The 57671-nt window shown below is 37.4% G+C and carries 39 protein-coding genes (1 of these 39 running past the window's edge); 32 read left to right on the top strand and 7 right to left on the bottom strand.

The genetic code is table 11. The features are described 5' to 3' along the window. Positions 1 to 877: 877 nt before the first annotated feature. From AC13EX_RS03970 to AC13EX_RS04045, 16 genes are all read left to right on the top strand, one after another. On the top strand, positions 878 to 3784 hold the full coding sequence (locus AC13EX_RS03970; RefSeq protein ID WP_482891631.1) for a SusC/RagA family TonB-linked outer membrane protein: 2907 nt from the start codon (positions 878 to 880) through the stop codon (positions 3782 to 3784). An 11-nt stretch (positions 3785 to 3795) separates the two neighbouring features. Further along, positions 3796 to 5397: a RagB/SusD family nutrient uptake outer membrane protein gene (locus tag AC13EX_RS03975; RefSeq protein ID WP_482891632.1), complete on the top strand. Its 1602-nt coding sequence runs from the start codon at positions 3796 to 3798 to the stop codon at positions 5395 to 5397. Positions 5398 to 5494: 97 nt separating this feature from the next. Beyond that, complete coding sequence (locus AC13EX_RS03980; protein WP_482891673.1) at positions 5495 to 5818, top strand: GNAT family N-acetyltransferase; 324 nt, start codon at positions 5495 to 5497, stop codon at positions 5816 to 5818. A gap of 742 nt (positions 5819 to 6560) precedes the next feature. Further along, positions 6561 to 9674: a SusC/RagA family TonB-linked outer membrane protein gene (locus AC13EX_RS03985; protein WP_482891633.1), complete on the top strand. Its 3114-nt coding sequence runs from the start codon at positions 6561 to 6563 to the stop codon at positions 9672 to 9674. A gap of 18 nt (positions 9675 to 9692) precedes the next feature. Beyond that, entirely contained in the window at positions 9693 to 11249 is a 1557-nt protein-coding gene (locus tag AC13EX_RS03990; protein ID WP_482891634.1) for a RagB/SusD family nutrient uptake outer membrane protein, read from the top strand. Between the two features lie 170 nt (positions 11250 to 11419). Continuing rightward, a complete protein-coding gene (locus AC13EX_RS03995; RefSeq protein WP_482891635.1) occupies positions 11420 to 11578 on the top strand; it encodes a hypothetical protein in 159 nt (52 codons plus the stop codon). A gap of 356 nt (positions 11579 to 11934) precedes the next feature. Then, the gene (locus AC13EX_RS04000; protein WP_048643305.1) at positions 11935 to 12426 is read left to right on the top strand and encodes a DUF2569 family protein; all 492 of its coding nucleotides are present in this window, start codon (positions 11935 to 11937) and stop codon (positions 12424 to 12426) included. A 254-nt stretch (positions 12427 to 12680) separates the two neighbouring features. Further along, on the top strand, positions 12681 to 13484 hold the full coding sequence (locus tag AC13EX_RS04005) for a GDSL-type esterase/lipase family protein (RefSeq protein WP_482891636.1): 804 nt from the start codon (positions 12681 to 12683) through the stop codon (positions 13482 to 13484). A 411-nt stretch (positions 13485 to 13895) separates the two neighbouring features. Next, positions 13896 to 16259, top strand: a complete 2364-nt coding sequence (locus tag AC13EX_RS04010) for a right-handed parallel beta-helix repeat-containing protein (RefSeq protein WP_482891637.1) — start codon at positions 13896 to 13898, stop codon at positions 16257 to 16259. Between the two features lie 240 nt (positions 16260 to 16499). After that, a complete protein-coding gene (locus tag AC13EX_RS04015; RefSeq protein ID WP_482891638.1) occupies positions 16500 to 17996 on the top strand; it encodes an IMP dehydrogenase in 1497 nt (498 codons plus the stop codon). A 289-nt stretch (positions 17997 to 18285) separates the two neighbouring features. Then, positions 18286 to 20613, top strand: coding sequence for a helix-turn-helix domain-containing protein (locus tag AC13EX_RS04020; protein WP_482891639.1), 2328 nt, complete (start codon positions 18286 to 18288; stop codon positions 20611 to 20613). Between the two features lie 110 nt (positions 20614 to 20723). Beyond that, on the top strand, positions 20724 to 21755 hold the full coding sequence (locus AC13EX_RS04025) for an NAD(P)-dependent alcohol dehydrogenase (protein WP_482891640.1): 1032 nt from the start codon (positions 20724 to 20726) through the stop codon (positions 21753 to 21755). 12 nt (positions 21756 to 21767) lie between these two features. Next, the gene (locus AC13EX_RS04030; RefSeq protein WP_482891641.1) at positions 21768 to 22787 is read left to right on the top strand and encodes a serine hydrolase domain-containing protein; all 1020 of its coding nucleotides are present in this window, start codon (positions 21768 to 21770) and stop codon (positions 22785 to 22787) included. A 257-nt stretch (positions 22788 to 23044) separates the two neighbouring features. Beyond that, positions 23045 to 24985, top strand: a complete 1941-nt coding sequence (locus AC13EX_RS04035) for a glycoside hydrolase family 97 protein (protein WP_482891642.1) — start codon at positions 23045 to 23047, stop codon at positions 24983 to 24985. A 157-nt stretch (positions 24986 to 25142) separates the two neighbouring features. Then, positions 25143 to 25958, top strand: coding sequence for an AraC family transcriptional regulator (locus tag AC13EX_RS04040; protein WP_482891643.1), 816 nt, complete (start codon positions 25143 to 25145; stop codon positions 25956 to 25958). A gap of 75 nt (positions 25959 to 26033) precedes the next feature. Then, positions 26034 to 26528, top strand: a complete 495-nt coding sequence (locus tag AC13EX_RS04045; RefSeq protein WP_482891644.1) for a VOC family protein — start codon at positions 26034 to 26036, stop codon at positions 26526 to 26528. Positions 26529 to 26940: 412 nt separating this feature from the next. On the opposite strand, the gene AC13EX_RS04050 is transcribed toward AC13EX_RS04045, so the two are convergent. Next, positions 26941 to 28077, bottom strand: a complete 1137-nt coding sequence (locus tag AC13EX_RS04050; protein ID WP_482891645.1) for a DEAD/DEAH box helicase — start codon at positions 28075 to 28077, stop codon at positions 26941 to 26943. 548 nt (positions 28078 to 28625) lie between these two features. Here AC13EX_RS04050 and gloA2 point away from each other — a divergent pair. From gloA2 to AC13EX_RS04080, 6 genes are all read left to right on the top strand, one after another. Beyond that, positions 28626 to 29012 (top strand): SMU1112c/YaeR family gloxylase I-like metalloprotein, encoded by a 387-nt coding sequence (gene gloA2 / locus AC13EX_RS04055; RefSeq protein WP_482891646.1) that lies wholly within the window; start codon positions 28626 to 28628, stop codon positions 29010 to 29012. After that, positions 29009 to 29614 (top strand): DapH/DapD/GlmU-related protein, encoded by a 606-nt coding sequence (locus tag AC13EX_RS04060; protein ID WP_482891647.1) that lies wholly within the window; start codon positions 29009 to 29011, stop codon positions 29612 to 29614. The genes gloA2 and AC13EX_RS04060 overlap by 4 nt, the downstream gene beginning before the upstream one ends. Positions 29615 to 29682: 68 nt before the next feature. Further along, on the top strand, positions 29683 to 30321 hold the full coding sequence (locus AC13EX_RS04065; RefSeq protein WP_482891648.1) for an MOSC domain-containing protein: 639 nt from the start codon (positions 29683 to 29685) through the stop codon (positions 30319 to 30321). Between the two features lie 93 nt (positions 30322 to 30414). Further along, entirely contained in the window at positions 30415 to 31026 is a 612-nt protein-coding gene (locus AC13EX_RS04070) for a sterol desaturase family protein (RefSeq protein ID WP_482891649.1), read from the top strand. 196 nt (positions 31027 to 31222) lie between these two features. Beyond that, a complete protein-coding gene (locus AC13EX_RS04075; RefSeq protein WP_482891650.1) occupies positions 31223 to 31474 on the top strand; it encodes a hypothetical protein in 252 nt (83 codons plus the stop codon). Between the two features lie 124 nt (positions 31475 to 31598). Further along, positions 31599 to 32114, top strand: a complete 516-nt coding sequence (locus tag AC13EX_RS04080; protein WP_482891651.1) for a hypothetical protein — start codon at positions 31599 to 31601, stop codon at positions 32112 to 32114. A 45-nt stretch (positions 32115 to 32159) separates the two neighbouring features. Here the strand turns inward: AC13EX_RS04080 and AC13EX_RS04085 are convergent, their stop codons facing one another. Genes AC13EX_RS04085 through AC13EX_RS04095 form a run of 3 tightly spaced genes read right to left on the bottom strand, consistent with a single transcriptional unit; the run spans position 32160 to position 35308 of the window. Further along, entirely contained in the window at positions 32160 to 33035 is an 876-nt protein-coding gene (locus AC13EX_RS04085; protein WP_482891652.1) for a bile acid:sodium symporter family protein, read from the bottom strand. 43 nt (positions 33036 to 33078) lie between these two features. Further along, positions 33079 to 34350 carry an ADP-ribosylglycohydrolase family protein gene (locus AC13EX_RS04090; RefSeq protein ID WP_482891653.1) on the bottom strand — a complete coding sequence of 424 codons (1272 nt, stop codon included), beginning with the start codon at positions 34348 to 34350 and terminating at the stop codon, positions 33079 to 33081. Further along, a complete protein-coding gene (locus tag AC13EX_RS04095) occupies positions 34337 to 35308 on the bottom strand; it encodes a phosphotransferase (RefSeq protein WP_482891654.1) in 972 nt (323 codons plus the stop codon). Before AC13EX_RS04095 ends, AC13EX_RS04090 begins: the two co-directional genes overlap by 14 nt. 131 nt (positions 35309 to 35439) lie before the next feature. Here AC13EX_RS04095 and AC13EX_RS04100 point away from each other — a divergent pair, with 131 nt between their 5' ends. The 10 genes from AC13EX_RS04100 (at position 35440) to AC13EX_RS04145 (ending at position 55386) form a co-directional block, all read left to right on the top strand. Then, positions 35440 to 38391, top strand: coding sequence for an FAD-binding and (Fe-S)-binding domain-containing protein (locus AC13EX_RS04100; protein WP_482891655.1), 2952 nt, complete (start codon positions 35440 to 35442; stop codon positions 38389 to 38391). 465 nt (positions 38392 to 38856) lie between these two features. Then, entirely contained in the window at positions 38857 to 39471 is a 615-nt protein-coding gene (locus tag AC13EX_RS04105; RefSeq protein WP_482891656.1) for an RNA polymerase sigma factor, read from the top strand. A gap of 235 nt (positions 39472 to 39706) precedes the next feature. After that, entirely contained in the window at positions 39707 to 42802 is a 3096-nt protein-coding gene (locus AC13EX_RS04110) for a SusC/RagA family TonB-linked outer membrane protein (protein WP_482891657.1), read from the top strand. 13 nt (positions 42803 to 42815) lie between these two features. Further along, positions 42816 to 44525 (top strand): RagB/SusD family nutrient uptake outer membrane protein, encoded by a 1710-nt coding sequence (locus tag AC13EX_RS04115; RefSeq protein WP_482891658.1) that lies wholly within the window; start codon positions 42816 to 42818, stop codon positions 44523 to 44525. After that, the gene (locus AC13EX_RS04120; protein ID WP_482891659.1) at positions 44512 to 46218 is read left to right on the top strand and encodes a sulfatase family protein; all 1707 of its coding nucleotides are present in this window, start codon (positions 44512 to 44514) and stop codon (positions 46216 to 46218) included. Before AC13EX_RS04115 ends, AC13EX_RS04120 begins: the two co-directional genes overlap by 14 nt. Positions 46219 to 46688: 470 nt before the next feature. Then, positions 46689 to 47783, top strand: coding sequence for a FecR family protein (locus tag AC13EX_RS04125; RefSeq protein ID WP_482891660.1), 1095 nt, complete (start codon positions 46689 to 46691; stop codon positions 47781 to 47783). Between the two features lie 233 nt (positions 47784 to 48016). Further along, the gene (locus AC13EX_RS04130; protein ID WP_482891661.1) at positions 48017 to 51241 is read left to right on the top strand and encodes a SusC/RagA family TonB-linked outer membrane protein; all 3225 of its coding nucleotides are present in this window, start codon (positions 48017 to 48019) and stop codon (positions 51239 to 51241) included. Between the two features lie 42 nt (positions 51242 to 51283). After that, complete coding sequence (locus AC13EX_RS04135; protein ID WP_482891662.1) at positions 51284 to 52732, top strand: RagB/SusD family nutrient uptake outer membrane protein; 1449 nt, start codon at positions 51284 to 51286, stop codon at positions 52730 to 52732. Between the two features lie 140 nt (positions 52733 to 52872). Further along, positions 52873 to 54237, top strand: a complete 1365-nt coding sequence (locus AC13EX_RS04140) for an FAD-dependent oxidoreductase (RefSeq protein ID WP_482891663.1) — start codon at positions 52873 to 52875, stop codon at positions 54235 to 54237. Positions 54238 to 54258: 21 nt separating this feature from the next. Beyond that, entirely contained in the window at positions 54259 to 55386 is a 1128-nt protein-coding gene (locus tag AC13EX_RS04145) for a hypothetical protein (protein ID WP_482891664.1), read from the top strand. A 72-nt stretch (positions 55387 to 55458) separates the two neighbouring features. Here the strand turns inward: AC13EX_RS04145 and AC13EX_RS04150 are convergent, their stop codons facing one another. The 3 genes from AC13EX_RS04150 to AC13EX_RS04160 form a co-directional block, all read right to left on the bottom strand. After that, complete coding sequence (locus AC13EX_RS04150; RefSeq protein WP_482891665.1) at positions 55459 to 56169, bottom strand: heparinase II/III domain-containing protein; 711 nt, start codon at positions 56167 to 56169, stop codon at positions 55459 to 55461. A gap of 45 nt (positions 56170 to 56214) precedes the next feature. After that, the gene (locus AC13EX_RS04155) at positions 56215 to 57324 is read right to left on the bottom strand and encodes a hypothetical protein (protein ID WP_482891666.1); all 1110 of its coding nucleotides are present in this window, start codon (positions 57322 to 57324) and stop codon (positions 56215 to 56217) included. Positions 57325 to 57481: 157 nt separating this feature from the next. Beyond that, positions 57482 to 57671 carry the final stretch of a Uma2 family endonuclease gene (locus AC13EX_RS04160; RefSeq protein WP_482891667.1) on the bottom strand. Its footprint extends 419 nt past the window's final position, so the window shows 190 of its 609 coding nt (coding positions 420-609); its start codon lies beyond the right edge, outside the window; it ends in the stop codon at positions 57482 to 57484.

Here is a 57671-nt window from a genome sequence, read left to right on the forward strand (position 1 = left end):
GTCAGGGGTGATGCCTGTCCCGTGTTTACGGGAAGTGTTGCAATCGCAAGAAAATCAGACTGTTTGGAGATTTTAGCATAGAACCCCATGGTGAAATTGAAAACAGTAACAAAGTGGCTGATTTTAAAGCGATTTCAGCACGTAATAGAATGTCTATTGCATATTTCGGGTTAAAAAAGCTATACTATTATTGATTTTTTTAATCAGCAAATATTTACTACTTCCTATTTTACCGAAACCGAGCAAAAAACCAGTCTCTAAAAAGGCTGGTTTTTTTGCTTTCAAATCATATGGTGGAATAAGGGTGGCGGATGAAATATGCCTTGTTGTTAATTTAAGATTTAAGTTTATCTCATGTAAGCATTGAGATTAAATCTTAAAAAATATTTTGTTTACATGAACGGTAATTATCGGTAATATATTGGTCTTTAAGTGATGTGTTTTAAGGAAGGGAAATTAAAATATGGTTTATTAAATGAAGATATATCGGGTGTTATTTCAACTATATAAGAAGTTGATTTACAGTACTTTAAATGAAGATTTAATTGTGATTTACATCCATAATATATTTTATTTTGAGGTTGAAATTTAATAAGTGTGAATTTTTTGATATTTATTATGTCTGGATTTTTAGATACTTATTTTCTGTCTATATTTAATTTATTGTTTAAATAATTTTAACATCTTCTTCTAGTTAGATGAATATTTTAAAAAAATGATGAGAAAGGAGGTAAAATATGGTGAGATAAAATAAATAAAGTCTAAATAATTGATTATTTCAATTATTTTTTTTCGGGAAATAAAATAGTGTTTTTTTGAATTATTACTAAAAAAGTTAAGATATATTAAAAATTTTACAAATATTAAATATTTAAATATGTTAAAAAGTAGAATAATCCTACTAATGTTAATTGTATTGCCAGTTTGGTCCTTAATGGCACAGCAACGTACTGTTTCTGGAAAAGTTACAGACGAGACAGGGGAGCCGATTCCATCGGTGTTGGTACTTATTAAAGGTTCCACTGCGGGAACAACCACAGATCTTGATGGGACTTATAGCATTTCTGTTTCAGGAGATGTTACTTTAATTTTCAATATGATTGGGTTTAAAGGGCAAGAGATTAGCACCAAAGGTACCAATTCCATAGATGTAACTCTTCAAGAATCAAGTGTGGATTTAAATGAAGTTGTAGTGGTTGGTTTTAGTGAGGTTGAAAGGCAGCATTTGGCTTCTTCAGTAGAGCAACTAGATATGGATCTTGTAAAGAGCAGGCCGATTTTTAAATTGGAAGAAGCGTTTAGTGGTACCATACCAGGTGTTACACTGATGCAAGGTAATAACCTTCCAGGTAGTGTGCCTGGGTCTATATCTATTAGGGGGATTAGTACTTTGCAGAATGCAGGGCCATTGGTTATCATCGATGGAATGGAACAATCCCTAACTGATATTGACCCAAATCAGGTGAAAAATATCACTGTATTGAAGGATGCGGCCTCTGCGGCACTTTATGGTTCTAGGGGTGCAAATGGTGTAATTATTATTGAAACAGATCGAGGTACAACTGGGCAGTTTAAAGTAAATCTACACTCTTGGGGTGCACTTCATAACCCAATAGATCTCCCTAATTTTGTTGGAGCAACTGATTATATGAAGCTCAATAATGAAGCAAGAGGACACCAAGGTCAATCGCTTTTGTTTTCTGATGAAGATATAGCAGCCTCTGAAAGTGGAAATTACACCAATGTAAACTGGTTGGATGAAGTTATGCAAAGGCAATCCTATTCACACAATACTTCAGCAAGTATTTCTGGTGGAGGAGGGGTAGGTACTTTCAATTTGATGCTTGGCTACATCGATGAAAATGGAATGAATGAATTGGAAGGGTCCAATAAATTTTCAGCACGTTTTAACACTAATATTAATATTGCAGATAAATTTGTTTTGTTGGCAGATTTTTACGCACACAGGTTGCAAGTGGATAGACTACAGGCCAATAATGATGGTCACGGACTTTATCAGCTAGCCTGGAGAATGAATCCTACTCAGCCAATTTTTTATGATTCTGATTTAGAAGACAATTATATTCTTCACAATAACATTAACCCTTTAGCTTCCATTAATCATGGTGGATCATGGAATGCATTGCATGATAGAAGTACAATTAATTTGCGGCCCAAATATTTCATAAACAAAAATTTAAGTGTAGAAGGTAATGTTTCCTATATGATTAACAAGTCAGCTAATAAATACAAAAGATTGACTTATAAGTTTTTTGATGGAGATGGTAAGCCTGTTAATATTTGGAGCAATTCTGTGGGTGCGAGCCAAGGAGTGAGTCAGAGTCAAGTTACGGCTAGGGCACTTATTAATTATGAAAAAGAATTAAGAGAAGGGAAAGACAAAATTTATTTGCTTGGAGGTGTAGAGATAATGAATAACACCTATACTGACTACCGAGAGTTCTCTAAATCCTCTTTTTTCGCAAAGTTAAATTATTCTTATGATAACAGGTACCTTATAGAAGCTACAGCAAGAGGGGATGGATCCAGTAAATTTGCACCAAATAACAGATGGGGATTTTTCCCTTCCGGTGCTTTTGCATGGAATATTCATAACGAATCCTTTATGAGTGGCTTGGTGAGTTCTGGTATGATAAATAACTTAAAATTCAGAGCTTCTTATGGTCTAATAGGTAATGAAAATGTTGATCCTTATTTATGGCAAGAAGTTGTAAATACTTGGGGGTGGACAATGAGAGTACCGAACCCTAATTTTAGTTGGGAGAAGCAACGCCAATCCAATTTTGGTTTGGATTTAACCACTTTCAAAAACAAGTTGAATTTTACAGCTGAATACTATCATAAGTTCTCTTATGATCTAATTTATTCAAACTTCCCAGTACCTCCTTTGACAGGATCGTACTATCTTACTTCTTCTGTAAATATTGGAGAAGTTGAAAACAAAGGTTGGGAGTTTTCGGCCAATTATTCCGATAAAGTTGGAGAGGTTGATTATAGTGTAGGTGGAATTTTATTTGATAACCAAAATCGTGTTCTGAAAGCTGGGTATAATCGTTCTGACACCCTAATTTTCAAAGACAATCAAGATAAAATTTGGTATGAAGGTATTGCGATTGATAATTATTTCGGATACCAGAGCGATGGCCTATTCCAAACTTGGGAAGAGGTAGATGCTACTGATGCCAAGTTACCGAATACATATCCTGGGGATATTAAGTATACAGATAAAAATGGAGATGGTGTAATTAACGATGAGGACAAGGTGAATCTCGGTGACCCATTTCCTCACATGAATTATTCTATAAATTTCAATTTGAGATTTCGTAGATGGGATTTTAATTTTCTTGGTCAAGGAGTTGGGAAAAGATTAGGTAGGCTAAATGGTCAGGAAGGATATCCAGTGTTGATGGATGGTGTTAACAATAACCTTGGGGCACCTAGAGAATATTATATGAACAATAGGTGGACACCAGATAATCCTAATAGTAGATTCCCTAGAGTTTGGACGGGGACTAGTCCGAATGCGGTGCTCAGTGATGTTTGGCTTAGCAATGCAGCCTTCTTTAGGGTGAAAATGCTACAATTAGGATATACAATACCTAAAATCGGACGCAATATCAAAAGTGTCAGGATTTACTTTAATGCTCAGGATGCAATTACTATTACTAAATGGGAGGGTTTAGAGCCTGAAAGAGATGGAGGAAATGGTAATTACCCTAGAATGGCAACTTTTAGTTTGGGAGTCAAAGCCACTATAAATTAAGAAGGAAAACCATGAGAAAATTAATAATAATTATAGGATTTATAGGGTTCAGCTTGTCAGGATGTGTAGAATTTCTCGACAAAACTGATCCAACAGCAACCTCTTTTGTTGAATTCTTTAATGATGAAGAAGATCTACGAAGGGTGGTTTATAGCAGTTATTTGGATGTATTTACACATCCAAGTTCCCATCAGAATTTATTCTATATGGAAGAAGGTAAATCTGATAATGCATACAGCAGGGTAGATGGTCACCATCATCAAAGAATAGCAAATGGTAATATCAATAGTACCTCTTCAGCATTTCTTTTTTACTATGAATTGCAAATGAAGCATTTGGGTAGGTTGAATACCTTTGTTGATAATGCTGACATACCCTATGTGGAAGATGAGTCCGTTCGAACGAAGTACAAGGCAATTTTGGAGGCACTTAGGGTTTGGCATTATTTTAAGCTGACTTTCAGGTGGGGTGATGTTCCTTTTCATTTACAACCTGCGGATTTAGTAGACGCGTTACAGCCTACTACTCCGAAAGAAGAAATCCTAGGGCAACTTTTTCCTTTGGCTGATGACATCGCTTCTCGTTTACCTGCTGATGAGTATACTTCAGATAAATACATGTTTAACAAGTATTCATTTAAAGCATTGACTATGAGGTACGCCTTGTATAATGGGCGCTATGAATTGGCAGCAAAGTTGGCCAAGGAAATAATGGATAGTGAAAAATATTCATTGTATTCAAATTATGAAGAGCTTTTTCAATATGAAGGTGCTTCCACTAACAATGAATTTATAATGCACTTTGATATGCAAAGTCATAATAATAGTGCAACCAATTCTTTTCGAGACTTGGGGCCGCATTACCGAACAGGTAATGGTCAATCTTATGTAGTGCCTTTGAAGGCTTTGGTAGATTCCTATTGGACTCTTCAAGGCAGGCCTATTTCAGACTGTCCATTGCATTCAGAAGAAGAGTATTTGTTAAATCCAAATCTTAACAGGGACCCTAGGTATGAATCAAGTATAATGGGGCAAGGTGACACCTTTTATGGAGAGCCAATTGATATTTACAACACTAACAATCCTATGTTCTTTGAAAATCAAAGGGCAAGTAAATCTGGTTTCTGGTTTAAGAAGTTTGTTTCAGAAGCAGATGCGTTTAGGTCCGGTGGTAACTTTGACTTTGGGTTGTTACGTTATGCAGAAGTACTGTTGACTTATGCTGAAGCCAAAATTATGCTAAATGACATTGATGCATTGGCATTAGAAAGCATTAATATGGTAAGGGAACGAGCTGGCTTAGATATGACCGTAGCAGATGTAACCGGTAGTGAGTACATTGACTTTAGTCAAGAAGATTGGATCAATTTGATTAGAAACGAGAGAAGAATTGAATTTGCAGGAGAAGGTTTAAGGTATGAAGACATAATTCGATGGGGAATTGCTGAAGAGGTATTGAATCAACCTGCTTTGGGACATACTCGTATGGAAAATGGCGAGATGGTTTCATTGAAAATCGAAGATCGTTCTTTTCAACCTCATAATTATCGCTGGCCATTTCATGAAAACAGTTTAAGAGTGGAACCAGGGTTAACTCAAAATCCAGGTTATTAAGAAATTGTAACTTGTGATAAGTAAAAAAAGGTTCACTTAAAAAGTGAGCCTTTTTTTATTATAATTAGCGTCTTAAGCCTACCCTGAGCAAATAAGTATTAAAAAGTCAGCCTTATTAAATGCCTTGCTTAATTCTCATTCATTAATATCTGCTTGGGATAAGGAGAGGTTGATTGGGATAGGCAATGCAGTTTCCGATGGATATTTAGTTGTTTATTATCCCCATTTATTGGTTCATCCAGATTATCAGGGACAAGGAGTAGGGAGAAAAATTGTAACCAAGCTTCAAGAAAATTACAAAGGCTTCCATATGCAAATGCTAACAGCTGATGGTAAATCCGTTGAATTTTATAAGAAGGTCGGTTTTGAAAAGGCAGGGGAAACGCAGGCTATGTGGATCTATAATGGCAGTGAGCATTGAACAATTCACTTATTCTTCTAGACAGGATTAGCTTCAGGTTTAAAATTATTTACAAAATTACTTTTACTCTAGCTCGAAAGTTTGCCTATAAATAATGAACAACATGCTGAAACTCTTGAATAATTCTTATTTAAAAAATATTTTTTACTGGTAATTTTCTTTTATATTTTTAACTTTATCAGTATCATTATACCAACTAAGGTTAATAATCCTCCCATAAAACCATATTTTTCCTTTAAGTGCAGAATTATTTAATGAATTATTCACTGTCTTTGCTTATAAAAGGAATTTTATCTAATTTGATAATGAACAATTACTTTGACTATAAATAAAACAATATTTACACCAATTGGATACTAAAGTTAAATAGTTATATTTATTATCTTTAAAATATAAGATTTTAATTTAACTGTGTGTTATATTTTGTTTTATAGTATAAAATAATTATTTGTACCATAGATTATAAGAATTTATAACCATGATTTTTTTGAAGTATGCTATTAATAAATTGACCCAATAATCAGCTAGTTATATGTTTCCTGACCCAAGTAATTAGGGAACATTTCAATCTTTTAACCAATAAATTGAGTCCGCCTTATGTAGAGAAAAGCCAAAAACGAAAAAGCCATCTATAAATAGATGGCCTTCACAAAAGCGATAGACAAATGGGTAAGTTTCTCAGGTTCATCCATTTGATCTAATTTAATGCAGTTCATAAAACAACACTAAAGCCTACAAAGTTATGAAAAAACGATTACTCACGGGGAATTTGTCAATCAAAGTATTGATTTTCCTTATGGCTATTCAGCTATTTTATCTTAATATCCACAAAGGGTATGCTGTTGCCTATTATGATGGAGCTTCTACTCTATTACTTGAAAGCAATTCACCAAAACCGTTCTTTTTGGCAGATGTTACCGTAACAGGTACAGTGTCAGACCAAAATGGAGAGCCTATTCCAGGAGCTACGGTTTCTTTACCTGGCACTACTATTGGTACCGCTACCGATTTAGATGGGAAATATTCATTGACTGTGCCGGAAGAATCTGAATTGGTTTTTTCCTTTATAGGATTTGAGAGCCAACGTATAAAAATTGGAGACCGATCCATTATAAATGTGACCCTATTGGAATCTACTTCTTCTTTAGATGAGGTTGTGGTTGTAGGTTTCGGTACCCAAAAGAGAGCAAATGTAACTGGAGCAGTAAGTACTGTTTCAGGGGAAGACCTTGCCAGAAGACCAGTGGTCAATACGGCTGCAGCGTTGCAGGGTACAACACCAGGACTTTCCATCCAAAACAACGGTGGTGCTCCCGGAGATGAAAGTACCAGCATCAGGATAAGGGGGGTTGGAACATTGAATAATTCCAATCCATTGATCCTTGTAGATGGGGTAGAACAATCGCTAAGTACAGTGGAACCAAATAATATCGCATCTATTACTGTTTTAAAGGATGCAGCCTCATCTGCCATTTATGGATCAAGAGCAGCAAATGGTGTAATTCTAGTAACTACAAAAAGAGGAGAAGAAGGTGCTGTCAAGATTACCTACAATAATTTTGTGGGATGGCAAAACCCTAATTTCTTTCCTGAACCAACAGATCCAGTTACCTGGATGAGGTTAGAAAATGAGGCCCAGGCCAATGTGGGAGCAAATCCAACCTATAGTGAAACCTATATAGAGAATGTGGCTGCAGGTACCAATCCTTTACAATATCCTTTTGCGGATTATGAAGGTGGAATCTTTAATCCAAATGCTTTGCAGCAAAGGCACTCTATTTCCCTTTCCAGTGGTGGAAAATCCGGAAGAGTATTCGCATCTGTAAATTATTCTGACACAGATGGAATCCTTCAAAACTTCAATAACAAGCAAGTAACCATGCGAATAAATTCCGACATGTATGCTACTGATAAATTGACGATTAAAACCAACCTGATGTATAGGAATAGAGGCTTTAGTGGACCAGGATTTACTGGTCAGCGAATCACCCAAGCCTTACTGCATATCAATAGAAATATTGTAATGGAATATCCTGACGGAACTTATGACCTTGTATCAGGCCAATGGAATGCAAGAGCAATGGTTCAAGAGGGAGAAACAAGTAATATAAGTGATGATGTTTTTGGTCAGTTAGGTTTTGCTTATACTATCAATGAAGCTTTATCTCTGGAAGGGAATGTAACGCTCAACACTGAATCTACAGATGGATTTGTGTTTCAAAATAGCCTGGCAGGCATGAGGAATTATTTAACTGGTGATTTGGTAAATGTTGGTGGTTGGTTTGCCACTTCGGTGCTTACAGAAAGTCAGATGAACCAACGTGAACTGAGTCAAAGATTGTATTTGAATTATGACCAAACCTTTGACAAGCATAGTATACAAGGAACGGTTGGTTATGAGGAAATTTACAATAGGTACAAGCAGATTTCTGCAACTAGAGACAATTTCTATAGCAATGACTTGCGGGATATAAACGCTGGTGATATTCAAAACCAGAAGACAAGTGGTTATTCTCAGGAGTGGAGACTAAGGTCATTTTTCGGAAGGGCCAACTATAGTTTTGACGACAAATACATGTTCCAGGCCAATGTTAGGTATGATGGATCTTCCAGGTTTGGAGAAGGCAAGCGTTGGGGTATTTTCCCATCCTTTTCAGCAGGTTGGAGAATTTCTGAAGAAGAATTCCTTAGAGAAGGTGATTTGTTTAGTGATTTAAGGCTTCGAGGCTCATGGGGTCAATTGGGTAACCAGAGTATTGGACTTTACAGGTACCTCAACACCTATAATCTTGGTACTGGCTACCAGTTTAACAATAACCTGGTCCCAGGAACAGCCATCACTAGCGCAGGTAATCCTGACATTACCTGGGAAACCACTACAATGACAAATATAGGGTTGGACATGGGCTTTATGGACGATAGGATTGAAGTAATCGCGGAATATTTTTACAAATATACTGATGATATTTTGATAGAATTACCGATTCCTAGAACCATTGGTTACAACCCTCCAGTTCAAAATGCAGCAGCAGTTTCTAATAAAGGTTGGGAATTGGCAGTCAATTATCATGGTGCTCCTGCTTCAGACAGTGGGTTTGAGTATTCAGTAGGTTTGAATTTTTCTGATGTAGTCAGTAGGATTGAAGATTTGAAAGGTACCGGACCATTTTTCCCTGATAAATTTACAGTATGGACTGAAGGTGAATCAATCAATTCCTTGAGAGGTTTAAAATCTCCTGGTATTTATAAGACCCAAGAGGACTTAGACAATTATCCAGCGACCATTTTTCCTACTGTTACGATTGGAGACATTATATATGAGGATTTAAATGGGGATGGCGTTATTTCTCAATCCCTTTATCCTGCAGGCGATCAATATATCATGGGGAATGAAGACCCAAGGTATGAGTTTGGAGTTCGGTTTAGTGCTTCTTATAAAGGATTTGATTTTTCTATGTTTTGGCAAGGAGTACTTCGTCAGCAACATTCTTTGGATGGTGCTTTGATGGAAGGTCCAAATTATACGAATTTTATTCCTACCACCATGGCTAGAGAAGCTTATCACCCTGAAAGAAATCCAAATGGTACCTGGCCAATGGTGAGATCTGGGAATTCAGCCAACCTAATGGAGTCAGATTTTTGGTTACAAAACACCAGTTATCTTAGGTTAAAGAATTTCCAATTAGGGTATACTATACCTCAAAATCTTGTAGCCAACCTGAGAGTTTATATCTCCGGAGAAAACATGTTGACTTTTACAGAAACAGAGCTGTTCGATCCGGAAACACCTAGAGGTAGAAGCCAATTCTTCCCTCACAGCAAACTTTTCAGTGGTGGCATAAACGTAAGGTTTTAATCTAAAAAAGGAAAAGCGATGAAATTTATAAATAAAACAATAAAATATATAGGACTGTCTTATTTGGCTTTGGGCATGTTTAGCTGTGACCAAGGGCTGGATTTGGTTCCTCCCGGACAAGTTTCAGAACTAATTTACTGGCAACAAGAAAAAGATGCTAATCTCGCAGTAAATGGGATTTATGCGGAATTGGATGGTCAGTTAATGGTCAAAGAATTGGATGGTGCAACGGATATTGGATTTCGAGCACCTTCCGGACCTGGCTCTTTACATGATGTGACTATGGGGTCTTTTGATCCCGTCAACGCAGCGATTGGGTCGCAATGGGACAGGTACTATAGAGGGATACAAAGGGCCAATAATGTGTTGGCAAATATTGACAGGATAGAACAAGGAGATCAAGAATTGTTGTCCAGATACAAAGCAGAAGCAAGGTTTTTACGTGCTTTCTTTTATACCCAATTAAGTAGTCTTTGGGGGGATGTACCCTTGATTTTAGAGCCGCTTGAAATTACTGATCAAATCGGAAGAACAGCAAAATCTGAAGTTGTTGATTTTGTGATTGCTGAGTTGGATCAGATAATTCAGGGAAGTCAATTGCCTTTGAGTTATACTCAAGAAGTAGGTAGAGCTACTTTAGGGGCTGCCATGGCATTGAAAGCCAGGGTTGCCTACAGAAATGAAAGGTATGCTGTTGCCAGAGATGCTTCTAAGGCAGTCATGGATTTAGGAATCTATGAACTCTATCCTGACTATGGAAAATTATTTAATTATGCTGGGCAGAATTCTTCAGAAGTGATTTTTGATAGACAATATGCAGTAGGTGGTGATACTTACAATGCCTTTTCGTTTTCGGCGGCATCAATAGGAGGAGGATCTGTAGTGGAACCCATTCACAATTTGTTTTTAAAATATGGGTACAAAGGACCTAAAAATCCCAACAATCCTTTTGAAAACATTGATCCAAGATGGAATTTCACGACTTATTATACAGGACAGCCAATTGGTACCAGCACCTTTAACTCATTGCCGGATAGTCCGACAGCAGATAGGGTGAGGTCTTCGGAATTTTCTACGGTAAATGGCTACAACTTGAAGAAGTGGGTGGATTTTGAAGCTGATGGCACCAATCCCAATACCGGTTCTATCAATATGATTTTGATACGTTATGCCGATGTGCTACTTATGTATGCTGAATCCAAAATAGAATTGAATGAAATTGACGATTCAGTCTACGAGGCGATAAATAGGGTTAGGCAAAGACCAACTGTAGAAATGCCTCCCATAGAAACAGGTAAAACCCAAGAGGAGTTTAGAGCAATTATCAGGGATGAAAGAGCTGTAGAATTGGCTTTTGAGGGTTTAAGGTTATACGATATGAACCGATGGAAGATCGGAGAGGACAAGATTGGCACGGTAGAAGGACTGTATTACCTCAATGAAGCTAGTGGAGAATGGGAAACCATTACCAGTGGCTTGACAAGGACATTCAGACCTGAACGGGATTATTTATGGCCAATTCCTCAAGCAGAGATTGATATCAATGATAATATGACGCAAAACCCGAATTATTAAGGATACGCTGCATTTATCAAGTTAAAGTATAGTTCTTAAAGTTGAATAAAAACCCATAAACGATTTGTTTGTGGGTTTTTATTTTTAGTCTAAGCATTGCTTGTTGAGTAATTTTGAGTGTTTAGAAAAATTGAAAATGGTTCTTTAACCAAACTCACAAATTTTGTATCTTGAAAAAAAATAGTACAAGACTTGATGCGCTAAAAATAGAACTTATAGAATCGTTAATTAAGATAGAGGACAAGGAAACCATGGAATATTTGAAAATTGTAAAGGACGCGAAATCTGAAAACAATGATTGGTGGGTTGAATTATCTGCATCGGAATAATCCGGTGTTGAGAGATGTCTAAGAGATATTCTAAATGGCCGACAGTTTCGCATGACGAAGCAAAAGGTAAATTTAGATTATAATTTAAGATGGTCCGTTGAAGCCTCCGTACCTTAGAGGATTCTGGAAGGTATCCACTTTAAATAGACCAATAGAGAAGTTGATGTTTTTAAGCTTAAATTGAGTCTTCAACTTGGTTTAATTACTCAAAACCAACTTATGCCTTCTTCTTGTAAATCTAGTTTGAGAAAAGCAGTGTTAAGTAGACAGACAACAATTTTTTACCAAATAATTGATCACACTATTTAATTGAAAAAACTACACATTAATAGAAAGGACATAGGTAAATTGAAATAATGCAAGAAATTGATCAAAACGTAACCATAAAAATGAAGGGAAAGCCAATTGGTGGGTGGCTGTGGGTCATAATGGTCATACTTTTAGGTAGTGCCATTCAACTTATTATTAGTATTTTAACAACTTTAAATGAGTTTTTGGCTGATGATTGGCAAATGTTTTTTCAGACAAATGATAATCTACTAAAAATCAGAATTTACATTTACGCCTACCTGATTATTTCAATGTTAATAGGGCTTGGCATTCTTGTTTGGAGCCTCATTATATTCTTTCAAAAGAAAAAGAAATTCCCTACGGTTTTTATCGGACTTCTTGGTTACTTCATTTTGACAGAAGTTTTAAGAATTTACTTTTTGGACTATTATGCTAACCTCACGGACCAAGACGCAAGCAATATTGAAAGTAGTCTTGCCAAAACTGGAATTATGGCCATAATTACTGGGCTTTACTTAAATAAGGGGAGGCGTCCAAATCAAACCTTTGTTAGGTGAAAATTTGTATGTGAAATGCTCAATATTGAGACTAAATTTAGGATAGGGTGAATTTTAAACCAGATGGCTTTGGTTGGTTTGTTTTCCTAGAGTATTTTTAATAAATCAGCACATAATTCTCAACTTTTGGTTCTATACTATTACAAATAGTAAAATACTTAATGATGTGTATTGACTAGGTAAGAAGTCAATATCCAGCTATTTTTATAGCCAACTTGTTTATACTATTAAGACCTCATTATTAAATGAATTCAATGACAAAGCTCCTTTATTTTGCCCTCTTTTCCATTTGTATTATTGGCTGTAAACAGCAAAATAGGCAAGTAGCCCAATCGGTTGAAAAACCTGCTAACTCGGCAATAATACCGGTTCCAAAACTTGAAGATGACAGTTATGATTGGTTGGTGCGACATAATGATGTGCTTGGTGTAAAAGATTCATTGAATCCAGAAATTGTATTAATTGGCAACTCCATTACTCATTTCTGGGGTGGCGACCACCCACCACTAAAGTACGCCGACGGCAGGTCAAGAATATCCAATGGTCCTGCTTCATGGGAAGCAACCTTTAAAAACCATCGTGTATTGAATTTAGGATTTGGTTGGGACCGTACTCAAAATGTGCTGTGGCGCTTGAATAATGGGGAACTTGAGGGGCTTGATCCAAAATTGGTAATTATCCATATAGGGACCAACAATACCAGTGAAACGAAAAATGCCCGCATGAATACTGCTGCAGAAATAGTTGAAGGAATCGCTGCAATTTATACCAGCGTTCGAACTAAAGCGCCAAATGCTAAAATTGTATTAATGGAAATAATGCCTCGTGAAGAAAAGCCAGATAATCCACGAAGGATTTTAATCAATGAAACAAACCAATTGTTAAAGCTATATGCAGCTGATAATAAGATAATATTGCTAGACATTGCTTCTAAAATGCTGGGCTCAGATGGTCTCCTTACCAAAAAGGTCACCCTTGATTTCTGCCATCCCAATGAAGCCGGATATCAAATTTGGGGCGAAGCACTAGGCCCTTTTATTGATAGTATTGGAGATTAATTATCAAATTATTTTAACACTTTAAAATTGCAATAGAGTTTGGATTATTTTAACTAGGTAGAAATATGCAATAGACAATCTATAAGGTACTGAAATCGCTTCAAAATCAGCAACTTCGTTGTTGTTTTCAATTCACCATAGCGGTGCTATGCTTAAACCTCCAAACAGCCTGATTTTCTCTCGATTGCAACAATTCCCCTAAACAGGTGACAGGCTTTACCTCTGACTACTGTCAGGGTGGAGAAATCCTATTACAATAACTGGATTTAAATGACTGCATATTTTCCTATCTTAGGATCAAGACAATAGGAATGCTATCAAGAGATAATTACCCTTAGACTATAAAAGATATTTATTGTACTTGGAAAAACGTGGGATTCTTAAACATATCAAAGAATTTAAAAAAAAACAGTGGATAATTTAAAAGCAAAAATTATTGTATTACTAACAACATTTGTTCTTATAAGTTGTGGCAGTAAAGAGCTAACCATTTATGTTAGTGCCAATGGTAATAATAAGAATGATGGAACAAGTGAAATGCCTTTCCAAACCATTGAAAAAGCCTTGGAAGAAGCAATTAAAATCAGAAAAAATACCAATGAAACGATAACCATCCATTTGAAGGAAGGGGAATATCATTTGTCAACCCCTTTGGTAATTCCCCCAGAACTAAGCAATATCGCTCTTATCGGGGAAGGTACAGACAAAGTAAGTGTTAAAGGTTCAACGGTTCTGGAGACAAACTGGAAAGCATTCGATAAAAATATTTGGATTACCGAGCTTAAAGAAGACCTGGTTTTTAATCAGCTATTTATCAATGGAGAAAAGCAGATTCTGGCTAGGTATCCTAATTTCGATGAAAATGGAGGGGCTTGGCAAGGCCATGCTGAGGATGCCATAGCAAAAGAACGTGTAGCGTTATGGAAGGAACCTAAGGGAGGTTTTGTACACGCCATGCATCGTGGCCGATGGGGTGGTTTTCATTATCAGATAACTGGGGTAGATTCAACTGGAGAACTAAGTCTAATTGGTGGACATCAAAATAATAGACCTTCAGCTATGCACCCTGAACTTAGAATGGTAGAAAATATTTTTGAAGAGTTGGACAGTGAAGGAGAATGGTATTTTGATAAACAGGAAAACAAACTTTACCTGTGGGCTAAGGACGGTACTGATTTAGTCAATTCAACCACTGAGGTATCCACTTTAAAGCACCTTATTGAGGTAATTGGGAACTCCGAAAATCCTGTTAAAAATGTCAATATTGAAGGGATACGTTTTGAACATGCCATGCGAACTTTTATGGAGGATTATAGTAAGTTGCTTCGTAGCGATTGGACAATCTACAGAGGAGGGTCAATTTTATTAAGCGGAACCGAGTCCATCACTATTAAGGAATGCGAATTTATCAATTTAGGAGGGAACGTGATTTTCGTCAATGGGTACAATAGAAATACTGAAATAATTGGTAATCACATTCATGATTGTGGGGCAACAGCAATCAGTTTTGTGGGAGATTCTACTGCTGTTCGTTCAGCATCTTATCAATACAACGAGTATGTCCCTATTGCAGAGATCGACAGTATTCAAGGCCCAACCAATGATTTGTATCCCGCAGACTGTAAAGTTGAGAACAACCTGATTTATAAAATTGGACGCATAGAAAAGCAAGTGGCAGGAGTTCAGATCTCTATGGCCATGAATATTCATGTGAAAAACAATAGTATTTATGAGGTCCCGCGGGCAGGAATCAATGTAAGTGAAGGTACTTGGGGAGGACATCTTATTGAAAATAATGATGTGTTTAATACTGTTATGGAAACTGGGGATCATGGAGCATTCAACTCTTGGGGTAGAGACCGTTTCTGGCATCCAAACAGAAAAATTATTGACAGTTTAGTACAAGCAAATCCTCAAATGCCCTATTGGGATGCCATTCACACAACCATTATCCGAAACAATCGTTTTCGTTGTGACCATGGTTGGGATATTGATTTAGATGATGGCTCATCCAATTACCATATTTATAATAATTTATGCTTGAACGGAGGTCTCAAACTTCGTGAAGGTTTTGATAGGGTAGTTGAAAATAATATAATGGTAAACAACGGTTTTCATCCACATGTTTGGTTTGCCAATAGTAAAGATGTTTTTAGAAAAAACATTACAATGACCAAACATTTCCCAATTCGGCTTACGGGTTGGGGTAAGGAAGTGGATTATAACCTATTTCCTGATGCCGAGTCTTTGGTCTTAGCTCAGGAAAACAATACTGATACCAATAGTCTTTACGGAAATCCAATGTTTGTTTCTCCTGAAACGGGGGACTTTACGGTTGCAGAGAATTCTCCTGCACTTCAATTGGGATTCAAAAATTTTCCTATGGACAATTTTGGCGTTCAAAAAGCGGAATTAAAAGCCATTGCCAAACAACCGAGCATTCCAGAATTAAATGCGCCCTATTTTCAAAATGACACCAAAAGCACAAAAGGTTGGCTTGGTGCTACACTTAAAAATGTGGAAACCCTAGCAGAACAATCTGCATCAGGTTTACATAATATGGATGGGGTAATTGTGTTAAGTGTAAAAAATGAAAGTAAATTAGCAATGTCAGGAATAAAGGATGGCGATGTTATTGTTGGGGTTGAAGGGGAAAAAATAAAAAACATTTCAGAACTGCTTATAAAATATCAGGAAAATTTATGGCATGGATATTTAAAGTTAAGCATAGTTCGTAATCAGAAGGTGAACGAAATAAAGGTTAATTTGCAGTGAATTGATAGCAATTCACGACAGTTTTGACAATATTTTATAAACTAATTAAAGCTATTAACCTAATTTTAATATTATAAATATCATGCAATCGTTTAGTTAGGGCAAGGGAATCGGTAGCCAATTCTAATTCTAAACCTTTGATTCAGAATAGACAATGGCTTAAAATGAAGAGTAAATTATAAATTAAGCATATCTACCAAAATTAATTTCTAATTTTGTAGAATTTTATTTGAAAAAAATATGGCAAATATAATAAATGAAATTTCAAGGACCTTCAGCGAGTACTTGATATTACCTGGATTAACAAGGAAGTCAAACACCCCAGACACAGTAAATCTAAAAACACCATTAGTTAAGTATAAAAAAGGGGAAGTTCCGAAAATCACCCTAAATATTCCCTTTGTCTCTGCCATTATGCAATCGGTATCTGACAATGGACTTGCCATCGCTTTGGCAAAAGAAGGAGGCCTGTCATTTATCTTTGGTTCTCAGTCAATTGAAGATCAAGTCAAAATGGTGATGGAGGTAAAAAAATATAAGGCTGGCTTTGTAGAAAGTAGAGCCAATTTAACGCCTGAACATACCCTAGAGGATGTATTGGCCTTAAAAAAAGAGACGAGTTTCTCAACCGTTGGCGTAACAGATGATGGCACCTCTTGTGGCAAGCTATTAGGGCTAATTACGAGTAGGGATTACAGGGTTAGCAAGGAAAGCTTGAGTAAGAAGGTGAAAGATTTTATGACACCCTTATCCAATTTGATAACAGCAAAGGATGGAATCACTTTAAATGAGGCCAATGATACCATCTGGGAGCATAAATTGAACAATTTGCCAATTGTCGATAAGAATGGCAAATTAAAGTATTTTGTGTTTCGCAAAGATTATGACAGCCATAAAGACCACCCAAACGAGCTGTCAGATGAAAAGAAAAGGTTGGTGGTAGGGGCAGGGATTAACACAAGAGATTATGAGGAAAGGGTACCAGCATTAGTAGAAGCTGGTGTTGATGTGTTGTGTATTGACTCTTCAGATGGCTTCTCAGAATGGCAAAAAGACACCATCTCTTATGTGAAAGAAAAATACGATGGCAATGTTTTGATTGGTGCTGGTAATGTGGTAGATAGAGAAGGCTTCCTATATTTAGCCAAAGCTGGTGCCGATTTTGTAAAAGTTGGTGTTGGTGGAGGTTCTATCTGTATTACCAGAGAACAGAAAGGCATAGGTAGAGGACAAGCAACTGCCCTTATTGACGTTGCCAAAGCACGCGATGAATACTTTATAGAAAGTGGAGAATATATTCCCATCTGTTCAGATGGAGGAATTGTTCAGGATTATCATATTACATTGGCACTTGCCATGGGGGCGGATTTCTTAATGATGGGGAGGTATTTTGCCCGTTTCGATGAAAGTCCGACGAGAAAGCTTCTTGTAGGTGGAAATTATGTTAAGGAATATTGGGGCGAGGGTTCTAATAGAGCAAGAAATTGGCAACGCTATGATATGGGAGGAAATGACAATCTGAAATTTGAAGAAGGCGTAGACAGTTATGTTTCATATGCAGGTAAGTTAAAGGATAATTTAGACCAAACTATTGGGAAAACTAAATCAACTATGTGTAGCTGTGGAATATCCTCAATTAAGGAATTACAATCCGATGCCAAATTGACTTTGGTGTCATCGACCAGTATCATTGAAGGCGGTGCCCATGATGTAATTGTGAAAGACGGTAAAAATTAAGACCGTTTAAAATCTTGTTACTAGAATTCATATGAGAAAATAATAAAGTAGCTTATTAGCAAGACTTGGTGGTAAAACTTCGTGACCTATCCTGTATTTGACAGGATAGGTTTTTTTATGAGGCGATTTCAGCACCTAATTGAATATCTATTGCATACTTCGAGTTTAATTAAGGGCATGCTGATAGTTGTTTTTTTTATTCTTATTTTTAAAGGTTATAAAATGAGAATGTGTTAAATTGATACTTTCCTGAGCCATTGGGTTTTTAAATTTTCAGAAGAAACAATTAATGAAAGGTAAGATAACACGGCAATTGGCAGCCGTCATGTTTACAGATATTGTCGGCTATACGGCATTGATGCAAAAAAATGAAGCTGTGGCCATGAGGATTAGATCACGGCACCGAGAGGTTTTCGAAAGCCTTCATAAAATCTACAATGGTGAAATCATTCAGTATTATGGAGATGGTACGCTTAGTGTTTTCAAGAGTGCTATTGAAGCGGCAAATTGTGCCATCCAAATCCAAAACCTTTTGCAAGATGGTGATCCAGTACCAGTGCGAATAGGGCTGCATATGGGGGACATTGTATATAGCGAAACTGAAGTGTATGGGGATGGAGTGAATCTCGCATCGCGGATTGAAAGCATGAGCGTCGCGGGTGGTATTCTATTGTCGAATAAATTAAATGATGAGCTAAAAAACCATCCCACTATTGCTACAATTTCACTTGGCCATTTTGAATTAAAGAACATAGAAAAACCAGTGGAGGTATTTGCAATTAGCAATGAGGGAATTAAAGTCCCTCTACTCCAGGAAATAAGTGGAAAGCGAAAAAATAACTATAAGACCATTGCAGTACTTCCTTTTGCAAACATGAGTACGAGTGCTGAAAATGAATATTTCAGTGATGGGATTACGGAAGAGATCATCAATGCCCTGGCAAAAATTAAGAGTCTGAAAGTTACTTCCAGGACTTCCTCTTTCTTCTTCAAAAATAAAAATGTTCCAATCAAACAAATAGCGAAAGAGTTGGATGTTTCTGCCATTCTTGAAGGTAGTGTAAGGTTGGCTGGTGATACAATGAGGATTACTGCGCAATTGATCCAAACAGAGGAAGATTTTCATTTTTGGTCGGAAACATGGGACAGGAAGCTGGAGAATATTTTCGAGGTTCAGGATGAGATCAGTCTTTTAATTGCGGATAAGTTAAGAGAGCATTTTGGGCACTTTGAAATAAATGAACACCTTGTAACCAAACCAACAGAAAGTATCAGTGCCTATGAGTACTGTTTAAAAGCAAAATTTCACAAAAACAAATGGAATCCCAAGGATGTTGAAACGGCGATTTCCTATTATGATAAGGCATTAAAGATTGATCCCAACTATTCTGATGCATTGGTTGGAAATGCGGACTGTTATAGCTTTTTAGGAACTACTGGATTTATGCCGTTTGAAGAAGCATGGGGGAGAACTATTCAGTATACGAATCAGGCAATCGAATTAAACGATGAATCTTCAGGTGTTTTTTATCAATTGTCCAATCAAGCCTTTTTTATAGCATGTGATTATGACAAATCGCTTACTCAAATGAAGAAAGCCATAGAGATCAATCCAAACAATGCCGATGCACAACAATTTATTTCTTTTTTATATATCATTGCAGGCAATAGGGCTAAAGCAAAAAATCACCTTGATATAGCATTAAGCATCAATCCACTTTCAGATGAAACCCATTTTTTCAGGTCCTATTTCCATTATATGATTGAGGATTATCAAATAGCCCTGACAATGCTGAATCGCTGCATAGCGAATAATAATAAAAATATTCCAGCCCACAGTATAAAAACATTGTGCTTATTGAAATTAGGAAAATACGAGGAGGTCATTACTTACTTTGATGATGTGCCTGAAGACGTCATTATTGAAGGAGAAAAAACCGGAGCCATTGCTTTGGCTTATGCGATGAAAAAAGACAAAGCCAAAACTTTACAGTACCAACACCTATTAGAAGAACAAGCCAAGGCATCTAATGGATTTACGTCTGATTCCTATTTATTCTTGATGCACGCTGTATTAGGTGAGGTCGACAAGGCATTCCAATGGGTTGAGAAGTCCCTCCAAAACAAGGCTTCCCTATTGCTCCTTAGGTACACCGATCCTTTGGTTAATGATTTAAAAAAGGATTCAAGATATACGAAGTACCATAAAGTCATTTATCCTAATAGCGATGAGCCTCAATCTATAGGCCCCAAAAAAGCTTTGTTAGATGAGGATACTACAGAAAGCTACAAAAACCGATTATTAGCACTTTTCGAGGAGGAAAAACCCTACCTGAATAGTGATTTGTCATTGCGATCTTTAGCCAACCATTTAGAAATACATCCAAATCAACTCTCCTGGTTGCTTAATGAAAGTATTGGTAAAAACTTTAATGAGTTTGTCAACCATTACCGCGTGGAAGCATTTAAAAAAAATGCGAACGACCCTAACAATTCCCACTTGTCTCTAATAGGATTGGCCTATGAAAGTGGGTTTAACTCAAAAACTGTTTTCAACACCTATTTTAAAAAAGAAACAGGTTTGACTCCAAAGCAGTTTCTTAAAAATCAGAATTAGAGTGGCTTACAATAGGTTCGGATTTATAATCAAGAACATTTTACCAAAACATCCGGCTTACATTTGTTTCATTATTAAAACAAAATCTTAATTGTCAAAAACACTTAACGATGAAAGCAATAATAAGCACAGGGTATGGATCAGCGGAGGTTCTTCAAGTACAAGAAGTACCAAAGCCAATACCTAAGGAAAATGAAGTTTTGATAAAAGTATATGCCGCTTCGGTCACCAGAGCTGGAAGTATGATGCGCACAGGCAAGCCTTATATTGGTCGTTTATTCTTAGGTCTGTTGAAACCCAAGAATCCCATTCCAGGAACTGGCTTTGCAGGAGTGGTGGAAGCAATAGGGAAAGGGGTGAGAACTTTTAAGGTAGACGACCGGGTATTCGGAGAGTCTCTTGAGAATTATGGTACACAAGCAGAGTATCTATGTCTACCTGAAGGTGGAATAATTACCACCCTACCTAATAATATGACTTTTGAGGAAGCCGCGCCAGTTTGCGATGGAGCCTTAACCTCCATTAATTTTCTAAAGGAATTGGCTGAAATAAAACCAGGAAAAAAAGTTTTGATCAATGGCGCTTCAGGGAGTTTAGGAACTTCAGCAGTACAGCTTGCCAAATACTATGGTGCTGAGGTGACTGGAATCTGTAGTACCCAAAACATTGAATTGGTCAAGTCATTAGGTGCCGATCATGTTATTGATTACACGAAACAAAACTTTTCTAAAAATGACCAAACATATGACATTATTTACGATACCATAGGGCAACTGTCATTTTCAGCATGCGAAAGTTCTTTGACTGAAAAGGGAATGTATGTCTCACCTGTACTGGGAATGCCACTCCTTTTCCAAATGCTACGGACCTCAATTTTTGGAAGTAAGAAGGCAAAGTTTTCTGCTACAGGATTAAAACCCGTTGCTGAATTGAAATTACTATTTAATGAAGTAAAGGAGATCATTGAAACAGGTAAACTAAAATCAATTATAGACAAGAGTTATCCCTTAGAACAAGTTGGAAATGCCCATAGGTATATTGATAAGGGCCATAAGCGAGGGAATGTAGTTTTAGTCATGGGACATAAAACGGACAAACTGCCGATAGCTAAACCGCAATTAAATAATAGCGAATCGGTTTGAAACTTTACGGTTATGAAACGAACAAAACAAATACTCAGAATAGTATTTATCCTTGCAAGCATAGGTTCTTTGGCCTTTGTACCGTGGATTTTGGTTAAGGCTTGGATAATGCCATTACCGGACACAGTTCAGGATCAAGTAAATGAAGCAATTGACTATGGCTTTGATGGAATGGTAGTCTATGTGGATAAAGCAGGCCAGTCACCCGCATTGTATACAGCCGGCTGGCATGACCGGGAAAAGAAAATACCTGCCCGTCCAGATGCCCTATTTAAGATTGCCAGTATAGGCAAGCTATATGTCGCAGTTGCTATCGCTAAATTAGCGAATGACAAACGTTTGTCTTTGGACAATACCCTTGCTGATTACTTCCCTGAACTTGTGGGGAAAATTGAATTTGCAGAAAGAATTACTTTGAGATTAATGGTGCAACACCGATCTGGTATACCCAACTTTATCGATAATCCTGCTTACTGGGAAAATCGTCCGAATTTCAATAAGGAAGCACTTGAATTAGCCATTGAAATGCCGGCTAGTTTTGAACCAGGTGATGATTATGAATATTCGAACACCAATTACTTGTTGCTTACCCAGATCATTGATAAAGTTGTGGGATACAATCACAACCAATTTATCAAGGAGGAGATTTTAATACCACTTGGACTAAACAATACTTTTGCTTCACTTAGTGAAGTAAATATAGACGATGTAATGAGTGGCTATTATGTGGGGGAGGAGCAGGATTTTAAGACGGAGGAACAAGGAATGTTAGCCACAGCAGCTGATGTGGGTACATTCTTGAGAGCATTAAACGATGGTTCACTGTTTGAAGAAGGGGAACAGGAAATCTATTCCTCAATTTATGTGTATGAGCATACCGGTTTGATTGTTGGCTATCAGAGTATTGCAAAATACTTCAAAGACATTGATACGGTTGTGATTCAATTTAACAATACAACTAACTTTGATGGTTATGATTGGAATCTTGCAGAAATCATATACAGCCGTATAGTGAAAATAGTAAGGGACTAAAAATATTATGCTTTTTGGCAAATATTAGTGGATAAGATTGCCGCATTGCTATAGACCTTAGGCTGACCCAGTAAAATTACAGGCATTCCCATTATGTTGGAGAAAATCCTTTTAAATACCTTAAAAGCATATTAGATTGAGGTATTATTTCTAGGTGATATTATTGCGACAGATGTGGCCTCCATTAAACCCGAAATATGCAACACTCATTACGAATCCTATTACATAATCCGGGTTAAAACAAAAAACTTGCCAGTATGAAGATTAAGATTTCCATAATATTGGTTTTATTGGCTTTTGTATCTTGTTCAAAAAAAAGTGATTATCATTTGTTATCTCCAAATGGGGTGCTGCAGGTCAATGTTTCAAATATTAACAATTCCAGTATTTTTACTGTAATTAATGGTTCGGATACGATTCTGGAAACCTCCATAATAGGACTAAAAGTAAACGGTATTAGTTTTGTTGAAAATGTATCTTTTAGCGATTTAAAAAAGAAAGAGATTAATGAAACCTGGGAAACCATAAATGGTAAACAAGCGATTGTCAACAACCATTACAATGGATTTAATTTCAAAGTTTCAAAAAACCAGTCCTCATCTTATTGGTATGAAATTGAGTGCAGGGTTTATGATGATGGTTTTGCCTATCGGTATATTTTCCCCTCTGAAGCCATTCAAGACAGTGTAAAAATTGATCAGGAATTAACCAGCTTAAATTTCAGAGGTGACTATTCCTATTGGGCATACAATGGTGAAAAACACAATGTAGGACCTGTTCTCAGGACGGAAAAAAGTATTAAAGAAGTTAGAACTCCTATTGTTATGCAATTTCATGACAATGGTTTTATGGCCATCCATGAAGCAGAAATAATGGAATTTGCTCCTTTTACCATTGCTGCTTCGTCCAATGACAAATCACTTGGTTTCCATATAGCCTATTCAAAACGCAACCAACCTTTTAAGACCTCTTGGAGGGCTTTAATGTTGGGAGAAAAGGTGGGTGATTTGGTTGAATCTGACTTGGTGGTGAATCTAAATGAACCCAGCAAAAATCAAGACTTTTCATGGGTAAAGCCGGGTAAATCTCTGTGGGATTGGCGTGTTTTGGGTTACAAAGCTGCCGATGGTTTTGAATATGAACTTAATACAGCATCCCATAAAAGAATGATTGATTTCGCTGCTGAAAATAATATTCAGTACTTATTAATTGATGCTGATTGGTATGGGGATGAGTTCAATGAAAATTCTGATCCTACCACTACAAGAGAAGGAATTGACATTGTAGCATGTATGCAATATGCAGCCGATAAAAATATTGGGATCATCCTTTATTTAAATGATGTGGGGGCTAAAAAATTTGGACTGGAAAGGGTTTTGAAGCAGTTTTCAGAATGGGGTGCCGTTGGGGTGAAATATGGCTTTATGAAAGGCGGGCCAGAAGAAAAGGTGAAGAATACCAGGGCCATTGTAGCCCTGTGTGCCAAGTATAAATTAATGGTAGACTTTCATGACAATCCAATTCCCCCAAGTGGAGATAGAAGAACATGGCCCAACCTTATTACCAAAGAATTTGGTCATGCTCAGGGAGATGCCAAATATTCTCATTTCCCCGAAACAGCTATCAATCAAATTTTAATTAATCAGATTGCAGGGCCTTTGGATATGACCAATGGATGGTTTGATTTAAATACTGCACATATGGGTAGGCCTAAAGTTTTCGAGGAGCTACCAGGAACTGTAGTTGCAGAAGTAGCTAAGCTTATTACCATCTATTCTGGATGGATGGTATTGCCAGATAGCCCTGAAGCCTATTTGAAAAAAGAAGATTTGTTTGACTGTATTCGGAAAATGCCAGCACAATTTGATAGTTTTAAAGTGCTGGATGCAGCATTGGATAATTATGTCAGTATTGCCAGAAAAGCAGGAGAGGATTGGTTTATAGGCTCCCTTTCCAATAGAGAGGCTCGCTCGATTACATTGGATTTAAGTTTTTTGTCGAAGGATGAAAATTACGAGGCAATACTTTATGAGGATGCCGAAAATTCTAATTTCCTTACCAACAAAGAATCCTATACAATTCGAAGACAGGAAGTTAATGCTAAAACCAAACTTGATGTCCGAATGGCTGAAGGTGGGGGGCATGTGATGTATATTAAAAGGATTTCGAACGAGTGGGAAAAAAGAAATGTCCACTAATGTTACATTGAATTGGGAGAGCAGTTTTCGAACCATTAGCCTTATTTACTTTCAGCCTGAGCCTTTAAATAGCTCGCTTAACCCTACTATTTTAATTGCTCCATTCTCCAAATAGCTTAAAACCTTATTCTTCACGAAAAAGACTTTCAAAGAAGCCATGAACTACCAAACATTTCAACCACATCCAGATTTACAAGCACTTGTAAACTGCTATTGGACTTTAGAGGTTCCTGCTGAATTGGATGGCCAAAAGCAAAGGATTATACCTGATGGCTGTATTGAAATGGCTTTTATCCTGGGAGATGACATAAAACGCTATACTTCGGAAAGTGAATTCATTATTCAACCACGTGCAATGGTGCTTGGGCAAACAATAGAACCTTTTTATATTGAGCCAACAGGTTATGTCAATACTTTTGCGATTCGATTTTACCCTTATGGTTTTGCAAACTTCGTAACCATTCCGATTAAAAACCTGGTGAATAAGGAAACGCCAATTGAATTGTTGTTTGGTGCAAAAGACGGCAATGTCTTAGAAAAAAAGATAATTCAGGCAAGCGATAGTAGGAAACGAATAGGGATAATTGAAAGGTTTCTTTTAGATAAGATGAATGAAAAATCAACTATTGATTCTATCGTAAAATCGACCATTGATGCCCTGTTATTAACCAATGGAAGTGCTTCAATAGGTGCAATTCTTAAAGGGGATCTATCCAAGAGGAGACAACTTGAAAGAAATTTTTTGAAACAAATAGGTGTTAGCCCAAAGCAGTTAGGTAAAGTAATCCGATTACAAACTGCGCTAAAAATGATGCTCAACAAAGAGACTGAAAACCTCACCAATATCGCTTATGAAAGTGAGTATTTTGACCAAGCCCATTTTATAAAAGACTTTAAAGAGTTTACCGGCATCAACCCGAAAAAGTTTTTAGGCAATGAAAGTATGGCACTTTCTACCCTTTTTTACAAATAGTCTGGCTGACGCATTTTTACAATTTTGGTCTTTACTAGTGTTCTAAATTTGTATTGTTATTATTAAGATGACAATATGAACAAAGCCTTATTTTATACAGCCACATTACTAAGCTTTAGTATGATGGCCTGCAACAGCCAAAACGAAACCAAAACCGAAGCAATAGCGGTTGACACTCAGGTAAATCAAAAGAAAAAATATATGAAAAGCCATGTTTCAATTTTTGAAATTCCAGCCACGGATCTTTCAAGAGCAGTAGATTTTTATCAAGCAATTTTAGGCATTCCCATTGAGAAAATGGAGATGCCAGGTATGGAAATGGGAGTATTTCCATACGAAGAACAAATGGTTACAGGCGTTATAATGAAAGGGGAAGGGTACAATCCCTCAGCTGATGGCCTTACGCTGTATTTAAATGGTGGAGATAACCTTCAAAATATCCTTGGTAAGGTCGAGGGAAATGGTGGGAAAATCATTGTTCCGAAAACAGCCCATGCGGATGAAAGTGGATTTTTCGCCTTGTTTTTAGATACAGAAGGAAATAAACTTGGTCTACATTCGCCTAATTAGACAGAATAAGGTGATGAACAATGCATTGAAACAAAAACGGTCCGGGTTTTAATCCGAACCGTTTTTGTCTTTAATTGTGTATATTTCTATTGGACATCAAAGCAGAATATCTATTTAATTTAACAATGAGGTCAATAGAATTTGCTCTTATTACGCTTTAACCCGGATTATGTGATAGGATTTCTCCGCCCTGACAAGGTCAGGGGTGATGCCTGTCCCGTGTTTACGGGAAGTGTTGCAATCGCAAGAAAATCAGGCCGTTTGGAGATTTTAGCATAGCACCGCTATGGTGAAATTGAAAATAGCACCGAAGTGGCTGATTTTATAGCGTTTTCATCAAGTAATAGAATGTCTATTGCATATTTCGGGTTTAAGTGGGCTGGTATTATTGGCCCAAGTAGTAACCGTAAGGTTAAAAATCTAAGGTTTCACTGTCCACCATATCGATATAACGCTTCATTTTCTTCAGAATTACTTTGAAGTGGTGGGTTTCATCTCTTGTTACAAAAGTGATGGCCAAGCCCTCAGTTTTGGCTCTCCCAGTACGGCCTACTCGGTGTACAAAGTCCTTAGGAGATCTAGGCAATTCATAATTTATAACATAAGGAAGCTCAAGGAAATCAATCCCTCTAGAGATCAAATCTGTAGCCACCAATACTTGTATTTTTCCGGATTTGAAATCCTCTAATGCCTTTAATCTTGCAAACTGACTCTTCTTCCCATGGATTGAATCTGCTTCAAACCCATTATTGTATAGCTTTCTAGCTACCGCATCTGCTTTAACCCCAGAAGAGGTAAATACCAATACTTGGCTCATTTCATTTTCTCTGAGTAAGTGTCTTAGCAAAGGGCCTTTGCGCTCATCACTCACGAAGTAGCCAGATAAGTTTATCAATTCCACATCTTCAGCATTGTCCTTTACTTCCACAACTTCTGGATTTGAAAGCAATACACGGTTGATTCCTGCCAACTGATCACTTAATGTTGCCGAAAACAACATGTTTTGCCTTTTGCCAGGCAAAAGCGCAAAGATTTCTTGCATTTCTTTTTCGAAACCAAGATTTAACATCTTATCAGCTTCATCTAACACTAATGTTTCCACCTTTGATAGATCTATAGCACTGGACCTTTGTAAGTCTAGCAATCGTCCTGGGGTGGCAACTAATATGTCCACTCCGAAAATAGCTTTCATTTGAGGATTGATGGATACACCACCATAGATGGCCATAGATTTGATCGGATGGGGTAACTTATGAGACAATTCTTTAAATACTTCGACAACCTGAATAGCCAATTCTCGAGATGGGACTAGAACCAGAACTTTTGGCTGCCTACTTTTTTTAGGCGCAGGTCCATAGGCCATTTTATTCAATATTGGCGCCACATAACTAACTGTCTTGCCTGAGCCTGTTTTAGCAATTCCTAGTAGATCCCTTCCTTTGATTAACACAGGGATGGCTTGAGTTTGAATAGGCGTAGGGCTCTCATATCCCAGAGAAGTAATATTGGATAGTATCGAAGGATGGAGCTTGAGTTTTTCAAAAGACATGTTTCAAATTTATATTTAAAGACTTGTGGCCTGAACCATATTATAATAGTACGAAAAATAAAGAAAATCCTTCAAGAAGTAACCTTTTACTATCTGCCAAGTTAAATAAGTAATTAAGAAGCTGAGCTTAATGCAATGCTTTTTAATTATTTAATAACTAAAGGGACTGATAAATTATATTTTAAGAACTTTTGGAAGAGGTAATAAACGCCTCAATTAATCGCCTCAGTTTTCCAAAGTGAGGCTGGCTTGGTATGCGAATCAAATGCTTTAATTATAATAGCTGAAAGCAATGTTTAATTATTGGCAATAGTGATTGAAGTATTTCGTGTCCCGGAAATGATTTCTAATAGGACGATTAAAATAGATTTTAGGTGCATTGCACTTTAATCAGGCATTTTGGAACAAGCAGCGATGAAATTTACTTTCATGTAGGCAACAATACTTATTAATCCATTAAATTAGTAATGCATTCAAGGATAAACACCACTTAGGGATAGGTATTTTCCTCCATTGTACATTACCCACAGCAACCAAAAATAGATATAGTGAAAATTGAAAAGCTACACCACATCGCAATAATTTGTTCGGACTACAATAGATCTAAAAAGTTTTACACCGATATTTTAGGATTTACGATTGACAAAGAAATCTACAGAGAGGAAAGGCAATCCTATAAACTTGACCTTTCCTTAAACGGGCAATATTTAATCGAACTTTTCTCTTTTCCAGACCCACCATCAAGACCCTCAAGGCCCGAAGCGAATGGTCTGAGGCATATTGCTTTTGGAGTAAAGGATATAAACGAGGCGATTGAATATTTGAATTTAAAGGAAGTAATAGCAGAAGAAGTTCGAATAGATGAATTCACCAATAAGAAGTTTACCTTTATAGCTGACCCAGACAACTTGCCAATCGAATTTTACGAAGTATGATAAATATTGGGCAATATATTGACGGGTTTAGTTTACTTTTCCCTCAAAGCATCAATAAAGCGCCTTGGGAGTTTGTCAACGACTTGGAAAACACCATTAATGAACGAATATCCAAACTGTCATCTGAATATAGGATTGAAGACAATATTGCAATACATAAAACGGCAACGATAGAACAAGGCGCAATTTTGAAGGGGAGCCTAATTATTTCTGAAAATTGCTTTATAGGTGCACACGCTTACTTTAGAGGGCCTATTTATTTAGGTAAATCTGTTAAGATCGGTCCGGGTTCAGAAGTCAAACAATCGATAATTTTAGATCATTCAGCGGTGGCCCACTTCAACTATATTGGGAACAGTGTAATAGGCAAAAACATTAATTTTGAAGCAGGTTCAATTTGTGCCAACCACTATAATGAAAGACAGATTAAAACGATTTTCATTAAGCATAATGGACAGCTAATTGATACAAAAACAGAAAAATTCGGGTCATTGGTAGGCGATAATTCTAAAATTGGTGCCAATGCAGTATTGTCTCCAGGTTCAATTTTAGAAGTAAACAGTACCGTCAAAAGACTCGAATTAATTGAACAAGTAAAGTAATGAATAGGGAAGGGTCAAAGCATTGTTATCCTTCTTCGTATATAGGGAATTCTTGAAAATAACAGCCTATGAAAATAATCTCAACGAATATTGGAACACCAACTACCTTTCTTTGGAAAGGCAAGGAAGAAACAACTGGCATCTATAAAAAGCCTACAAATGAACGGCTCTATTTAACGAAAAACGATGTTTTAGGTGATGAGATTTCCAATCGCTTGAATCATGGAGGCTATTATAAAGCCTGTTATTTGTTTTCTGCTGAACAATACCCCTACTGGAAGGATTTGTATCCTGATCTTGATTGGTCTTGGGGCATGTTTGGAGAAAACCTTACAGTTAGTGGATTTGATGAAAGAGAGGTGCTGCTGGGGGCGATTTATAATGTAGGGGATGCCGTGGTTCAGATTTCCCAATACAGAGAACCCTGTTATAAGTTTGGACATAAATTTGGAACCCAAAAAGTACTTAAGCAATTTATTGAACATGGTTTTGGAGGTACTTATGTAAGCATTCTAGAAGAAGGACATGTTGGCATTGGTGACGAATTTATTCTGGTAGAACGGCCTGAAAACAGTTTAACAGTGGCATCCTTATTTCAACTGGTATTCGCAAAAGAAAAGAAACAGGAATTGCTGAAAATTGCAGCTAAAAGCAAAGCAATTCCTCTCAAAAAGAGGATTTTATTAAGCAATTGTATTGAAAAGTAGGGTTAATAATGCCTAGATAATGGAAATATTCTTTATGCTGTGTATATTCTATTTTTAGCTTAGGAATTTCAAATACAATTAGCTTTAACTTATTTGGTCGATTTAAACAGATTAAAACAAATTTATAAGTTTGGCAAGGAGCTTAGTTTAAAGGATATCCAGGTTTTATTAAAGGCTTCAAAAAATGGTTCATTTAGCAAGAAAGAGCTTCTCATAAATGAAGGCTCCAAAAGGAATGATGTTTTCTATATTAAAAGTGGTTTGGTTCGTTGTTTTAACATCAATGACAAGGGAGAAGAAATTACCTTAAAATTAATCCCAGAACATCAGGTTGTGGCCAATGTTGATTTGATTTTGTTTAGCCAAGCCTCCAGATTTTTTTATGAAACAATTACCGAAGCCATGGCTGTTCCTTTAATTTTATGTTTGATTCCCATGCATCCTTTTTCATTGATATTTTTTGGGTTATTGTCTTTTTGTATTAACGTTTATGGGCATTTAGGCTATGAAATTGCACCAAAATGGTTCAGGAACTCTCTTTTATTTGAAGTCCTCATTAGCTCAACTTATCATAATCTTCATCATGCAAAACCTAAGGGGAATTATGGTTTGTATTTTAGGTTTTGGGACAGGTTATTAAAGACGGAAAACCCAAATTATAGGATGGATTATGATCGAATACAAAAAAGAAGGTTTGGCCAATAGTAGGCTGGTTTATTATACTTGGTTCAAAATAAAATTCTTTTAAATCATTATTGTAAAATATTTAATTGTTATATTAGGATAATATATAGAATTAAAACCTATTGGTAGTGGCTTCTCTACCTTTCCAGGAGTGGGTTATCCTTTGCAAATTTCAGCTTGATTAGCCTGCAATTATTATCAAAACCCTAAAATTTACATGATGGAAGAATTAAAAAAACGCAATGCTTTCTACATTGGAGGGCTTGTTGCCATACTTTTGGCCAGTTATTTTTCATGGACAATGTTTTTTCTATTCCTAAGCCTTATTTTATACCCAATAGGGGTCATTCTTGTTTTGCTTTCAAAAAAGAAATGGTGGATAAAAGTGATTACAATTCTTTTGCCATTGACCTTTACGCTTCCAACCTCAGTGATGTTAAAGGATTTTTTTGATTCTCTTGGCTCTTAAGTAAGCGAAAATATCTTCCTACATTTATACTTTCGGACGGCTTTACAAATTAAAAGCCTTTTTAGATATTTTGAATTTATTGGGTCTGCCCTTTTTATTCAAAGCTATGGACTAAACAGAAAAGATGGGTAAACAAAAACTAATTAACCGACTAAAGAAATATTACCCAATGGAAAGGTTTCATGCTTTTGTTTCATTTCCATTGATTTTTATTTACCTCATTTTTAAGAATTCCATATATGATATTGTATTTCTACTATATGGTCTCTTGATCTGCATAGTAATATTGATCCAAGGACAACACTACTGGAAATTGAAATACTATCGATTGATAGAAAAGCCTTTCAATCAAGAAAAAAACTTAAACCTTTTTAAAAACGCAAAGAAATTAAATTTACTGTTGATAAGGTTAATACCTGTAGTTTTTATCATCCAACTTTTTTTAAATAACTGGAAAATTATCCCAGAAAATTTAATGCTTTGGGCTGTTTTAGCCAATTTATTTGGCATTTTTGAACATATCAATTACTACAACCGGCAGTTGATGGTTGACAATTCATCAGACATGGCATACATAAAGCGGAACAGAAAATTGAAAGTTGCCAGTCTGGCAAAAGATTTAAAGGAAAACCAATTCTAAAAACAAGTTTTAACATTCCAGCAATAGGAGCAATTGATTTCACAATCAATTGCTCGCCAATTCTGGCTTTTCATTTTTCCCTGCAAATACGATTACCAATATGGAGGCAATAAACATGATCAGACTGTAGATGACTACAGGGATCACCATGGCGGAATTTTGCAATAAGGTGGCCGCGATCATGATGCCAAGTGTGCCATTTTGAATGCCTGATTCAATACTAATGGATATTTGTTGCTTGTAAGGCAATGCAAAAAGCTTGGCAAGCAAGAAGGCAAAACCGAAGGTAAGCACATTCAAGATCAAGGTAACTGGACCTGCTTCGGCAAAGAAACCGATAATATTGTCTTTCTCCTTAAAGATGGCACCACCTACAATGATTACAAAAAACACAATAGAGGCGATTCTTACTGTTTTATCAGCTTTTTGGGAGAGGGCAGGAAAGAGATGTTTTAAGAACATACCAATGGCGACTGGAACTAGCGTCACACCGGTTATTTGGACAATGGTTTGTAAAACAGGTAGTGCAACTATTCCTTCTTCACCAAAAAAGATAATTGAATAGTTGATGTACAGAGGAATGGTGATGATCGTTATGATAGAACTCATTGCGGTGAGGCTGATAGAAAGGGCCGTGTCCCCTTTGCAAAGGTGGGTAATCATATTGGAAGTAGGTCCTCCAGGGCAGCTTGCAATGATCATAACACCTACAGCCATAGTACCTGAGAGACCAAAGGCAAGGATGAGGATAAATCCCAAGACCGGTAACATAATTAATTGACAAAAAAGACCAAGACTTAATGCCTTAGGGGAAACAAAGATGTTTTTAAAATCCTTTATACTTAGGGTTAGTCCCATGCCAAGCATAATAAAAGCCAGCGCTAAAGGGAGAAAAACAGCAGTTAACACATTACTTTCCATAGTTGTTATTTTGGGTGGTTTTATTTTATTACTTAAAAACTATTTAATCGGGCCAAAAGTAAAGTGAAAGGGTATTATTAATTTGCTTTTCCGCCAATTTTTCAAGATTTATGTCCAATAATTCATCATTTACTTTTTCCACCTGTTCCCGCATTTCTATGGGTAGTTGGGCATAGCCGTGGTAAGCACCTAAAATAGCCCCAGCAATCGCTGCGGTAGTATCATTGTCTCTCCCATAATTTACTAGGAAAATCATTGTCTCCTTAAATTTGAAATCGTTGAAAAGCATGGCTGTAAGTACCTGAAGGTGGATTTCGGCAGCATGGAAAGGCATGTCTTGGAGGTTCTGATCTAGGAGTTGGTAGGCACGAAGAATAGAGGACTCTGGGATTAAGGTGGTTTTGTTTGGTTTTAAATCTGTACCTAAACTGTCTTTGGCTTCTGCAACAATATCCAGAGCCAACTCATATACCCGATAACTGCTTCTACCTACAAGACGACTAGAGAAGTAACCTTCGGGGTCTATATCCTTTAAAACACGCAAAACCGCATTTTGATTACCATTAGCAGTAAGTGCAGCAGATGTCATAGCAGCAGAGAGGGCACTGATGTCTTTGGCCAGTCCCAGATCGTAAATACTTAAATTATAGGCTTGCTTGTAGGCCATTTCCGGGTCGCCGGGGTACAATAAGCCCAGAGTAGGGGCATACAATAAGCCGGCACATACCATTTCACCACCATAGAATTTACCCATGGCCTTTTGGTAAGGTTTGAGTTTATTTTCCTTTATGGCAAGAGAGACCTTATACCATTCTTGTAACCACAAGACTTTAAGGTTTGTCTCTTCCAAGTCTTTGGTTTGGTCAGGCTTCAAGGATTTGTACCTGTTAAAATATGCTTCGTAAGTATGTATAATGTGATTAGAGAAGGCGTCTACATCTAGGCTCAGGCTATTTTGCTCCGACATGAAATCCACAATCAAGGCTTTCCAACGGGTATCATCTGTAGTACCTCCAGCGGGTAGATTTGCCTTCCATATTCCCTCTGGCGAGACTTCTCGAACCATGGTGTCCAAACTAGTAACCCAACCATAGGTCTTTTGAATATCTTCCCTGGCCCACATTTCTGTAGGAGCTCCCATGGCATCACCAATGGCACTTCCCACAATCAGGCCTTTCACTTTATCAGATAGCTCAGATTGGCTTAGTTCGGAAACTGGTAAGTCAGCTTTTTTAATATTCTCTTGTTTTCCCCCTTCACAGGCCCATAAACAACAGCCAATGAAAACATAGATACAAAAGTTAAAATTTCTCATTCATAATCAGATTTATGGCAAATGTTGCTAATTTTTTTTTCTCTTCTAAGGATAGAGAAAGGGGAAGTTGTGCCAAGCCAAACAGTCTACGCAATATTTCAACACCAGTATACTGTGCTAAAATTTCATTTTTTAAGGGGTAGCTTTCAATGATTCTAAGTAGTTCGCTTACAGCAGTGGATGAAAGTTTTAAATGGGCTAACATGACGGCCAAATCAAATTCTGGCTCGCCTAAAAATGCAAATTCTGTATCTATGATTTTTAATCCCTTTTCCGTCTCAAACCAGCTACCTGGATAGAAATCTCCATGGATAAGCACATCTCCCGGCTTCAGGTACCTTTCCCCTAAAAGATTTATTTTCTCTATTAGTTCAGGCTTGTCTTTCACCATGGTAGATAGATCTTGTAAGCCTTCCTGGATTTGGTCCAGGTTAAATCCATTGTCAGGTAAAAAAGGCAATACAAAAATGTGCTGGTGATTCAGTTTCCTCATCTCTTGATTGATAGGGAAATCGGTTACGGGTAATTGGTGCAGTTTTTTAAGGTAGGTCAACAAAAGGTCTATTACCTCTCTATTGAGGCTGTTTTTGTTTTCATATAACCACAAATAATCGCCTCCTTCATCTAGGTGTTCTATGGCCAAGAGCCAGGCATTTTTATCAAATCCCAATACGGCTGGAGAAAAGCAGGCCAATAAATTGTCTTTATTTATTTCATTGTAGAATTTTAATTCTATTTCTATCCTATCTAATGGGGCAGGCACTTCCGGAAATTTGACAACAAATGGCCGAGATTGTTTCAGGACAAAGATGCGTTTGTTGGTTTTTATCTTCAGGGTGACATTCATGTTCCCTTTTCCTGCCTGATACGAATCAATTACTTCTTCGCCCGAAAGCAACATTCCATTCCCTTTCAGGTAGGAGATTTGTTTGGGTTCAAGTGGGATTGTAATAAACATTTAATTATTTTTTTAGAAAATTAACCTTCATTTACCAGAATAGAAATCAAAATGGTAAGAAAGATTATTTTACTTAAATAAAAACATTGATCCTAGTTCTTTTCTAGCATTAACTGTTTTATTTTTGGGTCATGAGTAAAACAAAAATAGACAGTCCACTTTTGAGCCAGTTGTCGCTTGAATTGGATGGTGAACTGCATTACGATAGTTTGATGAAAACTTTGTATGCCACTGACGCTTCAGTGTACCGGTCCCTACCCACAGCTGTGGCCTTGCCTAAAAGCCCTTCTGATATAAAAAAACTAATTCATTTTGCCAATTCAAATAACCTATCATTAATTCCAAGAACAGCAGGAACTTCCCTAGCCGGTCAGTGTGTGGGAGATGGGATAGTTGTGGATGTTTCCAAATACCTAAACAAAATCATTGAGTTCAATAAGGACGAAGGATGGGTAAGGGTTCAGCCAGGAGTTGTGAGAAATGAATTGAACAATTACTTAAAGGAATATGGGTATTTTTTTAGCCCTATTACGAGTACAGCTACCAGAGCCATGATAGGCGGGATGGTTGGTAACAACAGTTGTGGTACCACCTCTATCGTATATGGTAGTACCAGAGAGCATGTGCTAGAGCTGAAAGTCTTGCTATCCGATGGGTCTGAGGCTGTTTTCAAGTCCATGACTGAAAGTGATTTTGAACTTAAATGCAAACAAGAAAATCTGGAAGGTGAACTTTATCGACATGTAAAGGAAGAATTAAGCCGTCCGGAAATACAAAAAAATATTAGAGAACATTTCCCCAAAGAGAGCATACATAGAAGAAATACTGGTTATGCCTTAGATTACCTTTTGGAGTCTCAGCTTTTTTCTGATAAAGATGCTCCATTTGATTTTTGTAAATTATTATGTGGGTCAGAAGGTACTTTAGCGATCACTACAGAAATTAAAATTCACCTCGATCCACTTCCAGATCCTTTTGATATTGTGGTAGCGGCTCATTTTGAGACTATTCATGACAGTATGAAAGCGGCTCAGGTGGCCATGAAAGAAAAGCCTACAGCTGTAGAGTTGATGGATAAAAACATCTTGGATTGTACCAAGGAGAATGTTGAACAAAGTAAAAATCGAGATTTTGTAGAGGGGGACCCTATGGCCATTTTAATGGTTGAGTTTAGGGGGAAAACCATTGAGGAGGCAATAGCAAAAGGAGCAGTATTTATCGAATCGCTTAAAAAGGTGGATCTCGGTTATGCTTTTCCTATAATAGGCCCTGAACGAACAAGCAGTGCTTGGGAGTTGAGAAGTGCAGGTTTGGGCTTATTAGCGAATATTCCAGGTGATAAGAAAGCCGTTGCTTGTATTGAGGACACAGCTGTAGACATTGATGATTTGGCAGATTATATTGATGATTTCGCGAAACTGATCGCAGAATTTGGCCAACAATCTGTTTATTATGCACATGCAGGAGCTGGTGAAATTCACCTAAGACCCATACTTGACCTTAAAAAGTCAAAAGATGTTGATGAATTCTACAAAATAAGTGAAGCCAGTGCAAAACTGGTTAAAAAATACAATGGTTCATTAAGTGGAGAGCATGGTGACGGTAGGCTAAGGGCTGCTTTTATTCCTTTAATGGTAGGGCAGGAAAACTATGATCTATTTAAGCGAGTAAAAGCCAAATGGGACCCCAAAGGCATTTTTAATCCGGGAAAAATAGTAGATGCTCCCCCTATGAACTCCTCATTGAGGTATGAGGCTGATTTGCCTAAAAAAGAACACAAAACTAAGTTTGATTTTAGCCATGTAGGAGGAATACTTCCTATGGCTGAAAAATGTAATGGTTCAGGGGATTGCAGAAAACTCCCCAATTCTGGAGGAGGAACCATGTGTCCAAGTTATCAGGCGACCCGATATGAAAAAGACACCACACGTGGTAGAGCCAATACTTTACGTGAATTTTTGACAAATAGTGAGAAGCAAAACCCTTTTGATCATCCAGAAATTAAGGAAGTAATGGATCTTTGTCTCTCTTGCAAGGGCTGTACTTCAGAATGTCCTTCTAACGTGGACATGGCCACGATAAAGGCTGAGTTTCAATACCAATACTATAAATCCAACCCAGTTCCATTGAGATCAAAGGCGTTTACTCATATAAATTCACTGAATGAATTGGGTAGTATGGTTCCAGGCATTGCCAACTTCTTTTTGTCCAATGGATTTACAGGTGGTTTGATGAAAAAGATGCTTGGGGTAGCACCAGAAAGGCATTTGCCTGAGTTGAGTCCTCAATCTTTACGAAAATGGTACAAGAAAAATTATTCAAGATTGACGGGTAAACCGGTTATAAAATCTGTTTATTTTTTCTGTGATGAATTTACCAACCACAATGATACGGCTACAGGTATTAAGGCCATTAAGCTGCTAAGGCATTTAGGTTATGAGGTAAAGATGGTCGACCATGTGGAGAGTGGAAGAGGAGCCATGTCTAAAGGCTTACTTGATCATGCGCAAAAAATGGCGGACAAAAACGTTGAAATATTTTCCTCTTTAATTAGTGCAGAAAGTCCACTTTTGGGCATAGAGCCTTCAGCCATTCTAAGCTTTAGAGATGAATATCCGAGACTTGTAAGTGCTAACTTGAAAGAAAAGGCAAAATCTATAAAGTTTCATTGTGAGTTGGTAGACGAGTTTTTGGCCAAAGAGGCCATTGCGGGCAATATAAAACCAGAAAGCTTTACTAAGGAAAAGCGTCAGATAAAATTACATGGGCATTGCCATCAAAAAGCGTTATCCTCAGTTAATTATTCCAAGAAAATACTTGAATTGCCAGAGAACTACCAAGTGAGCGTAATCCCTTCAGGTTGCTGTGGGATGGCCGGTTCATTTGGCTATGAAAAAGAGCATTATGAATTAAGTATGCAGATTGGAGAAATGGTTTTGTTTCCAGCTGTCAGAAAAGCTGCTGAAGGTGATTTGATTGCTGCACCCGGTACAAGTTGTCGCCATCAGATCGCAGATGGGACAGGAAAGAAAGCAAACCACCCGGTTGAGATTCTATTTGATGCCGCTGGATTGAAAGATTGATAACAAATTGTAAATGGCTGAACCACTTTAAGTTCGGCCATTTTTTTTTATTATTTACAGGCTTATCAAATTGAGACCATGGGATGGATGGCTATTTTTTGATTAAAAGGGCTTATACTTTTGGGGATGATTTTCCATTTATTTAGGGTGATTAGCAGTCCTATTTATAAATTTGCTTAATTCAAAGTTTCTGCTGTACAAATACCCTTTTGCTGTTTAGAAGTTTGTTAGGCCTTATGCATTTTTATCTTTGATTTATGTCCAAAATCAATTTATTTATTTCCTTACGCTGATCGATATTTATTATTGATGGATCCCCACATTAAGTACAGAAAATAGCTTGAAATATTAATGTATTTTATTGACAGATACCAAATAGCCTTCACTAATACCATTGTCATAATACTACTTGTATGAAAATTATATTTTAGCTATAATTGAAAACTTTATTATCAAAAACCCAAAATGAACCCTATAACTAGCAATAATCCTTCCATGGATTCCAATTATTATTGGGATTTGTTAATGCAAGGCAACCGTCAGGGACTTGAGGGGCTATACAAAGAATATATTGTGACACTTTTTAATTATGGCATAGCACTGTCAAAGGATGAAAACTTTATTCAGGATTGTATACAAGAGGTATTTATAGATTTATGGAAATATCATAAATCCTTAGGTAAAGCTGTCCATGTAAAGGCCTATCTCCTAAGGGCTCTATCGCATAAAATTTTCAGGGAAAATCAACAGAAAACCAAATTACGTACGGTGGAGTGGAAGGATGGAATTGACAACATTATTGTCGTTGAATCTATAGAAAGTGAATTGATCGATATCCAACGAGAGAAGGGGCTGCAAATCAAATTGGCTAATGCACTTGACAAAATACCTTTGCGACAAAAGCAGGCCATCCACTTGCTTTTTTTCGAGCAATTGTCCTATGAAGAAGTCTCCAAATTGATGGGCATTAACCTTCGTTCTGTGTACACCATTGCATGGAAGGCCATTGCTAATTTAAAAAAGCACATTGTGTCTGGTATTTCAATACTTGCTTTTTTAACTCTTTTGCAGTTTTACTGATTTTTTGAATTATCACTTCAGTAATAGAGACTTACAACCATTTTATGAAAATGTCCGGTTTTAATGAAACCAATTGAATCATTGTGTCAAATAAATTAAAATTCATAACCTAACCTACCTAAACTTTAAATATGCCTATGGATTAAACTTCAAAAAAAAGTAAAGAATTAAAGAATTAAACTAAAATAATTACCCAAAATAATTAACAGATATGCAAAAAAATGTACATAATAACATGAATAATATATTCAGGTTATTTGCTTTAACCTTCATCCTTCAGAGCTTTAGCATTGACTGCTTGCTAGCAAGTCCTGAGCATGAGTTTTTGAAGCCAATTAATTATAAATCGAAGGATGTAAATGCCCTTAGCCACTTAAAGTATAATGAAGATAACCCATTTTCCTCAGAGGCCATTAAGGTAACCATTACGGGGGTGGTAACAGATGAGAATGGTGACCCCATGCCAGGAGCAACGATTACTATTGCCAATAGTACTCAGGGAACTGTTTCTGATATTGACGGAAATTTCTCCATTGATGTAGCGGAGGGAGAAACGCTTTTAATTTCGTTTATTGGTTATACTACCAAATCCATCCTAGTAGGAAATCAGACACAACTGACAATAGCCATGGAGCTGGACGATACCTCCCTAGAGGAAGTGGTGGTTGTAGGATATGGAACCCAAAAGAAGCGTGATGTGACAGGGTCTGTGGTAAGAGCTGATATTGAAGCATTTAGGGAGTCTCCTAATGTTAATATTGCTCAATCCCTTCAAGGATCAGTTCCAGGATTGAATGTAGGGCAGGTTAATAGAGCTGGAGCAAGCCCATCTATTTCAGTACGTGGTAGAACGACACTTAGTGGGAATCAAAGTGTTTTGATTGTTGTAGATGGGATAATATTTACTGGTAGTATGTCGGATTTAAACCCAGCAGATATAGCCTCTATTGATGTATTGAAGGATGCCAGTAGTATGGCCATTTTTGGTGCACAAGCAGCAAATGGTGTGATAATGATTACTACCAAAGGGGGTAAAATGGAACAGAAACCTATTTTTAATTACACAGGTACAGTTACTACCCAAAGTCCAACCAATAGACCTAAATTATTGGATAGAGATGGATTTTTACAGAAGGTGAGAGATCAGGATTGGCCACAGTCTTATTTGGCTCCTGATTATACCCAGCCTAATCCTGATTACAATGTTGCTGCTTTATTTGAGCCTGCAATATATGCTGGATTTGAGAATGGAGCCAACTTTGATTGGTGGGATGCTGCAACCCAGACAGGGTTAATTAACAATCATAATTTAAGTGTAAGAGGAGCCTCTGAAGCCACTTCTTATTTCATTTCCACTGGATATACCAAACAGGATGGCTTTATTATGAATGACCAATATGAAAGGATAACTGCCAGGATCAATTTAGATCATCAAATATTGGATTGGTTTAGATTTGGCGTCCAGACCTTTGGCTCATTTGCAGATAACTCTGGTGAAATTCCTGCCTTAAGCCAAATTACTACCATGCCTCCATTGGTGACTCCATATGATGAGGATGGCAATATTATACTGAATCCTGATGGAGCCATTCGAGCCAACCCATTTTTGAGCCCTCTTTCCAATGATTTTGACAAACGGAATAACCTGTTTGCCAATGTTTACATGGACATAGAAATCCCTTTTATCGAAGGATTGAAATACCGGGTTAATTTTGGTAACAACTATACTTGGAGAAGACATTATAGAAGCAATGTATATGGTGCTGGAGCTGCTGGTGAAGCATTCAAAAGAAATTACAATGCTTATGACTGGACCCTTGATAATATTTTAACCTACCGCAAGAGTTTTAACAACAAGCACAACCTTGACCTTACCATGGTAGTAGGACGCAGGGAGTTAAAATATGAAAGCACTGAAGCAAATGGTACCAATTATTCCAATCTTAGTTTAGGATACAATGATTTAAGTTTAGGCCAGCTTCAGTTGATAAATTCAAGTGCTTGGGATGAAAGTTACATTTACCAAACCATTAGGGCTAATTATGATTTTAGTAGCAAATACATGGTTACGGCTACTGTTCGTAGAGATGGTTTTTCAGGATTTTCTAAAAACAATAAATTTGGAATTTTCCCCTCTTTAGGTCTTGGTTGGGTAATCAGCGAAGAGGATTTTCTGAAGGAATCTGTGATAAACTACCTTAAATTTAGAGGATCCTATGGAACCAATGGAAACCTAACCAACAGGTATTCCTCTTTAGCGAGAGTTTCCATATATCCTGCCTATGTTTTCGGAAATGGAGGGAGCACCGTTTTCGGACAAACTGTAAATAGCTTGTCAAATTCAAACCTTGCATGGGAAACCACTACAGGATTTAACTTTGGCTTTGACTTTTCATTTCTTCAAGACCGTTTTTCAGGAACTCTGGATTATTACCAAAACACTACCAATGATTTGCTTTACAATATTAATATTCCTGAAGTTACTGGTTTTTCAAGCATTGCAACGAATGTGGGAGAAATTGCGAATAGAGGAATTGAATTTGTGCTGAAAGGCGATATTATGGAAAAGGGTGATTTCAATTGGAATGCAAGTTTTAATATTGCCTCTAATAGAAACAGAATAGTTTCTTTACTTGGTCTTGATTCTGATGGAGATGGAAATGAGGATGATTTAATTGGTAGTGGATTATTTATTAATGAATCCATTAATTCAATTTACGATTATGAATCTGCAGGTATCATACAGTTGGGAGAAGAAGCGCCTTCAGGATTTTTTGTGGGTACCCATAGAATTGTAGATCAGAATGGTGACGGGGTAGTAGATGCTCTTGACCGGGTTATCAGAGGTAGAGAAGAGCCTGCATACAATTTTGGTTTGCTCAATGAATTCAATTATAAAAACTTTACTTTCAGGTTTTTTATAAACTCAATTCAGGGAGGTAAAAATGGTTATTTAGGATTGAATAATCCAAATTTTGGCCAATCAGACAATGCGAGAAGAAACAATTTGTTTGTAGATTATGACTATTGGACTCCTGCTAATCCTGATGCCAGGTACAGAGGTCAGGATCAGGTTGCGGGTATTGAGTACCAGTATTATGGAGACAGAAGTTTTGTTAGACTTCAGGATGTTTCACTTTCGTATAGGATGAATAAAGCCTTAATTGTAGAGAAGTTGGGGCTTCAAGGAGTGAAGATTTTTGTGAGTGGAAAAAACTTAGCTACATGGACGAGTTGGGAAGGCTGGGATCCTGAAACTGGAAGTGGACTGCAACCGTCTGGATTACCAGTTATGAAGGGCTATTCTGTAGGGCTGGATGTTAGTTTTTAATTCTAATTTAGTTATGAAAAAAATAAAATTTAATTTCGTTTTCTTGAGCTTGTTGATTTTAGGATTTCAAGCTTGTGATGAATCTAGTATCCTTGAAGAGGTGCCATTGGACTTTGCAAGTCCTGAAAACTCTTTCGTTACCTACTCTGATTTTAATTCGGCAGTGTATGCCCTTTATGATCAGACCCGAGAAATTCTTTCTAACGGAGAACACCGTCCATTGGATTATATTTATGGTACAGATTTGGGATACAATGGAGCCAATCAACTTAATGCAAGATTTGGTTCTTATTTAGCTACCCTATTGCCAACCAGTGTTGTAGCTGAATTTCATTGGCAAAATTATTATAAGGTGATTTCAGGAGCCAATATTATTCTAAGTAGGCTTGAAAACTCAACTATGACGGAAGGGGAGAAAACTTCTGTTGAAGCCAAGGCCAAACTCTTTAGAGGTTTGTCTTATAGGAATTTAGCGCATTTATATGGAGGAGTGCCATTGGAGTTAGAAGAGGTTAGTTCCCCCAAAACAGACTATGTGAGAGCTAGCAGAGATGAGGTTTACCTACAAGCAGCAAATGATTTGGAATTTGCGTCAGCCAATCTTCCAGGAATTTCGGAGGTTCAGGATGGTGAAATTAATAATTTGGCCGCTTACCATATTTTAGCTGAGGTATATGTTTCTCTGAATAAATGGTCGGAGGCCATTCAAGCTTCTTCTATGGTCATAGATGACCCAAATACAGCCCTAATGACCGAAAGATTTGGCTCACTTTCCAATGCACCTGGCGATGTATATTGGGATTTGTTTAGAAGGTACAATCAAAATCGAGGAGTAGGAAATACTGAAGGAATTTGGGTTTGGCAATATGAAGTAGATATACCGGGAGGAGTGATTTCCTCTTCATCAAAAGTAGGACCTCAATTGGAAAGAGACCACTCTCCGCGGCCTTGGAGTTTTATTGTTAGAGATCCATCTGGAGTGGCACCATTTTTACCTCTAGGGGTATCAGACTATACTGGTGGCCGAGGTATAGGAAGGTTTAGAGGTACCAACCACTTTAATTATGGCGTATGGGAATACGATTGGAATGACATGCGTAATTCTGAATACAATTTTGTAAGGGATGTGCTGTTTAACAATCCAGCATCTGAATGGTATGGGCAAAAAATATCCGATCACGAAGATTTATTCCGTCAAAGTCTCGACGATACTATTAGGTATTTCTATCCTTATCAATCGAAAGTTACCACCCCAGGACAACATCCCGCAGAATTGTATGTGGATCCTGAATTAAAAACCTTAAATTCATCCACCGCTGGCACTACCTATAGTGATCAATACCATATTCGCCTTGCGGAAACCTATTTATTGCGTGCAGAAGCCTATTTGGGAAATAACCAATTGACGGAAGCGGCCAATGATATTAATGTGGTCAGATTGCGTGCCAATGCCAAATTGGTGTCTCCCTCAGAGGTGGACATTGATTTTATTTTGGATGAAAGGATGAGAGAACTTGGTGTAGAGGAAAAACGTCGGCTTACTCTAAATCGATTGGAAATGTTGTATGAACGTACCAATAAATATTGCGATGGGCGACCAGATGTGACGAATCATGGAGTAGATGTACAACCTTATCATAATCTTTTCCCTATTCCTTATACAGAGATAGAAAGAAATATAGGAGCAGTATTAACGCAAAACCCTGGATATGATGCAGATTAAAGTTAATAATATGATAAAAAAACATGAATTGGTAACCCTAATGCGGGGTTACCATTCTATTGGTTTGAAAAGGCAAACATTGCTATTAGGTGTTCTATTTGTTTTAATCGTAACATCCTGTGCTTCCAACAAAGAAGAAACAAGTAATAAACAGCCTAATATATTGTTTGTGATAAGCGATGATCAGTCCTTTTATCATACAAGTTTTGAAGGAAGTAAATTTGTAAATACACCGGCTTTTGATAGGATCGCAAAAGAGGGAGTGTATTTCACCAATGCTATGGCTGGATCTCCGGGATGTGCGCCTTCAAGGAGCAGTATCATTACAGGAAGGCATCATTGGCAAAATGAGTCCTCTGGCCAACATGCAGCGCCCTGGCTAAAAAAACATGTGCCTTTTGTCGATTTGTTAGAAGCCAATGGGTATAAAACCGGCAGAACAGGTAAGGGGGTAAGTCCATTCCGGTATGCAAGAGACGAGAAAGATTCTTTGTGGAGAGCCACAGATGCTGCAGGCATTGAATACAGCAAAATTAGGTATGAAGAAGGTCCAGAAGACATCCGTACAGGAGATAAAATCAGCAATCTCAACTATTTTGAAAATTTCAAGTTTTTCTTAGAAAATGAACGAAAGGACAAACCTTTTTTCTTTTGGTTTGGAGCTACAGAGCCTCACCGTGCCTATGAGAAAGATTCGTGGAAAAGAACAGATAAAAAACTGTCAGATGTAGAAGTCCCAGCCTTTTTTCCTGACAATGACATTGTGAGGGGAGACATGCTGGATTATGCGGTGGAAATTGAATGGTATGACCGTCATCTTGACTCCATGATCAACTATTTAGAGGAGATTGGAGAGCTGGAAAACACTATTATTATCGTTACTGCTGACAATGGAATGCCTTTTCCTAGAGCGAAGGCAAACAGTTATGATTACGGTATCCATGTGCCTTTTGCTGTCAGGTACCCTAAGGCGTTTCCAGGCGGAAGAAAAGTGGATGATCCTATCGGGTTTATTGATCTGGCACCTACGATTTTAGACCTAACACAAACCAAGCAGGATGGGATGTTGCCCATTACAGGTAAAAGCATCCGGGCATTATTGGAATCTGAGAAGCAAGGAACAATTGAACCATCTAAAAAGTATGCTTTTTCGGGAAGAGAAAGGCATTCTTCTTCCAGGCACCTCAATTGGGGCTATCCACAAAGATCGATTAGAAGTGAAGACTATTTATTGGTATGGAACATGAAACCAGATCGTTGGCCGGCAGGTGCTCCCCAAAGGATAAATCCGGAGGATGAAAATGAATTGTTGCCGCTGTATGGAATTGATGAGGATGGAATCAGTCATTCTGAATGGGCATTTACGGATGTGGATGAATCTCCTACCAAATCATTTATTATCGAAAATTATAAAGACCCTTCCATCAAACCATTTTTTGATGCTGCTTTTGCCAAGAATCCGGAAGTACAGTTATTCGACATAAAAAATGATCCTTACTGTTTGAATAATGTAGTAAATGATCCGGATTATGCTTCAGTAAAAGAGGAACTACAAGCTGCCTTACTGGAAGAATTAAGGTCCTCAAAAGACCCAAGGGTTGTAGGGCCTGATAAAGAAGTTTTCGATTCCTATATCCGATACAGTCCTATGAGAGGTTTTCCTGAACCAATTCCCGGAAGCCAGTTAAAATAAACTGAGATCAAGAAAACTTAATTTTCTTATATTGCATTAATAATAGACCCTTTACTAGCAAAGTAGAGGGTCTATTTGTGTCTTTTTGGTTAAGGTTAAATATTTGATCTGAATTAATAAATTATACCCGGATTATGTAATAGGATTTCTCCGTCCTGACAATAGTCAGGGGTGAAGCCTGTCCCGTGTTTACGGGAAGTGCTGCAATTGCAAAAAATATCAGGCTGTTTGGAGATTTTATCATTACACCGGTATGCTGAAATTGAAACCAGCAGCGAAGTGCCTGATTTTCAAGCGATTTGAGCAGGTAAAAGATTGTTTATTGCATATTTGGGGTTAAAGCACCCCTTACCTGACAATCTTCCGGTATTATTTTTTTCATTTGGCTAAAAAGAAAATATTTTCATTTTTTTCATCAAAGGAGGATAACTTTTGTATGCTTCTGTCTCCTTTAATTGAAACACTTTACTATGTGTAAGCGAGATTATAAGATAGCCGACTTTGTACTGGACCCGGAATTTCAAAAATGGGTGCTTTCTCCAGATTCCCAAACAAAAGAATACTGGGAAAAGTACCTGAATGAAAATCCTAAAAAAGAAGAGGACATTGCTTTAGCAATGAAGCTGGTAGCAAATATGTCTAGAAAGTCCTATAAGTTGTCTACTGATAAAATTGAAGAAACTTGGGGCAATATAGAGCAAGCAATTGGGAATACTGAGGTGAAAGAGAACCATAAAGGCCCCGTCCCATTAAATGCAGTCAGTACTATTCTTCGATTTAGAGCCAAAAGAGCCAAAGGCAGAAGGGAGATTTCCCAGTTTTACCGTATGGTAGGGATTTTAGCACTTGTGTTTTCCTTGGCTATAATTGTCAATATCTACCTACCCAAGGAAGAAGTTCTGGTTATAGTTGAGCAATTGGAAATGCTAGAACACTATGCACCTCCCGGAGTAAAAGCCAACCTTACGCTACAGGATGGATCCAAAGTAATCCTCAATTCTGGAAGCAGTTTAAAATACATCAAGAACTTCGAAAGTCATCAGCGTGTATTGGAACTTTCAGGAGAAGCTTATTTTGAAGTTGCTGAAGACAAAACCAGACCCTTTAGTGTGAAAACTGGGGCAGTTACCACCACTGCACTTGGTACTACTTTCCATATTTCTTCCTATGAAAATGAACCCGTAGACATTGCGTTATTGACTGGTAAAGTGGCTGTAGATATTGACCTTAATGAAGGGCAACGCATTAACCTTGAAAAAGGAGAAGGATTGGAGATAAATTTAGACGGTGAAAGGATCAATAGTTTATCCTTTGATCCAGAAAAATTGTTGGCATGGACAAGAAAGTCTATCATTTTTGAAAATGTGTCTATGTTTCAGGTCAAGAGAGTACTTGAAAATTGGTATGGAGTAAATATTGATTTTATTAATCGTCCAGCTTCAGATTTAGAAATATCAGGCAAGTTTAAGGACCAGAGTTTAGAGAATGTTCTTGAAGGATTAAGTCATTCCGCAAGATTTGAATACAAATTGGAAAAAGATAAAGCGACTTTAAAGTTCCACTAAATTTAGTATGCCTATGTAATGTCTAAAATGTACAAATTAAAAGAGGCCATAAATGCGCTAACATTTATGACCTCCAATGAAATCGGAAAAAGGACTGCCATCCTCTTTTCGAAAATGTTTATTTAATCGAATTCCTAAACAAACGATGTAAAGATATGAATAAATGCCTACTTAAGCATGTTATCTACATGACCAAATTATTTACAATAGCCTTCACTCTTCAGTGTTTGAGCATGAGTTTCCTTCTAGCTTTTAATGGAAATGCCCAAGTTAAAAGCATAGAGGAGGTATCCGTATACCTTTCTTTCAAAGATGTAAAGGTAAAAGAAGCCTTTAAAAGGTTAGAAAAGCTAACAGATTACAATTTCGTTTTCGCCTCCAGGGAAATTGAGAACAGTCAGTTCATCAATGTAGAAAGTAAAGGAGAAAGCCTTTACTTTCTATTGTCTACCATTGCTGCTCAAACGGACCTAAGTTTCAAACAGGTAAATAACAACATCCATGTTAAGAAAATGGACCGTAAAAAGCCCCTTGTTGATGTTGATTACGAGCAAGTTGTCTTAAAGGGAATTGTTACAGATGAAAATGGCGATCCTTTACCCGGGGCAACAGTAACAATTGCTTATAGCTCAAGTGGAACTGTTACAGATTTAGATGGAAATTTCTCAATTGAGGTTGAAGAAGGAGCTACTCTGGTGATTTCATTTATTGGTTTCAAAACTAAGAATGTATCTATAGCCAACCAAACCCAATTTAACATTATCATGGAGCCAGACAATAACGATCTAGAAGAGGTGGTTGTGGTAGGTTATGGAACGGTCAAAAAGAGTGATTTAACAGGCTCAGTATCGAGTGTAAAATCAGACGAAATTAATGCTTTCCCAACATCGAATGTTATGCAAGCGATGGCTGGTAGAGCTGCAGGGGTTCAAATTATCCAGAATAGTGGTGCTCCTGGTGCTGGTATAAGTGTTAGGATTCGTGGTACCAACTCCATTCAAGGTGGCAATGAACCACTTTATGTTGTCGATGGTTTTCCTTTTTCAGGAAACCCTACAAATTTGAATAACTTTGATATAGAAAGTATTGAAGTGTTGAAAGATGCCTCCGCTACTGCTATATATGGTTCCAGAGGTGCCAATGGTGTAGTCTTGATCACGACCAAGCAAGGAAAAGAAGGTACTTCTAAAGTTGATTTCGAAACAAGTTATAGTACACAATCCATTCGCAATACTTTGGACCTAATGAATGGCAGTGAGTATGCTCAAATCCAGAATATTCAAGCTACCAATGATAATATTCCTTTGTATTTTACTGAACAGGAGATTGCTAATTTTGGTCAGGGGTTTGATTGGCAAAATTTAATTTTTACTAAAGCTCCGATATTGTCCACATCTTTAAATGTTAGTGGAGGAAGTCCTAAAACTAAATATTCTATTTCGGGAAGCTTTTTTGGTCAGGATGGTATAATTAAAGGAAGTGATTACGATAGGTACTCCCTTAGAGCAAACATCAATCATTCTGTTAGTGATAAGATAGCTTTACTTTTTAACAGTAATCTTACCCACCTTAAAACGGAAAGAAGGGACAGTGGAGGGGGGTCACGTGGTAATTCTATGATTGGTGCTGCATTGTCTGCTGCACCAATCTCTCAACCTTATAATGAAGATGGTAGTTATAATGTATTGGGAAATGAATATCCATTTATTGCTCCAGACATTATCAATCCCCTCAATTTCCTCAATGAACAGATGAGTATTGTTAAGGCAAATATTGTTTTGACCAATATGGCTTTTGTTTACAAGCCTATTCCAGACTTGACATTGAAGATTTCAGGAGGTATAGAAAACAGAGACGACAGAACGGATGCCTACACTTCTAGAAATTTCTTCAACTCCGATGGTAGGGCAAGTGTGAATACAAGTCAATTTAGAAGTCTTCTAAGTGAAAACACCCTAAGTTATGACAAAACCTTTGCGAGTAAGCACCAATTAAATGCTTTGCTTGGATTTACTTATCAGGATTTCACCTCTACTTATTTAAGTGCTAGTGGCGTTGGATTCTTAAGTGACTCCTTTGAAACCTACAGCCTTCAGGCTGCAAGTACACCTGGTATCCCAAGCAGTGGGTACTCAAATTCTGTATTGATTTCCTACTTGAGTAGGGTTAATTACACCTTTGACGACCGGTTTTTATTTACCTTTAGTTTTAGAACTGATGGTTCTTCTAAGTATAGTCCTGGTAATAAATGGGGTTTCTTCCCTTCAGGTGCCTTTGCTTACCGTGTATTCAAAAAATCATTTGTTGAAAACAGTACCTGGCTTTCAGATTTAAAAGTTAGAACAAGTTGGGGACTTACAGGTAGCCAAGCAATTTCTCCCTATGCAACGCTAAACCAACTAAGTCCTGGAAATACAGTATTTCAAAATAGTCTATTCAACACTTTTGCACCAAGTACAGTACTACCAGGAAATTTGAAATGGGAAACCACAGAGCAAATTGACGTTGGTTTTGATATTGGGTTTTTGGAGGACAGAATCTTGTTTAATGCAGATTATTACATCAAAAATACCCGCGACTTGCTTAATACCGTAAGACTTCCAAGTTCCCTTGGCTTTACCACTACGATTCAAAATGTAGGTAAGGTTCAAAATAAAGGAGTGGAATTGAGTTTGGATGGCAAAGTATTGACCGGAGACTTTAATTGGGATGTTTTTGGTAATGTTTCCTTTAACAAAAACAAAGTGTTGAGCTTACACAATGGCGAAGATATTTTAGGTGCCTATGTAAGTGTATTGGTGGTTGGTGACAATGTTACCATCCTAAGAGAAGGAAGACCAATCGGTCAGTTTTGGGGTTATCAGGAAGATGGTTATGATGAAAATGGAAACATCAATTTTGTTGACCAAGATGACAATGGCACCATCAACGACAATGATAAAACCTATATAGGAGATCCTAACCCTAAATTTATCTATGGGTTTAATTCAACTATGAATTACAAAAACTTTGAATTCAGTTTCTTTCTTCAAGGATCCCATGGCAACGATATTTTCAATGTAAGTTCAATTACCAGCACAATGGATTTTGGGCAGGGTATGAACATGCCAAAAGAAGTATTGTATGACCATTGGACCCCTGAAAATACAAATGCTAAATATCCTTTAATAAGCAGAAATACTGCTGTTAGAGTTTCCGATAGGTTTATTGAGGATGGATCTTATTTAAGGTTTAAAAATATTCAGTTGGCTTATAACTTGCCTGCAGCCCTTCTGTTCAAAAAATCGCTTAATAGTGCTCAGGTTTATGTGAGTGCTCAAAATTTTATCACTTTGACCGGTTATTCCTGGTGGGACCCTGAAGTAAATTCAAGAGGTGCAGGGACCCAATTGGGGATAGACCATTACAGTTATCCTATTCCAAAATCCCTTACTATGGGAGTTAGATTGGGTTTTTAATACGGATAATGAAAACAAGTATTCAATTTAAAGTGAAAAAAGATGAAAAGGATAACAACCATTCAATTATACATTCTTCCAGTATTCCTCTTGCTATTAGTAAGTTGTGAGGATTTATTACTGGAACAACCTAAAACTGTTGCTGTAGAAAACTTTTACAATACGGCAGAGGAAGTAGAGACTGCAGTGAATGCAATTTACTCTCCTTTGCGTTCTACCAGAGCAGAGCAAATTGCTATATTAGATGCCCATTCAGACTGGGGATATGGCAGAGGAAGCCGAGCACAATACAATGATTTTGCTGGCCTAAATGCAACCAATATCAATACTGCAGCCTCAAGGTGGAATTCATTCTACCAAGCTATTAGAAATGCGAATTTGGTCATTTTTAATGCGCCAAATGGCGATAATATTAGTGAGGAAGATGTCAATTATTTTATTGCTGAAGCAAAATTTCTTAGAGCTTTAAGTTATTTTGACCTGGTAAGAAACTGGGCCGGTGTCCCTTTGAGAACAGAGGACAACATGTTGGAAATTGATTTGCCAAAAAGTTCCGTGTCGGAAGTTTATGAATTGATTTTATCAGATCTTGAATATGCCGAAACGCATTTAAATGTTACGGCTAAAGTTATCGGAAGGCCTACGACCAATGCTGCTAAAACATTACTTGCCGATGTTCATTTGTCTTTAGGGAACTATGATCAAGCGATGGAGAAAAGTAAAGAAGTTATTGACTCAAATAAGTATTCATTGGTTGCAGTAGAAGAGGCCAATGATTTTCGTACTGATATTTTCGGTTCTGATTTGGTTACAAGTACTGAAGAAGTATTTTATTTTAAATACTCTAGGGAGATTGGACAGGGGAACTTCATGTTATTCATATTGAACCATCCAAGCACCGGTTATTTTAATTTTGGAGGGGCTTACGCGCATTATAGCGATGCTTCTAACCCTTTCTATATCAATTGGGAAGATGGAGATTTAAGAAAAGAACTTTGGGACAAGGTTGATTTTGGATTGGGACCAAATACCTTGGTAAGTAATAAGTACATGGAGCTGGATGCTGTTGGAAGGAGTGATGGAGGGAATGATTTACCTATTTACAGGTATGCTGAAGTGCTTTTAATTTTTGCTGAATCTTCAGCCAGAAATGCCAATGCAGTAACTCCTGAAGCCTTAGAAGCCTTAAATAAAATAAAAAGAAGAGCTTATGGCTTAGCCATTGATTCACCATCGGAAGTAGATTATACTTTCTCTTCGGGTGAAATTACAGAATTCCTTGATGCCTTATTACAAGAAAGAGCTTACGAGTTTATCTTCGAAGGTAAGCGTTGGTTAGATTTAAAAAGGGTAGGAAGAGCACAGGAAATGGTAATGAAAAATAAAGGTATTACCATAGCGGATGCCCATTATTTATGGCCAATACCATTATCCGAGTTGAATTTTAATGGTGCCTTAGATCCCGATACAGATCAAAACCCAGGTTACTGATCAGTATAATTAAATAAAATAATCAACCCGAATGATGCAGGTGCTATAAGCTTAACTAGTGAAAAGCTTTCTAAAGAAGTGAGGACACTTATTGATAGTGTAGTTGCTGTATGATTTGGGTTTAAGCCTTAAAAAGGATTATGAAAAGAAGAGATATGATCGCCGCAATGGGAACACTCTCCCTCGGTGTGGCCGCTTCACCCTTCGCTAAAGGAGATGTATTAAAAGAACCCTACAAGGTTGTTCAAAAAAATATAATAACGGACGTTGTAGTAGTAGGAGGAGGTACCGCTGGTGCAGTAGCATCGATTCAGGTTGGAAGAGCAGGTAAAAAAGTAACCCTAATTGAGTGTGTTAGCCAATTAGGTGGTACCACTACAACCGCAGGAGTGGCTTTTCCAGGAATATTCTTTGCCTGGGGAAAGCAAATAATTAGTGGTATCGGTTGGGAAAATGTACAAGAAGCAGTAGAACTAAATGGAGATACGCTACCCAATTTTTCGATTCCTCATGGACGCCAACATTGGGAACACCAAGTGAGACTAAATGGACCATTGTTTTCCGTAATACTAGAGCAAAAATGTGTAGAAGCTGGGGTTGTTTTGCGCTATTATGAAACGCCAACGAAAATAGAATTCAAGAATGGATTCTGGGAAATGGAAACCGTAGGTAAAGGAATTACTACCAAAATAAAATGCAAGCAAATTATCGATTGCTCAGGAAATGCAATTGCTGCAAATATTGCAGGGTTGGATTTGCTGAAAGAAGCTGAAACACAACCTGGAACGCTTATCTTTAGATTGGGTGGTTATGACATGAAAGCCTTGGATTTGGATATGATCAAAAAGGAATATGAAGCAGCGATAAACAGCGGAGAGTTGAAAAGGGAGGAGTTTCGAGGAAATATTGTTCGCCTTTTAAGTTCTAAAGGTGATAATATTCAACATATCAGAGGAGCAGACTCTACAACTTCCGAATCTCATACGGCCGCTAATATACATGCAAGAAGTTCACTTCTAAAACACCTGAAGTTTTTGAAAAGATTGCCGGGCTGTGAAAACGTAGTGATAGAAGACATGCGAACAGAAATCGGTATCAGGGAAACCTATAGGATTGATGGCTTGTATCAAATCACGCACGAGGATTATACTTCAGGTAAAGTATTTGAGGATTCAATTTCTTATTCTTATTACCCGATTGATTTGCATATAATAGAACATGGTGTTACTCCAAAACAATTGAGTGAAGGGGTGGTCGCAACCGTGCCATTGAGGGCTTTGATTCCTAAAAACAGCAAAAACTTTATGGTAGCTGGAAGGTGTTTGTCTAGTGATAGACTGGCCAATTCTGCTTTAAGAGTACAGGGGTCAAGCATGGCTATGGGTCAGGCTGCTGGAGCTACAGCAGTGATTGCTTGCCAGCGAAATGTGTCTCCTGCTGATGTGCCTTTGGATGAGGTGAGAGATCTCCTAAGAAGTCATGGAGCCATTGTTCCAACGGTCTAATTCTAAAAGTTGAAAAAGCTAATGAACAAAGCTGTAAAGCAAAATCTATTATTAATTATTGCTGTGTTCTTTATAGGTATGGTTCCTGTTTCTAAAACGGGAACCATACAATATATCAATGACAGAACCTTAACCATTGAAGTGGTTGATGTAGAAAAGAGGCTGATTGATTTCGAAGAAGAGATTTCAATGGATACGCTTTATGCCCATTTGTCAAGTACTGGCGCACCAGTGTTTTTTTCGCGGAATGTTGTGACGAGTGTTTGCTTTGATGACAAATGCAGGTTGCTGGATGTTATTCTTTATTGGAATCCTACAGGCAGGTATCTTGGTTTTGAATTGCCTGAAGAAGAATACCTTAGTAAACATGATCATGAACCATTTACAGCGGAAGAGTATTTAAGGCTGAATGAATTGCTGTCAGATCCATTCCTTCCTTTGGGAGATTATTCCTACAATGAGATTGTGATGGAAGGATCTAAAGAAGAATATTATGATAGCCAATATGAGGTAAAAGAGATTGATGCTGTGTCGAGTGCTACCTCTAAATTTATTCTTGACTATGTGGTTGAAGGTGCTGCTTTCACAACTTACAAATTATGGCACTTGATATATGGACCAACCAATGGAGTGATTAAAGAATGGACTACTGAAAATTTTGATTCTGATTATATTACACTTCTATTAGAAAGTGAAAATCTTTCAGATATTCTATGGACTCTGGAGCAATTGGAAGGAAAGCTTGATAAATACCCAAAAATAAATCCATTGATTTTTGATTTTATAAAAAGCAGTGAATATAGTCTCTCTGAAAAAGCCATACAAACTATTAATCCACAGAATTTATCTTCCCAATCTTTCCAAATGGATCTGATCGCCCTATTTCCGCAAATGGATAGTGGTAAAAAGAAATGGATACTAGATTTGTTTAAAAAAGCTCCTAATGTTCACCCGGAAACAAAAACCTTTTTTAATGAGTCGATTCTTGACTTAGAAGTTCCTTTAATTGTGTTACTCCTAGAGGTATATCAAAAACAGAAAATGTACGATGCCACCAGTCTGGAAAAAGTTCGTTTGTTGAGCAATTCTGATAACAACTATTTGGCTAAAAAGGCAAAGCAATTTTTAGAAAATGTTTCGAATCCTTAGAATTATCATTTAATATTTGAGTTTTCTCAATGAGTAAAAAGAATACAATAAGCTGAGTATTCTGTATTCATGCTATTCCCCAGACAAACGCACTTTTATTTCTCCTTTATTGTCTTCTAAAACCCACGAAGGAATTCTTAGCTCAATTCTTTTTAAGTTTTCAATTTGCTTATCCAATTGGAGCGGAGCTGGATCAAGTGAGACAATGGACAAGTTAAAATCAGGATGGGATAGGTTTTCCAGCTTGAGGGTTTTGCCATCCTGAGTCAAAACAGCTCCACCATCTACAAGCTTAATATCTGCCTGCGTCATAAGTTGCCAAGTGATCAATTTTGTAGCATCGTTGGTTTCTATCTGGTCTTCGATTACAATAGATCTTGGGCTATCTTTAATAAACTTTCTAGCAGCGCTTTTAAGTTGACCTGCAAAAGTCGGTGTAAGGTCAAAAGTGGCTTCTGGCTTTTCCCCACCTTTAAAGTCTACCAAAGTTGCCAAACCATCAACTATGTGCCGCTTATTATCTACAGAGATTGTACTATGTCCAAAATTATTCTTTGTAAGTAATTTCCATCTGTCACATTCCTGACACCTATTCCATAAATCGAAACCGGCTCTCGACAGCACCCCATAGCTCTGGTTGCCCGGGTCGATCACCCATCGTACACCATTTAATTCAAAAATAAAAGAACCTGCATCCATATTTCCATGGCTTATCGATCCTCGCCCCCCTTTTCCGCCAAAATAATACCCTTCTTTATTCTCCCCCTGACCGGTAAAAATCACAATTGGGTTTGCTCCTTCACCTTTCCAGGCACTTTGAACAAGTCCTTATTCCTTTTCTTCGAACTGTGCTGTCCAAACCAAGCCTGCTCCTGCCAGGCGAGAGATTTTCCCTATCTCATCAGGAGTTTGCATAAATCTTTTAGTATTCAAGTAGTTCCTATCACCTGTTTTGGAGGCAAACCAACTCAAGGTAAAATCGGTATAGAGCTCCGGTACATCTGGACTATCTGCATAATTGTATAAAAGTTTGGAAGGTGCTGTGGTTAAAAGCCCGAAATTTGCGCTCTCTATAAAGCCCGGATAGTCACCTATTCCAAAATCTGTTCCAAAAGCGCTCTCAAGCATGGCCGCAGTTACTACTGAAAACATGGTTCCATAACCCCAGTAGGTAGCGCCTTCAGGATATGCTCCATCCGGGGCATATCCTGCAAGTGCATGGTTCATGCCTTCGATTGATCTTTTTATTGTTTTTGCTGCCAATTCCGGGTTTTCCTCAGCAATGGCTATAGAGGCTGCAATCATACCTGCATTGCAAACCTGATTCCAGTTATTTGTTCCATTGACCCACCTAGGGGTCTCTCCATTTTCGGGCCAGCTGGGTAAAATTCCCTTCTCTATTAAAGACTTTTTCGCCAAAGAGATGGTTGATTTGGGAAATTTCCCTGCGGTCCAGTCTAGTGCCAGAGCAATGGCCAATGACATTTCTCCTACATCAAGAAAATGCTTTGGGTTCCAAGTAGGGAAATTACAGGCAGCAATCACTTCTTCATCTAACCTTTGCAAAATATCAGGATTCTTTTCTACGAAATAGACCATTCCTAACATGTTTATTCGATAGAGGAAATCTCTAGAAATACCAAGCTGGTTTTGTTGAGATCGGGGATTATCTGGGATGTCAACTGTAATTAAATCCAATGCCAATACTGATGCAGCATTGTACTTGATGGCTTGATAAATATGCTGAATAAGGGGATCGGTTTGAAGCTTTTCTCTTAGCCTTTTTTCAGTTGCTTGATTTAAAACTAATCTAGGTTGGGCTTTCTGAAGATTCTTTTTCAGATACGGTACCGATATAGGGTTATTAAGTTGATACGATTGATTAGCATTGTTTTGTGACAGCTGAGCATAAGCCAGTTCGCTCCTTAATGTTACCATAAGAAGGCTTGTTATAAACAATAATTGATGTAAATATTTCAAGACAGTTATGCTTAAATAGTTGTATAATTCAAGAAAGATTCCTTACCCAAAAAGGAATTCTATAAACTTTAATAAGATTGAACGGATAGCCTCACCTTACTATTGATTTTAAATACTATTCGATATCCCCAAAAAACTCCTCCAAATCCAGTTTAAACCCTTGGATCACCTTTGACTCTGCCACATCTCCGGAGGTAAGCAAAAGGGAGGGGACATATTTTCCGTTAGAAAGACTATAGATTAACAAATCCTGGGTTTCAGCATGAATGATCCAATATTCCTGAACTCCATTGGACTCATAAAGC

Source organism: Cyclobacterium sp. L-R, assembly GCF_056859355.1.

What these genes read in the sequence shown, in the direction of transcription:
- AC13EX_RS03970 (WP_482891631.1), top strand. Translation starts at nt 878, where the DNA reads ATGTTAAAAAGTAGAATAATCCTACTAATGTTAATTGTATTGCCAGTT.
- AC13EX_RS03975 (WP_482891632.1), top strand. Translation starts at nt 3,796, where the DNA reads ATGAGAAAATTAATAATAATTATAGGATTTATAGGGTTCAGCTTGTCA.
- AC13EX_RS03985 (WP_482891633.1), top strand. Translation starts at nt 6,561, where the DNA reads ATGAAAAAACGATTACTCACGGGGAATTTGTCAATCAAAGTATTGATT.
- AC13EX_RS03990 (WP_482891634.1), top strand. Translation starts at nt 9,693, where the DNA reads ATGAAATTTATAAATAAAACAATAAAATATATAGGACTGTCTTATTTG.
- AC13EX_RS04000 (WP_048643305.1), top strand. Translation starts at nt 11,935, where the DNA reads ATGCAAGAAATTGATCAAAACGTAACCATAAAAATGAAGGGAAAGCCA.
- AC13EX_RS04005 (WP_482891636.1), top strand. Translation starts at nt 12,681, where the DNA reads ATGACAAAGCTCCTTTATTTTGCCCTCTTTTCCATTTGTATTATTGGC.
- AC13EX_RS04015 (WP_482891638.1), top strand. Translation starts at nt 16,500, where the DNA reads ATGGCAAATATAATAAATGAAATTTCAAGGACCTTCAGCGAGTACTTG.
- AC13EX_RS04020 (WP_482891639.1), top strand. Translation starts at nt 18,286, where the DNA reads ATGAAAGGTAAGATAACACGGCAATTGGCAGCCGTCATGTTTACAGAT.
- AC13EX_RS04025 (WP_482891640.1), top strand. Translation starts at nt 20,724, where the DNA reads ATGAAAGCAATAATAAGCACAGGGTATGGATCAGCGGAGGTTCTTCAA.
- AC13EX_RS04030 (WP_482891641.1), top strand. Translation starts at nt 21,768, where the DNA reads ATGAAACGAACAAAACAAATACTCAGAATAGTATTTATCCTTGCAAGC.
- AC13EX_RS04035 (WP_482891642.1), top strand. Translation starts at nt 23,045, where the DNA reads ATGAAGATTAAGATTTCCATAATATTGGTTTTATTGGCTTTTGTATCT.
- AC13EX_RS04040 (WP_482891643.1), top strand. Translation starts at nt 25,143, where the DNA reads ATGAACTACCAAACATTTCAACCACATCCAGATTTACAAGCACTTGTA.
- AC13EX_RS04045 (WP_482891644.1), top strand. Translation starts at nt 26,034, where the DNA reads ATGAACAAAGCCTTATTTTATACAGCCACATTACTAAGCTTTAGTATG.
- AC13EX_RS04050 (WP_482891645.1), bottom strand. Translation starts at nt 28,077, where the DNA reads ATGTCTTTTGAAAAACTCAAGCTCCATCCTTCGATACTATCCAATATT.
- AC13EX_RS04060 (WP_482891647.1), top strand. Translation starts at nt 29,009, where the DNA reads ATGATAAATATTGGGCAATATATTGACGGGTTTAGTTTACTTTTCCCT.
- AC13EX_RS04065 (WP_482891648.1), top strand. Translation starts at nt 29,683, where the DNA reads ATGAAAATAATCTCAACGAATATTGGAACACCAACTACCTTTCTTTGG.
- AC13EX_RS04075 (WP_482891650.1), top strand. Translation starts at nt 31,223, where the DNA reads ATGATGGAAGAATTAAAAAAACGCAATGCTTTCTACATTGGAGGGCTT.
- AC13EX_RS04080 (WP_482891651.1), top strand. Translation starts at nt 31,599, where the DNA reads ATGGGTAAACAAAAACTAATTAACCGACTAAAGAAATATTACCCAATG.
- AC13EX_RS04085 (WP_482891652.1), bottom strand. Translation starts at nt 33,035, where the DNA reads ATGGAAAGTAATGTGTTAACTGCTGTTTTTCTCCCTTTAGCGCTGGCT.
- AC13EX_RS04090 (WP_482891653.1), bottom strand. Translation starts at nt 34,350, where the DNA reads ATGAGAAATTTTAACTTTTGTATCTATGTTTTCATTGGCTGTTGTTTA.
- AC13EX_RS04095 (WP_482891654.1), bottom strand. Translation starts at nt 35,308, where the DNA reads ATGTTTATTACAATCCCACTTGAACCCAAACAAATCTCCTACCTGAAA.
- AC13EX_RS04100 (WP_482891655.1), top strand. Translation starts at nt 35,440, where the DNA reads ATGAGTAAAACAAAAATAGACAGTCCACTTTTGAGCCAGTTGTCGCTT.
- AC13EX_RS04105 (WP_482891656.1), top strand. Translation starts at nt 38,857, where the DNA reads ATGAACCCTATAACTAGCAATAATCCTTCCATGGATTCCAATTATTAT.
- AC13EX_RS04110 (WP_482891657.1), top strand. Translation starts at nt 39,707, where the DNA reads ATGAATAATATATTCAGGTTATTTGCTTTAACCTTCATCCTTCAGAGC.
- AC13EX_RS04115 (WP_482891658.1), top strand. Translation starts at nt 42,816, where the DNA reads ATGAAAAAAATAAAATTTAATTTCGTTTTCTTGAGCTTGTTGATTTTA.
- AC13EX_RS04120 (WP_482891659.1), top strand. Translation starts at nt 44,512, where the DNA reads ATGATGCAGATTAAAGTTAATAATATGATAAAAAAACATGAATTGGTA.
- AC13EX_RS04125 (WP_482891660.1), top strand. Translation starts at nt 46,689, where the DNA reads ATGTGTAAGCGAGATTATAAGATAGCCGACTTTGTACTGGACCCGGAA.
- AC13EX_RS04130 (WP_482891661.1), top strand. Translation starts at nt 48,017, where the DNA reads ATGAGTTTCCTTCTAGCTTTTAATGGAAATGCCCAAGTTAAAAGCATA.
- AC13EX_RS04135 (WP_482891662.1), top strand. Translation starts at nt 51,284, where the DNA reads ATGAAAAGGATAACAACCATTCAATTATACATTCTTCCAGTATTCCTC.
- AC13EX_RS04140 (WP_482891663.1), top strand. Translation starts at nt 52,873, where the DNA reads ATGAAAAGAAGAGATATGATCGCCGCAATGGGAACACTCTCCCTCGGT.
- AC13EX_RS04145 (WP_482891664.1), top strand. Translation starts at nt 54,259, where the DNA reads ATGAACAAAGCTGTAAAGCAAAATCTATTATTAATTATTGCTGTGTTC.
- AC13EX_RS04155 (WP_482891666.1), bottom strand. Translation starts at nt 57,324, where the DNA reads ATGGTAACATTAAGGAGCGAACTGGCTTATGCTCAGCTGTCACAAAAC.